Below are 57,671 nucleotides of genomic sequence, written 5' to 3' on the forward strand. Positions count from 1 at the left end.
AAAATGCCATTCAGGCTGCCTGGCATGACGAGATCGGTGAAGAGAAGATCGACCGGGTCGGCCTCCATCAGGGTCTTCAGCGCCTTGAGACCCTCGTCGCCGGAGATGGCGGTCGAGACGCGATAGCCGGCGCTTTCGAGGATCTCGCGGGACAGGGCCATGACTTCAGGGCTGTCTTCCACCACCAGAATATGGGCCTTGCCGGAGGGGCCATCGGCGGGCGCGGCCGCCGTGATGGGGGCGGGGTTGCCGGCGCGGTCATCCTCGTCATTCTGCACGGAGACCGGGAAAAGCAGGCGGATCGTGCTGCCGACGCCCTGTTCGCTCTCAATCTCCAGCCGGCCCCGCGATTGCTGCAGGAAGCCGCTGGCCATGGCGAGGCCGAGGCCCGTGCCCTGGCCGGTGGGTTTGGTGGTGAAGAAGGGCTCCGTCGCGCGCTGGGCGACGTGGGCGGGCATGCCTTCGCCCTCATCCGTCACCTCAAGGCTGATATAGTCGCCGGGCGGAAGCTGGCGGGCGGCAGCATCGCCATTGAGATGTAGCTTGCCGGTCGTGATGGTCACCAGCCCGCCGGCGCCGCGCATCGCGTCCTTGGCATTCATCACGATGTTGAGCACCGCCATCTCGAACTGGTCGGGATCGACATGGATGCGCGGCAGGCCCCGCCGCAGGCTGAGGTGCAACTCGATATCGCTGCCGAGCGCGCTCTCCAGCACATGCACGAAGCTCTGCACGCAATCGCTCACGTCCACTGATCGGGGCGTGAGCCGCGTCTTGCGGGCGAAAGCGAGCAACTGGCCGGTCAGCTTTGCCCCGCGCGCGGCAGCGTGCTGCGCATTCTCGATATGCCGCCCGGCCCGCTCATCCTCGATGCGGTTCGAGGCCAGCTCCAGGCTGCCGCCGATCACTTGCAGCAGATTGTTGAAGTCATGGGCAAGGCCAGCGGTCAGCTGCCCGATCGCTTCCATCTTCTGCGCCTGGCGCAGCACCTGCTCGGTTTCGCGCCGCTTGGTCACGTCCAGCTGGCTGGCGAAAAAGTAGAGCAGCTTGCCGGAGACGTCATAGACCGGGCCGATGAACACCGCGTTCCAGAACGGCGTGCCATCGCGCCGGTAGTTGAGGATTTCGAGCGCGATGGACTCATGCCGCGCCACGGCATCGCGCAGTTCGGCGATCCGCTCGCGGTCCGTCTCGGCGCCTTGCAGGAACCGGCAGTTGCGCCCGATGATTTCACTCTCTTCGTAAAGCGTCAGGTCCAAAAACGCCTTGTTGGCAAAGACGATGGGATTGTCCGGCAGATTGGGATCGGTGAGGATCATCGGCATCCGCGTCATTTCGATCGCGGCGAAAAATACGTTGCCCCGTTCGCTCAGGCCCGGCGCGGTGATGGTGCGCTCACGCCAGTGATCCTTGCCGCGCACGGTCACCCGGCCTTCGGCTGCGTCAGTGCCCTGATTGTCGTCCGAAGCGGCGGTATCCCCGTTTTCAGCCGCGAAGTCGTTGTGATCGCCCGATTCTATCGCCAAGGTCGCATTCCCTGTGGTTGCCCGCTCCAGCCGTCCGCGACTTTGAAGCCAGCATAACAAACGCTTCAGGACCGAGTGGTTCCCGAAAACCGCCCAGACTGCCCTTGCGAACAGGGGGTGGCTAGTCGTCCGATTGCCGGGGTGCAAGACAATGTGGGGACAGCCGGACTGCACGAACATGGACGCTGGGCGCGATCGCGCTATATCGCCTGCATGGCTCATACACAGGCAAAGCTCATCGTCCGTCCCGCGCTCGCCAAGGATGCGCGCGCGATCGCCCGGCTCTCCTCCAAGGTCTATGGCAAGGCCGAGGCCATGACCGCTGCGCAAATTCGCGGCCAGATCAATAACTTCCCCGAAGGACAATTCGTCGCCGATTATGAGGGCACGATCGTCGGCCACTGCGCCACGCTCATCGTTTCGCAGGAGATTGCCTTCGCGCCGCACAGCTGGGGCGAAATCACCGGCGATGGCTTCGGCACGCGCCATGACCCGGAAGGGGACGTTTTGTACGGCATGGAAGTCTGCGTCGATCCCGATTTCCGGCGTCTGCGCATCGGCCAGCGCTTCTATCGCAAGCGGCAGGAACTGTGCCAATATTTCGAGCTGAAGGGCATCGCCTTTGGCGGTCGCCTGCCGGGCTATGCGCGCCGCCGGCGGGATTATCCCGATCCGCAGGCCTATCTCGATGCCGCGATCGAGCGCAAGCTGCGCGATCCGGTGATCAACTTCCAGCTGGGGCAGGGCTTCCAGGCCAAGGGCATCCTGCCGGACTATCTGCCGGGCGACCGGGACAGCGCCGGCAATGCTGTGCTGATGTTTTGGCCCAACCCGCTGGCGCCCGAGGAGGGGACAGGGCGCGCCCACCATGGCACCCTCAAGCTGCCGTCATCGGTGCGGGTTGCCACGGTGCAGTTCCAGATGCGCGGCATTACACGGATCGAGCAGTTCGAGGAGCAGGTGGAGTATTTCGTCGACGTCGCGGCGGATTACCGCGCCGACTTCGTGGTGTTTCCCGAGCTCTACACGCTGGAACTGCTCTCCATCTCCCGCGCGAAGCTCGCACCCAGCGAGGCCATCGGCAAGATCGCGGAATATACCGAGCGCTATTGCGCGTTCATGGAGAAGCTGGCGGTCAGCTACAATATCAACATCATCGGCGGCTCCCACCCCACGCGGGTCGAGAATGGGGATATCCGCAACATCAGCTATGTCTTCCTGCGCGATGGGGCGATGTACACGCAGGAGAAGCTGCACCCCACGCCATCCGAGCGGCGCTGGTGGAACATCAAGGGCGGCTTCGGCGCCGATGCCATTCCCACCGACTGCGGGCCGATCGGCGTGATGATCTGCTATGATTCGGAATTCCCGGAGCTGGCGCGGCATCTCGTCAATCAGGGCGCGCTGCTGCTGTTCGTGCCTTTCTGCACCGATGAGCGGCGCGGCTATCTGCGCGTGCGCTATTGCTGCCAGGCGCGGGCGGTGGAAAATCAGTGCTATGTCATCACGTCTGGCGTCGTCGGCAATCTGCCCAATGTCGAGAATATGGACATTCATTACGCTGAAAGCGCAATCCTGACGCCTTCGGACTTCCCCTTCGCGCGTGATGGCGTTGCCGCCGACACCGCGCCCAATACCGAGACGATCGCCATTGCCGACCTCTCGCTCGACGATCTGCTGACCAGCCGGCAGAGCGGCGCGGTGCAGAACCTGCGTGACCGCCGCTTTGACCTGTATGGCGTGCAGTGGAAGGAGCCGCGCACCAAACGGGCGCGCTGAGGGAAGCCGGGGACGGGGACCAGGCCCTAGCCCGCCTTCACCAGATCGGCGCCCTTCTCGCCGATCATGATCACCGTCGCATTGGTGTTGGCGCCGGGCACGGTCGGCATCACCGAGGCATCGATGACGCGCAAGCCGGTGACGCCCTTCACGCGCAGCGCTGGGTCGACCACGGCATCGGGTCCGGTGCCCATGGTGCAGGAGCCGACGGCGTGCTGGCCGATCTCGACTACCTGGCGGACCCAGTCTTCCATCTCGTCATCGCTCTGCACCTGATCCCCCGGCATGAGTTCGGTGCCGGTGAGCGCGGCCTGCGGTGCGGTGCGGTAGATGCGCCGGGCCTCGCGGATGCCGCGGATCATGGTCTGCATGTCCCAGCAATCATCCATCAGGTTAAGCGTGATGGCGGGGCGGTCGTTGGGATCGGTCGAGCGGAGCGTCATCCAGCCCCGACTGCGCTGGTTGAGCACGACGACGCCGCAGGCGAGCTTATGGGGTGGCGCGGGACGGAAGGGCGGCATCCACAGCCGCGCGCCGAAGGTCACCGGATTGCACATCAGCTGAATGTCCGGCTGCGCGAGCGCGGGGTCGGTGCGCAGGATGACATTGCAGCTATTGAGCTGGGTCGCGAACTTGCCGGTGCCAAGCATCAGCCACTGGACAAAATGGCGCGCCGCCCGGTCAAGTCGCAGTTCCTTGACGAAGGTGACCGGCCTGGTCGCCGCGAACTCCATCATGCAGCAGGGATGCTCGGATATGTTGCGGCCGACGCCGGGCACATCGGCCTTCACCGCAATGCCCATCTCGGCAAGCTGTGCCGCTGGCCCCACGCCGGAGAGCAGGAGCAGTTGCGGGCTGTTATAGACGCCGCCGCTCAGGATGACCTCGCGGCGCGCGCGCACCTGCCGGGTCTGGCCGTCCACCGAATATTCGATGCCAACCGCCCGATTGCCGTCGAACAGGATGCGGTGGGCGAGCGCCTTCAGCCGCACATCCAGGTTCTGGCGGCCAAGGGCAGGGCGGATATAGGCTGCCGCAGCGCTGGCCCGTCGCCCGCGCTTGTCGATGGTGACCTCGCCCAGTGCGGGGCCTTCCGCATCCGCGCCATTGATGTCGTCGGTCGCCGGATAGCCGGCCGCCAGCGTCGCCTGCCGCAGCGGCTCGTGGAGCAGATGCCCGGTCTGGATCGGCGCGACGTGCAGCGGGCCGCCCACGCCATGATAGGCGCTTTCGCCCCGCCAGCTATCCTCCATGCGCCGGAAATAGGGCAGCACATCGTCATAGCTCCAGCCGCGCGCGCCCATTTGCGCCCAGGTGTCGAAATCATTGGGGTGGCCGCGCATGTAGAACATGCCGTTGATCGAGGAGGAGCCGCCGAGCACCTTGCCGCGCGGAATCCAGATCCGCCGGCCATTCAAATGCGGCTCCGGCTCGCCCATGTCGCCCCAGCTCAATTTGGGATCGGCGATGGTCTTAAGGAAGGCGAGCGGCATGGCGATGTCCAGCCGCTTATCGCTGCCGCCCGCCTCCAGCAGCAGAACCGACGTGCCCGGGTCTTCGCTCAGCCGCGATGCGACCACGCATCCCGCCGATCCCGCGCCCACCACGATATAGTCGAATTCATCCATCTCGTTCGGTCCGCCTGCCTGAAACGCTGTTTCAATCCTGCCTGTCGTACAGCAGCCCCTTGAGCGGGGGCGGCAGCGGTCGACCTTCCCGCGCGCCCGTCTGCCCCGCAAAGCCCGCGAGGATCGGGCCGGACCAGTCGCGGATCGTGCGCTGCGCCATGCGCCACACGCCATCCTCCTGCCGGAAGATGTCCTCATAATAGCCCATCACATGCAGGGCGTGCGGGCCGTCGCCCTGGCGCAGGGCGACGGCGCCATAAGAGATCGCCCGCGCGCCGCCCTCGCAGGGCGTGACGATGATGTTGGTGACGTGATGCTGCCGCCCCGCCGAAGCGGGCTGATCGCGAATGAAGGTCGCGAAATGGCGGATGGCGTCCGCGCCTTGCCAGCGTAGCGGCGTCTCGAACGCATCCCAGATCAGCAGCCCGTCGCGGGTGAAGCAGCCGACGAAAGCTTCGACATTGCCGGTATCCAGCGCCCAGGCATAATGCGCGATGGCATCGCGGATGCCGAACTGATCGTCGGCGGAAAGGCGGGTGGTCATGCTTCAGGTCACCGCATAATAATCGAAGAAGGTCGAATTGCCTCGCCGCTCGGCAATGCCGACGAAGATAGTGCGGTTGAGCCAGGCGTGCCGCCCTTCCGGCGCCTCGAAGCGCGGTGTGATGCGGCAGTAATTGTCCTGCGGGTCGACCTGTTCGCCCGCCTCGATCCGCGCCGTCATCTCCGGATTGGCATAGGCGATGCCGCGATTGTGGATGTAGATCATGGCACCGTCATCGGCTTCCAGCATGTAATGCGCCTCGAATTCGACAAGGCCGCTGGACCAGAGGCGAGGCCAGTCCCCGCCCGAATAGGGCACGACATGGCCGGAAAGGCGGGGGCCGCTCACCACCCCGCCGGCGAGCGCGACAAAGCCGCGCGTGAAGCTTTGCAGGGCCGGCTGGAACCGCGTGCGCGGCCCTTCGCCGAAATCGAGACGAACGTGGAAAGCCAGGTCGAGCGCCGGAACGTGCACATCATCCTCCCCCGCGAGCGTTCGTGCCGCTCGTCAGATTGATTTTGTCTGCACGCTTGTGCCGGAAGCCGCCTGCGAATGCCAAGGCAAAAAAGCGGGAGCCGCGCGTTCGCTTATCGCCGCAGTTTCAGGAACCAGCCGATGTTGAAGCGCCAGCCGTCCCCGGCGTTGGGAAAGGGCGCCTCGATAACGCGCGCGGCTTCCAGCGAGAGCGAGGCGCGGGTAGTATAGTTGAGGCGCAGGCCACCGCCGGCCGAGGCCATGGAATAGCTGGCTGCCGGCAGGCCGGTGCGGGCGTTGAGACGCACGCGGGCACCATCGACAAAGCCGTAGACTTCCGACCCCTGCAGGCGCGCGGGCAGTTTGGGACGCAGGGCCAGTTCGAAAAGGCCGGCCATGCCCTTGTCGCCGCTCAGAAGGGCCGTCTCGAATGCCCGCCCAATCTCCGGCCCGCCCACCGAGAAGCGCTCGTTGCCGCCGAGCCGGTCGCCGCTATACTGGCCGCTCAGCCGCAGCCGTCCAACAAGGCGCTTGCCGATCATCCGATCATAATTGGCGCGCCCGGCAATCTTGGTGAAGTCGATATCGGTAAAGCCCGGCACCCCGCGCGCGCCGAGCATATCGAGGCCTCGGCTGCCGGTGATGGCAAGGCTCAAGGCGCTCTTGTCCGCCACGATCGAGTAGCCGGCGGCCGCGCGCACGGCCCGGATGCGGTCGGAGGAAATTACCGATCCGAGATAGGCCGCATCGCTGTTCAGCCCGTCAATGCCGGCGCTGAGGGTGAGGTTGCGTTTATATCCGCGAATGACCGGATAGGAGAGGCTGAGCCCAAGCGTCTGCGCCTCGCCGACGATCGCGGGCGCCTGCAGCCGCGTATCCAGCCAGGAGGTCGAGAGGCCGAGGGTGAGGCCGTCCGTGCCGAGCGGCGTCTGGTGGCTGAACCCGGCGTAGCGATAGCGCTTCAAATCGGCGGCGCCGAGCAGGGTCAGGTCACTGCGGTCGCCATCGCGTAGCAGGCTGTAGAATTTGGCCGATGCGCGCCACTGCCCGCTGCCAAGCCCGCTTTGCGTGCGGTTATCGAAGCCGAAGGAGAAGTCGCTATATTCCCGCTCCGGCGTAATCGCGAGGCGAACGCCGCCGGCCTGCGCGCCGCGCAACATATTGGCGTCGATCTTCGCCCCGGGAATGTCGCGCATCAGCGAGAGGCTGCGTTCCAGCGTGCGGCGGCTGAGCGGGTGCTCGCGCGCCAGCGGGGCAGCATAGGCCTGGATGAGCGGGGAGGCGCCCTTGGGATAAGCGATATCCTCGATAAACCCTTCGGCCAGCAGCACGCGGACATGGCCTTCAGCCAGATCCTGCTGCGGAATGGCGACCGTGTAGAGCGCGATGCCGGTCTTGGCATAGGCATCGGAAATCCTCTTGGCGAGGGCGCCCAGGGTCTCGCGCGTGGCCGGCTGGCCGATGAAGGTCCGGGCGGCCTCTGCAACGGGCGCCGGGGCATCGACGCCAGAAAAAGTCACGCTGCGGATCGGCGTGGCGGTGGCCTGCGCCTCGACGTCCACCTGGCCTGTCGGATCATCTGCGGTCGGCCGCTCCTGTGCGGGCAGCACCGGGGCGGGGCCGGGCTGGCTTTGATCGATGAGGGGCGGTGTCAGGCCGCTGCCCGTGGGTTGGGCGATGGCGATCAGCGCAATGGCTGCAGGCAGGAGCGCGACCATATGGACCTTTCGGACTTGGAGCGGTGAGTGCGCGGCGGGTCTTGAGACCGCCCGCCGCGCACCGGAGGGAAGGTTGCGCCGAGGTTGGCGACTTGAGGCGGGGTGGCTGTTTAGCGGCCCAGTCCCAAGGAAGTGCCGACCGTGTTGAGCGTGCCGGTTACCGGCGCCAGCAAGCCGCCATTGGTCGTGGTGCCGGCGCCTGCGCCTGCACCGGCTTCGACGCTGCCGCCAACGCCTAGCGCACCGCCGACCGAGCCGACCGTGGCACCGACCGTGCCAAGCACGCCGCCATTTACGTCGCCGCCCGTGGCCGTTCCGCCGCCAAGCACGCCGCCGCCTGAGACGTCACCGCCCACGCCCACGGCGCCGCCGACAGACCCGACGGTTGAACTCACCGCGCCGAGCACGCCGCCCACGGCCCCCGTGCCCCCGCCGGGCAGGGACGCGCCGTTCGGCAGCACATTGGCGTTGACCAGCGCCGGATCGCCGCTCCCCAGCAGTTGATTGCCGCCGAGCGCGACATTCAGTAGATTGTCGGAAATGCCGCCGGTGGGCGCCGTAATGTTGGTCACCCGTACATCGGCGATGCCGTTCACGGTCGCCAGCGCGGTATTGCCTGCGTTCAGCACGCCGGCGGATGCGAGCGTGCCCGTCGGCTGGGTGTCGCCAAGCACGCCGACGCCGATCGCGCCCGCTGTGCCATCAAGACCGTTGGTCACGGTGCGACCGCCAACATCGATGGACACCACATCGCCGACTACGCCTTGCGCGCCCTGCAGCAGCAGCGTGCGACCTTCGCCGGCATCGACCAGCACCGTCCCGGTATCCTGCAGCACCCGCGTGATCGTGCCGGTCACGGGCTGCGTGACTGGCAAGGCAGCGGCGATGGGGGTGGTCACGCCTTGCTGGCCATCCGCGACGCCGAGCACGGCATTGCCGGCCGTCGCCAGAACCGGGGAGACCTGCGTAACGACGCCCCCAGCCAGACCGCCGCCGGTGCTGCCGCCGCCATCGGCCGATCCGCCGCCCCCGGTAGTCCCGCCGCCAGTGTTTCCGCCGCCGGTATTTCCGCCGCCGCCCGTGTCAGTGCCGCCGCCGCCATTGTTGCTGCCGCCATCGCTGCTGCCGCCCGACCCGGGCGCTGGCGAGCCGACATTGGCGTAGCGGGAATAACCGCTGGTCTCGCAGGCGCTCAGCAGCATGGCGAGCGCGGAGCAGGCGGCTATGGCGGGCATGGCCCGGCATAGTCGTGACGTTCTGTTGGATCGGAATGTCGTCGTGGAAAGAACCTGAGCCATTGCGTCATCTCCTGTCAGGCTTGCAGCCGGGCTGGAGACGGAGCTATCCGATGGCAGGCCCACGTAGCGCGGAGCGGTGTGGCGCGATCATAGCCAGAGCGAGGCGTAGACACGCACACACAGCTCCGACCTCGGCTCCTTCGGCAACCCCGCTACCTTGAACCCAAGGCCGGAAGCTTTGCGTCACGGCGTCACCACCGCTTTGCCATTATCGGGATCGGAGTGATCCTGCGCTTGAAATGTCAAGCGCTGGAAAAGGTTCATGGAAAAGAGTCTGAACTTAACTTTTATCATGCCTGGGAGAACGTGCCGCTCGAGCGGGACCGTCCTGGCTCCCTTCGTCGCACCGGACTCGACAAGCCCAGCGAGGAATTCTATACCGCCCGATATGGAACAGACCGCCATCAGGGGTCGGCCCCGGGAATTTTGCTGCGAGCAGGCGCTTGCGGCCGCGTTGCGTGTGTTTTGGACCAAGGGTTATGAGGGCGCGTCGCTCAGCGAGCTGACGGACGCGATGGGGATCACCCGCCCGAGTCTCTATGCCGCGTTCGGCAACAAGGAGGCCCTGTTCCGCCAGGCGCTCGATCTCTACGAGCGGGAAAAGCTGGCCTATATCGGTCCGGCTTTGGATATGCCCACCGCGCGCGGCGTGGCGCAGCATCTGCTCGATGGCGCACTCTCCACGATTGCCGGCAATGGCCAGCCCACCGGCTGCCTCAGCGTGATCAGCGTCACCGCCTGTGGCGCGGAAGCGCAATCGATCCGTGAGGAAGTGCTCAAGCGCGGCGAGACCGTGAAGCGGGCATTGGTGGCCCGGATGCAGCGCGCCATCGACGAGGGCGAGTTTGTCGGGCCCGCCGATGCGGAAGCGATCACGAAATATCTCATCGCCGTTTTGCAGGGCATGGCGGTTTTGGCCGGCTCCGGCACCACGCGAGAGGAACTGGAGCGCGTTGCCGAGACCACCATGGGGATTTGGCCTAGCCGCTAAAGCGCCCGGAGACCCAAGACCGATTTTGCGCGCTGCAAAATAAAATATCGGTCGGTACAAAAAACCGGGTTGACGCCTGAACATCCGATTAATATACCAGTCAGTACAGAAGGCATGGGGGTGCGTGCGGCTTGGCCGGGCGCGGTCTGCTTGCCCGACTTGATTTGACAGCAATTTCATAGGTTCTGGTTTCGGGACGGACGCGCCGGTCGCGCACCGTCTTTCCCGGATCGATCCCTGGCATCCGCGATGCGCGCGCCCGGCAGCACTGGCTGTCCGGGGCTGCCCCGTCGTGCCTGCCGGGGAAGCAGGAGGAGACACGGTGATGGCATATCTGGATCTGAGGGATGGCGGGGCACGGGCGATGGTCCCGGGTGTCACTGCATCGGAGGCTGCAAGCCTTCAGGTGCAGGATGGCCACCTCCTTCCGGTCGAGTGGACGATTGTCCGCCTTGCGCGGGAAGACGGGTTGTCTTCGCTGCGCGAGGAGAGCCGCCTGGGCCGCCTGCTGCGCCTCGTTTTCGGCTTCCGCCGGGCCATGCCGCTGGCGAGCGCGCGCCTCGAAGCGCTGCGGCGCATTGCGGTGCTGAGCTGGCACCATGGCTACAACATCGCCCCATCCGAGCTCGGTCGCTTTTACGAGGCCGGCTACACGACCCATCAATATGAGACGCTGCTCCGCCACATCGGCGCCCTGCGTCTGTCGATCAAGCGGAGGAACCGCGCATGAACATGCTCAAGAAACTCAGCCCGGCGGAAGCCACGCCCATCGACGCCGGCACGACGCGGCGCCGCTCGCTGACCCGTGCCGCCTGGGTGGCGCTGCCGGTGCTCGCCATTGCCGGGGCCTATGCGCTGATGCGCCCGTCGCCCCCGGCGCAGGCCGCGATGGCGGCGCCCACCGTCACCGTCTCGGCGCCGCTCGCGCGCGAGATTATGCTGTGGGACGATTATGTCGGCCGGTTCGAGCCGAGCCGCGCGGTCGAGGTGCGTCCGCGCATTTCCGGCCAGATCACGGCCGTGCATTTCACGGACGGTCAGATGGTCCGCGCCGGCCAGCCGCTCTTCACCATTGATCCGCGCCCCTTCCAGGCCGCGCTGGCCGAGGCGCGTGCCGGTGTCGCCACGGCCCAGAGCGATCTCGCGCTGGCCCGCAGCGATCTTGAACGTGCCGAACGACTGGTGGCGGTGGAAGCGGTCTCCAAGAGCGAAGTCGACCGTCTTCGCGCCCGCGTCTCGGCAGCATCGGCTGCGCTGGCCGGTGCGCAGGCCCGTGCCCGCAGTCGCGCGCTGGATCTTGAGTTCACCACCGTGCGCGCGCCCATTGGCGGCCGCATCTCGGATCGGCGGATCGACCCCGGCAACCTCGCATCCTCGGGAGAGGGTGCATCCGGCACATTGCTCACCACCATCAACGCGCTCGATCCGATCTACTTCACCTTCGAGGGGTCCGAAGCGCTGTTCCTCAAGACCAAGCGTGACGCCGATGCCGACGCTACGCCGGTCGAGATCAAGCTGCAGGATGAGAATGCCTATCGCTGGAAGGGCAAGCTCGATTTCACCGACAACGGCCTCGATCCGCGCTCGGGCACCATCCGCGCCCGCGCCGTGCTGCCCAATCCCGATCTGTTCCTGACGCCCGGCATGTTCGGCAATATGCGCCTCTCCACCGGCGCGCCGACCCGCGCGCTGCTGGTGCCGGACACCGCCGTGCAGACCGATCAGGCGCGCAAGACGCTGCTCGTCGTCGGCAAGGATGGCACCGTCGCTGCCAAGCCGATCGAGCTTGGGCCGGTGGTCGATGGCCTGCGCGTCGTGCGGGCTGGGCTCGATCCCGCCGATCAGGTGGTGATCGTTGGCACCCAGCTCGCCATGCCCGGCGGCAAGGTGCAGGTCCGCAAAGGCCGCATTGCGCCCGAGACCCAGCCCGCGACGCCTGCCGCCGCCACCGCGCTGATGTCCGGCCAGGCCACGTTTACGCGCTAGGTCATGATCGGCTTCGCCTGAAGCCGATCCTGATCCGGTCCCTTTTGCTTTCCGCATGTCCGAGCTGTCAGGTGAATCCGCCTGACCCGGACATGCTCTGAGCGCTGCCCCCGAGGAGAGCTCCTCATGCGTCTGTCCCGTTTCTTCATCGACCGGCCGATCTTCGCGGCGGTCATCGCCGTCGTCATCACGATCATCGGCGCGATCAGCTATTTCTTCCTGCCCGTCTCGCAATATCCCGAGGTGGTGCCGCCGACGGTGACCGTCTCGGCCATGTATCCCGGCGCCTCTGCCGAGACCGTGGCGGAAACCGTCGCCAGCCCGATCGAGCAGGAGATCAACGGCGTCGAGAACATGCTCTATCTCTCGTCGCAATCGACGGGGGACGGGCGCGTGGTCGTCACCGTCACCTTCAAGCAAGGTACGGACCTCGATGAGGCGCAGGTTCTGGTGCAGAACCGCGTCGCCATTGCCGAGCCGCGCCTGCCGCAGGAGGTGCAGCGCCTCGGCATCGTTACCAAGAAGACCTCGCCGGACTTCCTGCTGGTGGTGAACCTCATTTCGCCTGATGGCTCGCTCAATCGCGAGTATATTTCCAATTACGCGCAGACCCGCATCAAGGACCGGCTGGCCCGCATCGAGGGCGTGGGCGACGTGCAGCTGTTCGGCTCCCGCGATCTCTCCATGCGCGTGTGGATCGATCCGCGCCGTGCGGCGGCGCTGGGTCTGACGGCCGGCGACATCGTCTCCGCGCTGCGCCAGCAGAATGTGCAGGTTGCGGCCGGCACGCTCGGCCAGCCCCCCTCGGGCGGATCGGCCTTCCAGCTCAATGTCGAGACGCAGGGTCGCTTCACCGATCCGCAGCAGTTCGCCAATGTCGTCATCCGCACCGACGATCAGGGCCGGCAGGTCCGCGTCTCCGATGTCGCGCGCGTTGAGCTGGGCGCCGAGGATTACGGCACGTCGGCCTATCTCGGCGACAAGGACAGCGTCATCATCCCCGTCTTCCAGATGCCGGGATCGAACGCGCTGGCCGCTGCCGAGGCGATCAAGGCGGAGATGAACGTCCTGGCGAAGGACTTTCCGCAGGGCCTTGAATATCGCATCGTCTACAACCCCACCGAGTTCATCCAGAAGTCCATCGACGAGGTCGTGAAGACGCTGGTCGAGGCAGTGATCCTCGTCGTGCTCGTCATCATCGTCTTCCTGCAGAAATGGCGGGCGGCGCTGATCCCGGTGCTGGCGATCCCGGTCTCGCTCATCGGCACCTTCGCGGTGCTGGCGGGTATGGGCTATTCGATCAACAACCTCTCGCTGTTCGGCCTCGTGCTCGCCATCGGCATCGTCGTCGATGACGCCATCGTGGTGGTCGAGAATGTCGAGCGCAATCTGGAGAACGGGATGACCCCGCTCCAGGCGGCGCGCACCTCCATGGATGAGGTGGGCGGGGCGCTGGTTGCCATCGTGCTGGTGCTGTGCGCCGTGTTCGTGCCGACCTTGTTCATCGGCGGCATGTCCGGCGCCTTCTACCAGCAGTTCGCGATCACCATCTCGGCCGCGACGATCATCTCGCTGGTCCTCTCGCTCACTTTGTCGCCCGCCTTCGCGGCGCTGCTGCTGCGGCACCGCCATGCCCTGCCGGAGGGCGCGCCGCGCTGGCGCCAGCTCACCGAGCGGGCGGGCGATGCGTTCAATCGCGGGTTCGACCGGTTCAGTGCCCGCTATGCGACCCTGACCGCGCGGCTGGTCCGCCAGCCCAAGAAGATCATGGCGGCCTATGTCGGGCTGATCGCGGTGACCGTCGCTGCGCTGGTTTACACGCCGTCGGGCTTCATCCCGGCGCAGGACCAGGGCTATTTCTTCACGATCATCCAGCTGCCGCCCGGCTCCTCCACCGCGCGCACCGATGCGGCGATGAAGAAGGTCGCGGAGCGAATGCTGCCCATTCCGGGCATCACCAACGCGGTCATGCTCTCGGGTTTCGACGGCGCCTCGGAGACGCGCAACGCCAGCTCGTCGGCGGCGTATTGGGTGCTCGATGATTTCGACGAGCGGGCCGCCAAGGGCCAGACCATCGACAAGCTAATGGAGGAAGCCCGCAAGGCGACCGCCGACATCAGCGAGGCGCGCCTGATGATCGTCAAGCCACCGCTCATCCGCGGCATCGGCTCGGCGGGCGGCTTCCGCCTGATGGTGCAGGATCGAGAGGGCGCCGGCTACAAGGCGCTCGAGCAGGCAGCCTACAGCGTGATCGGCCCGGCCAATCAGACGCCCGGACTCTCGTTCGTCTACACCTTCTTCGACACCGCGACGCCGCGCATCTTCGCGGATATCGACCGCGAGAAGGCGCAGATGCTGGGCGTGCCTCCCGAGCGGGTGTTCGAGACGCTGCAGATCTATCTGGGCTCGGCCTTCGTCAATGACTTCAACCTGCTTGGCCGCACCTATCGGGTGACCGCGCAGGCGGACGAAGCCTTCCGGCGGACCACGGCGGATATCGCCAGCCTGCAGACGCGCTCGGACTATAACCAGATGGTGCCGATCGGCTCGATCGCCACCTTCCGGGACACCACCGGGCCGTATCGCGTGCAGCGCTATAATCTGGCGCCGGCTGTCGCCATCGATGGCGATACTGCGCCCGGCGCGTCGTCTGGCCAGGCGCTGGATGCCATGGAGCAACTCGCCAATGCCAATCTGCCGCGTGGCTTCAGCCATGAGTGGACCGGCATCGCCTATCAGCAGAAGACGGCTGGCAATACTGCAGGCCTCGTCTTCGGCCTAGCCGTGCTGCTCGTCTTCCTGGTGCTGGCGGCGCAATATGAGAGCCTTGTCATGCCGCTCGCGATCATCCTGATCGTGCCGATGTCGGTGCTGGCGGCTCTGGTGGGCGTCAACCTGCGCGGCATGGACAATAACGTCCTGACGCAGATCGGCATGATCGTGCTCGTGGCGCTGGCTGCCAAGAATGCGATCCTCATCGTCGAGTTTGCCCGGCAGGGCGAGCAGAACGGCATGACCACACTGGATGCCGCCGTCCACGCTGCCGGGCAGCGCCTGCGGCCGATCCTGATGACCAGCTTTGCGTTCATTCTGGGTGCGGTGCCGCTGGTGCTGGCCACCGGAGCAGGCGCGGAGCTGCGGCAGGCTCTGGGCACGGCAGTGTTCTTCGGCATGGCCGGCGTCACCATCTTCGGCCTCATCTTCACGCCCACTTTCTACGTCGTGAGCCGCGCGCTCGGCGACCGGATCGCACGCCTGCGCGGGCGGTCCGGCGGCGATGCCGTGCCGGCCCCCGCCGAGTGATTGAGGGAGGATCCTATCATGACTGTTCATCGCATCTTCGCACCTTTTGTTTCCGCGCTGGCGCTTTCAGCGTGCGCGGTGGGGCCGGACTACGTCGCCCCCACGCCCCCCTCGGCGTCCTCCGGCCCCTTTCTTTCCGCCGCATCCCCGGCCTTTGCGCCGGCGCCGGTCCAGCCGGACTGGTGGCGGCTCTACAATGATCCGGTGCTGGACGGGCTGGTCACCGACGCGCTCGCCGCCAATACGGATGTGCGCATCGCGCTCGCCCGGCTGGAAAAGGCCCGCGCCGGGCTGCGCGGTGCCCGGGCGGATCGGCTGCCGCGCACCGATCTTTCGGCCAGCGGCGATTATGGCCGCCTGCCCGCGAGCCAGCGCGCGCCGGGAGCGCCGCGTGAGGATTGGGCGCTCGATGCCGGACTGTCGGTCTCCTATGAGGTCGATCTGTTCGGGCGTGTGAGCCGGGGCGTGGAAGCCGCGCGCGGCGATGCCGATGCAGCCGCGGCCGATGCCGACGCCGTGCGCGTCGCCGTCGTCGCCGATACCACGCGGGCTTATGCCGATGCCGCCTCGGGCGCGGCGCAACTGGCCGTCAATCGCGAGATCGTGGGCCTGCTCGACCGGTTGCTGGACTTGACCGGCAAGCGGCGCGAAGCAGGTCTGGCGACCACGCTCGATGTCTCGCGGATCGCCGCCTTGCGCGACCAGCGCGCCGCCGACATTCCGCTCATCGAGGCGCAGCGTCAGGCCGCGCTCTTCCGTCTCGCTACGCTCACCGGCCGGACCCCGGACGCCTTGCCGGAGATTGCCGGCCAGCGCAGCATCGGGCTGGAAATCCGGCAGGCCATTCCGGTCGGCGATGGGGCCACCTTGCTTGCCCGCCGCCCGGATGTGCGGGCTGCCGAACGTCGTCTCGCCGCCGATACCGCGCGCATCGGCGTCGCCACGGCGGACCTTTATCCGCGCATCAGCCTGGGCGGTTCGGGCGGATCGACCGGCAATGATATCGGCGCGATGTTCGGCGGTGGCCCGCTGCGCTGGCTGCTGGGTGGCCTCATCAGCTGGTCTTTCCCCAATCAGGAGGCCGCCCGCGCGCGCATCGCCGGCGCACGGGCGGACAGCGATGCCGCGCTCGCCGCCTTCGACGGCGCGGTGCTCAACGCCCTGGAGGAAACCGAGACGGCGCTCTCGACCTACGGCCACGCGCTGGAGCGCCGCCAACGCCTGCAGGCCGCCCGCGATTCCGCCGGCGCCGCCGCGCGCATCACCCGTGCCCAGCAGCGCGAGGGGGCCATCGACTCCCTCCAGCTGCTCGACACCGAGCGCACCTTCGCGGAGGCAGAAGCCGCGCTCGCCGCACAGGATGCCGAGGTCGCGCGCGCGCAGATCGATGTGTTCCGGGCGCTGGGCGGGAGCTGGGCGAGCTGAGCGCGGCTCAATGGTCCCCGGACTTGCGATGAGTCGCGCGACCGACGCTGAAATGCTAATGGCATCTTAACATCCGCACCATAGCCCGTGCGGCTGAGAAGCTGTTGTGAGTCAGCAATGGACGAAGGTCAGGTTTCCAGTGAGCGGATCGACGCGATCGAACGCGCATTGTTGCGGCCTGTTGGCCAGATCGCTCTGGAGCCGTCCCTCGAAACCGCCTATCTCGACCGCACTGACCTGAAAAGGCGCACAACCATTGCCAGCTGGCACATCGGGGCGCTGATTGCCAATCTGGCGTGCCTGCCTCTGGATTATATCGTCGGTCAGCTGCAGCTGGGGCTGGCATTGCGGTTGGGCATCACGACTCCGGTCTATCTGCTGGCCATGGTGATCGTGATCCGGGGCCCGAAGCGGTTGCAGAACGCCGCCATCATCCTGCCCATGGTGATCTTTGTCGCGACCGTGACCTATCTCGGGCTTCAGGTGGGGCAACCGCATAGCGATCGCTATTTGATGGCCGCGGCTCTGCTGCTGATCTTTAAAAATCTCGCAATCCCTACCTCGGTGCGGCAGGCGCTGGCGACCACGACGCTGTCGATCCTCTCCATGTTCGGTCTGGCCTTTCTACTGCGCGGCCCGAACATCGAATCCCTTACCCTCTGCGGATTCATTACTCTCGCGTCGTTCCTGCCGCTCGTTATGCGCTGTCAGGCAGAGCGCTCTGCGCGAAATGCGTTTCTCGTCGAACTGAGGGACGAACTCAAATCCGCCCAGCTTGTTGCCTTGACCCAGGCGTTGGCGGAGCTTGCCGAGACGGACCCGCTGACCGGCATGCGCAACCGGCGGAGCCTTTCGGAGACGCTGAACGGCAAATGGGCGGCGGCAAGCGCGGACAACGCCTGGTTCGGTATCCTCATGATCGATATCGACCGCTTCAAGCTGTTTAATGATACCGCAGGCCATGATGCCGGCGACCGCTGCCTCGAGCGGGTGGCCTTGGCGTTGCAGAGCGAGGTTCACCGGCAGGGACATTATATCGCGCGCTTCGGCGGCGAAGAGTTCACCGCGATCACTTATGGCCTTGCGCCCGAACCGGCCCTCGCCTTTGCCGAGACGCTCCGGCGCGCGGTGCTCGATCTCGCCATTCCACATCCCGGCTGCGAGGATGTCGCGCCGGTGACGGTCAGCATTGGTGTGGCGGTGTTGCAGCCTTCGGCTCAGGACTCCGTGGAGGATGTCATCGGCGCGGCGGACGGCGCGCTTTACAAGGCCAAGGCAAACGGACGGAATTGCGTTGTCGGCTCAGCGGGCATGTCCGGCTACATTGCGCGCACGCTCATGAAAGACGCTGGCTAGGGTCTGGCAGGAGAGGAGCGGGGCCGGCCACAGCGAGTGAACCAGCCCCATCTCTCAGTCAGAAGTCGTAACGGACCCGCACGCCATATTCGCGCGGAGCGCCGTAGAACTCGTTATTGCCGAACTGGCCGGAGACATAGGTCTCGTCGGTCAGGTTGGTGCCATAGGCTTCGACCAGCAGATTACCCTTCTGCACGCCGAGCCGGGCGCCGAGCAGACCCCGTGATGGCAGCCGGTCGCTAACGGGGGAGTAAAGGATATAGGTCCATTGCGGGCCGACATAGGCGTAGCTGACGCTGGGGGTGATCTTCACGTCGCCCACCCACAGGTCGTAGCGCGCACCCAGATTATAGGTCCATTTGGGCGAGTAGAGATTGGTGCCGCCGCCGGTGTTTCGCAGAAACGGCGTATAGTTGATACAGGTCGGAAGGTTGGTAGCCTGGTTCGCCGGGCATTGCTGGACCGGTGTGACCCCCGGGAAGGCGAGGGCAAGGGCGCGCGTATCGACGAACGTGGCATCGCCCAAAGAAGAGTCGACGAAAGCCACGCCGGCATCGAATGTAAAGCCAGAGACGCGCGCCTGAATTTGCGCCTCTACGCCTTTCACCGTTGCGCCGGTAAGATTGGTCACCCCCGTCTGACCCGTTGACGTATCCAGCGCGTCGAACTGGAAGTCGTTATAGTCATAATAGAAGGCGCCGAGCTGGGTGCGAACCGCGCCGCCCAGCATCGTCGCTTTCCAGCCGATTTCATAATCGATCACCGTTTCCGGATCGAACTCGGAGACCAGCGAGTTAGAACCGCCCGGTTTGTAACCACGCGCGACGAAGGCATAGAACAGGTTGTTCTCGTCCGGTGTCCAGTTAAGCGAGACCTTGCCAGTCATGCGTCCGTCCTTATGATCGCCGCTCAGATCCGCCACCTGCAAGCCGTTTGGCGGGAAGGTGGGGATGCCCCGACCGATCGAGACGCTGCCGCCGCCGGTCACCGAGAAGTGCGAGTAGCGCGCGCCCACGTCCAGCGCGAGTTGCGGCGTGATCTTGTACGTCACTTGGCCGAAGACGCCGGTGGTGGTCTTGTCATTGTCGATCAGAATGTCCGTCGGGAAGCCATTCGAGCGGTTCTCGATGATCACGTCGATCCGGTTGCGCTGATAATAGCCACCGACGATCCACGAAAGATCCTGATCGGTCGGCGAGATGATGTTGAACTCCTGCGTCCACACCCGCTCGCGCACGAACTGTTGCTGCGTCGAAACCGCGAGGCGCGTCGAATCCGCCAGGCTATAGCGCGCGGCATTGGTCGCATCGCTGTCGTAGAGGTTGAAGATGCGCTTGTTCTGGTAGCCGCTGAGCGAGCGCAGGGTAATGCCCGATCCCAGCTCGTAGCGCAGTTCCAGTGAGGCCTGGATCGCCTTCTCGTCATTCTGCGTCGGCGTATCATAGTCGATCAGGCGCGGGTCGCTGGTGCGATAGGCTGCATAGGCGGTGCCGGTAATGGGGCGGTAGGCATAACCGCCGGTTTCCTTGTCCGCGGCTTCCAGCTTGAACAGCGCCTGGAAGCTCTCGGTCGGCTTCCACAGCGCACCGAAGCGGCCGGATAGCTCATCGAGCCGACCGGCCGAGCTGCCGGCGGAGCCGATGTCGGTGTAGAAGGAATCGCGCGTGCGCCATTTGCCGGCGCCGCGAATGGCCAGCGTGCGCGAGAGCGGCAGGTTGAGCACCGCTTCCACACTGCGCGCGTCATAATTGCCGATCGAGCCCTCGATGGAACCTTCCACGCCCGCAAGACTGGGGTTGCGGGTGTTGATGAAGATCGCGCCGCCGGTCGAGTTGGAGCCGACGAACGTGCCCTGCGGGCCGCGCAGCACTTCCACCGTGGCAATGTCGTAGAAGCTGGAGGTGGTAACGATGGGCGGCTGGAAGATGCCGTCCACATAGGTCGCCACGCCGTTGGCCACTGCGGGCGATCCGCTGGCGAGGCCGATGCCGCGAATGTTGACGTTCTGCGTCAGCCCGGCGTCTGTAACGGAGAGCGAGGGCACCACGGTCTGTAGCTCGTCCACTCGGGTGACGCCCTTCTCCACCAAGCCCTGGCCTGAGAGCGCGGTGGCGGCAACGGCGACCTTCTGGAGATTTTCCTCGCGCCGTTGCGCGGTGACGATGATCTCTTCCAGACCCTCGCCTTGCTGCGGGTTTTGCTGCGCCAGTGCGGGTGCCATCGCAACCACGCATGTCGTTGACGAAAGCAACGTCAGCAGTGCGCGGACGGCATAAACCTGTCGATTGGCTTTCATAACCTCCCTCTCCCTTGTCTATTTCCCCGGCCTCCTTTGGCTATTGTGCCTTCAGGTGCGTGCGAGGCTTCTCATTTTCATTTTCAGTCCGCCGACTGCGCCTTTGCCTCATCCATTTTTGGCGGCTTCCATGAGCCTGGCAGAGGATCGCGACGTGCTGTGCTATTGGTCTATGAGGTTTCGTTTGTTTCGGCGACTCCTTTCATTTATATGAAAAAGAAAATAGTCTGCCTGTGGCGCGCGGCCCACAGTTGCCGCTGAGCGAGAATGGGGAGGGGCGTGCAATGGAAATCAACATCGCGGCCACACCCCGACAGTTCCCGGACAGAGTCATTCTGCACGAAATTTGTAATCGATTGCTGATTCGCTGTCACGCGTTTACTGTGAGGGCGCCTTGTGGAGAGGAACGGAAGACCGTCATGACCATGCATCGCCTCATGTTTGCGCCGCTCGCGGCGACTCTTACGCTTCTTCCTCATCAGCTCCGGGCGGCCGAATCCCCGCCGTCCGGCACGACCTCAACGCTACTCGCCGCGACCATCGCGGACGCCACCGCCCGATGCGCCGCGCTCGGGGCAAGGATGGCGGGTCATTGGCCGGATGCCTCCACCCGGCTGCTCAGCGCGAGCTTCAATCCCGCCGGCCCCGCGCCGGTGCCGCCCGGCCCTCCCGGCATGACACCGCCGCCGGTCGAACTGCCGGCCCATTGCGCCATCGTCGGCGCGACGCGCGCGCATACCGGCGTCGATGGCCAGGCCTATGCGATCAGGTTCCATCTGCGCCTGCCGGTGGCATGGAACGGGCGGTTCTTCTTTTCGGGCGGGGGCGGCACCAATGGCGAGCTGGGCGACGCTATTGGCCGGCTGACCGCCGCAGCGCCGGCCCTGGTGCAGGGCTATGCCGTGCTCTCGCAGGATAGCGGGCACGATAATGCGACCAATAGCGATCCCGCCCGCGGCGGCGCGAGCGCCTTCGGCTTCGATCCGCAGGCGCGCGCCGATTATGGCGGCACCTCGCTGCCGGTCGTCACCCATGCGGCAAAGGCGGCGATCCGCCAGTTCTACGGCAGCGATCCCCGCCAGAGCTATTTCGTCGGCTGCTCCAAGGGCGGGCAGGAGGGCATGATGCTCGCCCAGCGCTACCCGGATCTGTTCGACGGGATTGTCGCGGCCGCGCCCGGCTTCTCGCTGCCCAAGGCCGCGATCGCCGAGGCGTGGAACACGCAGGCCTTCGCCTCCGTCGTGCAGGCATCGGGCAAGCCGGTCACGCTCGCCAATCTGCGCGCGAGTTTCAGCATGGGCGATCTCGCGCTGGTCGGGCAGGCCGTGCGCACCGCCTGCGACGCGCTTGACGGCACGACCGATGGCCTGATCGGCGCGGTCGGCCAGTGCACCTCTGCCAGGGTGCTGCCGCAGTTGCGCGCCAGCCTGTGCAAGGGCGACAAGGCCGAGGGCTGCCTCTCCCAGCCACAGCTCGATGCGCTGGTGCGCATTCACGAGGGCGCGCGGGACAGCAAGGGTGCGCAAATCTATCCCGGCTTCCCGTGGGATGCCGGCTGGGCAGACATGGGCTGGCGTATCTGGATGCTGGGCACGCCCGATGGCAGCGTGCCGCCGATCAATGTCGCCATGGGTCTGCCTTCTCTCGCCGCCGTCTTCATGACGCCGCCCGCTCTGGCCGGCGCCACGCCCGACGAATTGCTGGCCTGGGCCATGCGCCTCGACGTGGATCGTGCTCGCGCCGGCGTCGAGGCGGTGGCGCCGCCGTTCACGCGCTCGGCCTGGCAGGATATCGGCGCGCGGTCGAGCGACCTCGATGCGTTTCGCGCGCGGGGCGGCAAGCTCATCGTGCCGCATGGCATGTCGGACCCGGTCTTCTCGGTGAACGACACGCTGGCTTGGTGGGGCGAGGTCGATGCCCGGTACAAGGGCGCCGCGCGCGAGTTCGTGCGCGTCTTCCCAGTGCCCGGCATGGGCCATTGCGCCGGCGGCCCGGCGACGGATCAATATGATGCGTTCGGTGCCCTCGTCGCGTGGGTGGAGCAGGGCAAGCGGCCCGATCAGTTGAGCGCAACCGCCGGGCCGATGTCCGGCCTCAACGGCATCCAGCGCCCTATCTGCGCGGCGCCCGCCATCGCCCGGCGGGCGGGCGACACATCGGATCAGTCTGCGGCGCAGATCAGCTGCACGCAGCCATGAGCACCGACGGCCGCGCCATCTCCCCCGTCCGGGCGCGGCCGTCGTTGCAAGGATAGGCGCGAAGTCCGTCTGCCAGGCCGTCGCGGCGCGCACCTGCCATGTCGGATGAGGGGCAGCGCCTCCCATCCCGCGTCCGTCGGCATTTTGAGGAAATGGCCCGCAGCGCTGTGCACAATTCCTGTGTGACGGAACGTCCGCTGAGGGGCGGTACAGATCGCTCGGTCTACGCCGAGATGCGGTCTTTGCCGATTTTCCCCGTTCGTGCTGAGTAGGGTCTGAGGTGCGCCGCAGGCGCGTATCGAAGACCCGTATCGAAGCATCGCAAGCCCTTCGATACGCCGCTTCGACAAGCTCAGCAGCTACTCAGGACGAACGGAGGGAGCGCCGACAATGGCGTCGCGCCTGATCAGACCGCGTTCAACACCACGGTCGGACCACAGCCATAGCCCCTTTGAAGCGTTGATAAAGGATCGGCGAACGGCAAGTTCGGCGTGGAAGGCTGCCAGCGGGTCAAATCTCTGAACCGGCCTTTCGCGAACCGTCGTTATAAGCAGCTAGCGCAGCTTGGAATCGTGCTCTGTCTCGGTCGATCTGCCGTTTGCGCCAGTGGGCGAACGAAACGAGGAAGAGGCTGGTCAGAATGAGTGCTATCGCCCACTCTGGGTCGCCGTCTTTCACCGCTAGCATGGCGCAAAAAAGCATAGTTAGTGCCATGATCCAAGCCAGGACCATGTAGAAACCCGTTATCTTCCATGCCAGAGGAGGTGTCGGTCGTCCACTCGATGAGTCCGATCTCACTTTATCGAAGAAGCTGAACATGTGGCCTTCATTTCATGAATACGGAAAGTCAGCAATGTTGTCGTATCCGGAACTTCCGCTGTCGGAGCCAAAGGCGGGATAACAGCCATGACCGCGATGGAGCGCTGGCGACGGTTGGGCGAATGGTAAGCTGGCTCGAGAGGCCGACTAACTCGCCACTCTAGCCACAGCCATTAACAACGACCAAGCCATCAACAGAAAACCGCCTTCTCTAACATTTCGAGAATATCCCCGCCTCAAGAGAAACCACGCAAACACAAGAGGTAGTATTTGAACTCCAAGTATCAGCGCTAAGCTAAGACGGCGCGGTTCGAATAAGCGATCACTCTGGTCGTTGGTTGCATTGATACAGTCTGCTTGGAAAACCGACCGTCCGCAATGGCGCCTTGACCGGGAATGGCAGCTCACCAACCGAGATATCGGACAACGGCTACCCAGCGCAGCAACTGACCTTTCCCGCGCCGCCTAGGTCGCTCGTTCAGCCCCGGCTACACTTGGGCTCGCAATCGCAAGGCCGCTGCCGAGCACGAGGGCGTCCTCGACAAAGCCGGTCGCGGTCTGCCCATAACGCCGCATCGCCGCGCAGCGCAGGCGCCAGCCGAGATAAGATGAGGCCAGCGCCGTCCCGACTGCGACCGCCGCGCCTAGCCCGCGGCGGCCACGCGGCGCCAGGGCGGCGCCGGCATAGGCCGCCGTCACGCTGCGCACGGCGAGGCCGATCGGCACGATCCGGTCGGGCGCGCTCTTCATCTTGTCGCCGGCCATCTCCGCCGCCGCCAGCGACGCCGTGCCCGCCGCGATCAGCGGATTGCGCAACAGGCCCTGCAAAGGCAGCACCACCGGAATATCCCCCTTGCGCGTGCCCGTCGCCACTGCCGCCAAGGGCGTCATGCCACGCTGCCCGGCCACCAGGCCGATGAGGAAGGATCGGATCATGTCGCGTTCTCCGTAGATGGGTTCGTCTGGAGAACCGACGCGATGCGGGGATCGTTCCGGGGCGTGAGTATTCTTGGGCGGCATTGCGCGAGGGGCGCCGTCGCCGTCCTATTTCTGCAGCGGCACGCGCATTTCCAGCATGGCGCGGGTCTTGCGGCTGATGCCCCAGAGGATGCCCGGCCGGTTCTCGTCCCAATCGATCGCCTGGCCTTCCGCCTCCATCGGCACGGTGGCGATATGGTCCAGCGTGGCGCCACCCTTGGGCAATTGCGTCACATAGAGCTCGGGATTGTCATGGCCGGAGAGCCACAGCCGCCCATCCGGGCCGAACCCGCCGCCAGAGATGCTCATCGGCGCGATCCGCTCGAGGATCGTGGCGGGCAGCGCCCAGCTTTGCGTGCGGCGCCAGTCCGTATCGAACTGGACGAGGCTGGTGTGGCGGTGGTCGCGCGGTGCCTCGCCGCCCTTGCCGTCATAATTGGCGAACAGCCCCCACCAGTGTCCGTCATGCCAGTCGACCCAGGTCAGCGAGCCTGTACCAAGGCCGAGCGAGACGGTACGCTTGTGGGCGAGGGTGACGGGATCGAAGATCTCGACCGAACTGGCCTGTGGCACGGCGGGGAAGTTGGAGGCCGCGCACACCAGCTCGGCCTTGATGAGCGCGCAACTGTTGATGTGCGGGTAGCGCGCCGGCTCGCCCGTCCAGATCGCGCGCCGTTCACCTGTCTCGCGATCATAGCGCGCAATGGTCCAGTTGGCGACGGCATAGACATCGTTCGGGCCGACTGCCACGCCCTGCCGCGCTTCCTCGGCGGGGATGCGGCGCAGCGTCTCGGCCGGCTGGCCCCGGGGCGGGGCGGCAGCGGGTGTCCCCGCCGCCGCCGCCGTGGCGGCACTGGCCGCCAGAGCGAGAAGCAGGCCCATCAGAAATTCGCCGCCACGCCGAACCAGAAGGTCCGGCCATATTCGGCGGATTCCTGCAGGTAGGTGCGCCCGGGCCCGACCAGCTCGCGCCGGCCCTGATTGTTGAGGTTCTGCCCCTCGGCATACAGCGTGATATTGGAGGTGACGCGATAGCTGATATTGGCATCCAGCGTGCCACGGCTCTTCCAATATTGGTCGGCATTGGGGATGGTGTCGTTGATCGTCTCCAGGAAGCCGCCGATATAGTTGTAAGACAGGCGCCCCTCGAACTTGCCCTTCTGATAATAGACCGAGGCGTTCCACACCGTGTCCGGCTGGAGGAACAGGCCGGTCACGCGCGGGCCGGCCGTGGTGAGGAAGGTGAAACGCGTATCGAGGAAGGTCGCGTTGGCGCTCACGCCCAGCCCGTCGAACGGATCGGGCAGGAAGGTCAGCGCCTGCTGAAGGTTCAGCTCCAGGCCCTTGATGGTGGCCGTTTCGGCATTGCGCGGTTCGGAGACGAGTACGCTCTCCGGCCCCCGGCCGACATCGATCGTCTCCACATTGGAGAGGGTGAAGATCTCGTTCTTGATCTTCTTGTGGAACAGCGCTGCAGAGATGACGCCATCCTTCGGGTAGAACTCGAAGGAGAGATCGAAGCCCCGGCTCTCTCGCGGCTTGAGGCTCGGATTGCCGCGGGATAGCGTCGGCTGGCTGCCATCGAAGCTGAGCGTCTCGCTGGCCGCGATGGAGGAATAATCCGGCCGGCCGATGGTGTTGGTATAGGCGCCGCGCACCACAACGCGGTCGGTTACATCCCAGCGGATGTGCGCGCTGGGCAGCCAGTTGCCATAGCTGCCGTCCGTCGAAATCTGGGTGAGCGTGCTGCCGAGCGTGCGATAGGCATCCGAGGAGACTTCCGTGCGCTCATAGCGCAGGCCGCCGAGCAGCGTCACATTGCCGATCCGGGTGCTGCCCTGCACATAGCCGGCATAGACGTCCTCGTTGACCTTATAATCGCCCGCCTTCGAGGCGACGGTGGTGGTGAAGCGGCTCTGATTGGCCTGATAGAAGGCCGGAAAGGCCTGCGCATCGATGCGGATCGGAATGTAGAATCTGTCGCGGATCGCTTCGCTCGGCCCGGCGGTCACCACCTTGTCGAGCGTGTAGGTGAAGCCGCTGGCGGCCTTGTAGTCGGTCCGCTCGACTTCGTTCTTGCGGCTCGTGAGGCGCAGCACGGCACCGGTCTTGAGCTTGATGCCACCATCGATGCTGTCATCGCCATAAGTGAAGTTCAGGCGGAACTGGCCGCTCTTCTCCAGCGACTTCTCCAGATTGCTACGCTGCTGCTGCAGGTAGAAGTTCTGCGGGTTCACCGCGGCGGCGGCGTTGGCCGGCGTGAACACGGGGTAGAAGTCCGACGTGTCATAGCTGAAGGCATAGCGGGTCGCGTCGGCATCGCGGGTGCGGAACTCGATGCTCTCATTGGGCACGCGCATCCGCCCGAGCGAGAACACCGCGTCACCATCCAGCTTCCACTGCTCGCCGCCATCCCAGGCGAAGGCGGTGCGGCCGAGCGCAACGAGGCGCCGCGTAATCGGCTGGTTGAGCTGCACGATGATCCGCCCGCGCGCGAACTGGCCGCTGGTCTGCGTCTGGTTCGCGACGTTGCCGATCGGCTCCATGCGATATTCGATGCGTTCCTCATCGTCCTCGGTGCGGGCGACGACGCCGGAAAGCTCCCAGCGGAACGTGTCGGACGGGCGCCATTCCAGCTTCACATTGCCGCCGGTGCGCTGCTTGGTGTTGTTGTACCAGAAGAGGCGGTGCTGGGTCGGCACCTGGATGCCGTTGCCGGTCGCCGCGCCGCTGTCCACCGGGGCGCCGGCGGCGGTATATTCGCGCACGGAGGGGCTGGCGACCTCGATCTGCGGAATGTCGTAATCGAGCTGCTCCTGGCTCGCGCCGATCACCAGCCCCCATTCGTCGTCCGCGCCGAAGGTGGTGCCGGCGGCAAAGGCCAGCCGGTAGGAGGGCTTGCTGTTGCGCACCTCGCCATGCTGCTCATAAATGCCATAGGACGCGATGCCGTTGAAGAACGGCCGGCCGGCATCGAAGGCGCTGCGGGTGGTGATGTTGATGATGCCGCCGACGGCATTGGCGTCATTCTCCGGCGTCACTGTCTTGATGACCTCGATCCGCCCCGCCATCACGGAGGGTACGATGTCCAGCGGCACGGTGCGCCCGCCGGAATCCACGCCGGCCACCAGCGCGCCGTCCACCGTCGTGCGGTTGTAGGTGGATTGCAGGCCACGCAGCACCGGGAAGCGCGGCTCGCCCTGATCCTCCTGCACGGAAAGGCCCGGAATGCGCCGCAGCGCCGCCGCCGTATTATGGTCCGGCAGCTTGCCGATATCGTCGGCGGAGATCGCATCCATCACCGCAAACGCCTCGCGCTTCTCCGCCGTCGCCTCATATTGCGCGCGTCGCTGGCCGGTGACGACAATCGTATCGCCGTCCGCACCAGCCTCGCTCTCGGCCTCCGGCACGGGTGCGGATTGCGCGAAGGCAGGCGTGGCAAGCAGAATGGCCGAGCACAGCAAAGCGGCCCGGAAAGTCGGGTAAAGCGGTTTCATTGTGGTGAGTCCCCAAAAGCAGGTTTTGTTCTGGGGGCGGCAGATAGGGAGGCGTTGCGTCAGGTCGGTGACGGAACGGCGTCACGCACATGAAGGGAGGATGACGAATTGGTGACGGGTGGGGTCTCGTCAGGTCAGCGCGCAGGGACAGCTCATCACTTATAAAATCCGTCGCGCAGATTCACCCCATGCTCCAGCCACATGCGCATGGCGCAGAGCATGCCGGTCCAGCCTTCGCAATTGCCGTAGGATGCCTTGAGGCCCGCTGCATTGTCGCGCCAGCCTTCTTCGCTGATCTGCACATGGGTTCGTCCGTCGTCCAGCGCGGCAAAGGTCATGGTCACGGTGGTGAGCGCGCGGCCCTGCGCGTCCGGCGTCACGGCGTCGTCCGCACCGGCCCAGCGCAGCACGATGCGGGCATTCTGCTCCACCTCGACCACCTCGACGGGGAATGCGCCGGGAAAATCATGAAAGTCCCAGGTCACCGTTGCGCCGGGTTCCAGTCGCCCCTGCGCCCCGCCCGTGGTGAAGAATTGGGAGAGGTGGGCCGGGTTCACCACGGCCTCAAATACCTCATGCACGGGCTCGTCGACCCGCCCGCCGACCGTGAACTTCAGCTTCATGCTCTATCCTCTCGCAAAGGAAGCACCACCGACTCTTGATCGGGCGACTCATATGTTATAAAAACATAACATGTCAACGCAGACTGAAATCGCAAGGCCCGATACGGACAATGAGGATGCCGCCGACGCGCTGTTCAAGGCGCTCGGCCACCGCGCTCGCCGCCGGATGCTCGATGCGCTCAAGGGCGGCCCTCAGACTACCGGTATGCTGTGCGCGCTCCTGCCGGAGCTGGATCGCTGCACGGTCATGCAGCATCTGGGCGTGCTGGAAAGCGCCGGGCTGGTGATCGCCGAGAAGCGTGGGCGCGAGCGGTGGAATCACCTCGACGCACTGCCCATCCACGCGATCCACGAGCGCTGGATCGGCCCTTATGCGGCATATGCGGCGTCGATGCTTGCTCGGCTGCGCTGAATCGACGACGCTGTAAGGAATGCCCGCCAGCAGGTGACAAACCTCCGCGCTCCCCTTATGAAAGCCGCGATGCCTCGTCTGCGCTTCACAGTCGCGACTACGCCCCTCACCCGGACTAGCACCGGGGTCGTCGGCACGCGCCTCATCGATTGAAGCGCGCAGGACCGAAGGCCCCATCCCAGCAGCGGATCGGGGCGGTCATGCGCATCCGGTCCGTTCCGCCTCTTCCCAAGTCTATCGCACTTGCCTAAGCGGCAAGCCGCACAGCAGGAACCAGACCGATGACGCAACAGGTGACAATCACGCTCCCCGATGGCTCGCAGCGCGAGGTTGCGCGCGGCACCACGCCGGCGGACATCGCCGCCGCGATCGGCCCCGGCCTCGCCAAGGCGGCGCTGGCCGCGCGGGTGGATGGCGAGCTGGTCGACATCACCCGCCCGCTGGAGGCAGATGCGCAGCTGGCGCTGGTGACGGCCAGGGACGAGGCGGACGCGTTGGAGCTGGTCCGCCACGATTATGCGCATATCCTCGCCGAGGCGGTACAGGCGCTGTTCCCGGGCACGCAGATCACCTTCGGCCCGTCCACGGACGATGGCTTCTATTATGACGTCGCGGCGCCGGCGGATCGCGGGCCGTTCACCGAGGAAGACCTGCCCGCCATCGAGGCGAAGATGCGCGAGATCATCGCTGCCGACAAGCCACTGCGCCGAGAGGTCTGGACCCGCGAGCAGCTGGTCGAGCGCTGGACGGGGCAGGGCGAGCGCTTCAAAGCCGAGTGGGCGGCCGAACTGCCCGGCGACGAGGATCTGACCGTCTACTGGTCCGGCAGTGACTGGCTGGACATGTGTCGCGGGCCGCATCTCGCTTCCACCGGCAAGGTCGATCCGCAGGCCTTCAAGCTCACGCGCGTCTCCGGCGCTTATTGGCGCGGCGACCAGAAGAACGCGATGCTCTCGCGCATCTACGGCACCGGCTGGCTCAACAAGAAGCAGCTCGACGCGCATCTGCTCCGGCTGGAGGAAGCCGCCAAGCGCGACCATCGCAAGATCGGGCAGGAGATGGACCTGTTCCACCTCCAGCAGGAAGCGCATGGCAGCGTGTTCTGGCATCCGCAGGGCTTCGTCATCTGGCGCCAGCTCGAGGCCTATATGCGCCGCGCCATCGATGATGCGGGCTACAATGAAGTGAAGACCCCGCAGGTGATGGACGCGCGCCAGTGGGAGCAGTCCGGCCACTGGGGCAAATATCGCGAGAATATGTTCGTCATCCCCGACGAGGTGCCGAACGTCGAGGATGAAGGCCCGCTGGTGTCGGACGATGCGCAGTGGATGGCGCTCAAGCCGATGAACTGCCCGGCGCATGTCCTCATCTTCCGCCAGGGCATCAAGAGCTATCGCGATCTGCCGTTGCGCATCTACGAGAATGGCTGCTGCCACCGCAACGAGCCGCATGGCGCGCTGCACGGCCTGATGCGCGTGCGCCAGTTCACGCAGGACGATGCGCACATCTTCTGCCGCGAGGACCAGATCGTCGATGAAGTCCGCGCCTTCTGCGCGCTGGCCGACCGCATCTACAAGGACTTCGGCTTTACCTATTCGATCAAACTCGCGCTGCGCCCGGAGAAGCGCTTCGGCTCGGACGAGATGTGGGATCTGGCGGAGACGGAACTGCGCAACGCCGTCATCGCCGCTGGCCTTGCGACGGACGAGTATGGCTGGGAGGAGCTGCCCGGCGAAGGCGCTTTCTATGCGCCCAAGCTGGAATGGCACCTGACCGACGCCATCGGCCGCACCTGGCAGGTCGGCACCATCCAGTCCGACCGGGTCCTGCCCGAGCGGCTGGACGCGAGCTATGTTGGCGAGGATGGCGCCCGCCACCGCCCGGTGATGCTCCACCGCGCGATCTTCGGCAGCTATGAGCGCTTCATCGGCATCCTCATCGAGCATTATGCCGGCAAATTCCCGCTGTGGCTGGCGCCGGTGCAGGCAGTGGTCGCGACCATCGTCTCGGATGCGGACGGCTATGCGACCGAGGTGGTCGAGAAGCTGCGCGCCGCAGGCATCCGCGCCGAGACCGATCTGCGCAACGAGAAGATCAACTACAAGGTGCGCGAGCACAGCCTCGGGCGCGTGCCCAACCTGCTGGTCGTCGGCCGTCGCGAGGCGGAAGAGGGCACCGTCGCCCTGCGCCGCCTCGGTAGTGACGAGCATCAGAAGGTGCTGAGCGTGGATGAGGTCATCGCGCAACTGGTGGCGGAAGCCACGCCGCCGGATTTGGCCTAACCCTAGCCCCTCCCCTGAAGAGGAGGAGCTAGATGATGAGAAGCCGATGAGCATCCACATCCGCAAGGCGACTCCGGCCGATCTGCCGCGCGCGCTGGCGATCTGGCGGGCGGCGGTCGATGCGACGCATGGCTTTCTCACGCGAGAGGACCGGGTTGAGATCGACCGCATGGTCGAGCACGAGCATCTTCCTTCGGTCGACCTTTGGGTCGCGACGGACGCCGCCGGCACCGTCCAGGCCTTTCTCGGCATGGGTGAGGACGAGATCGATTCGCTGTTCGTCGATCCGGCCGTCCATGGTCAGGGCTATGGCAGCGCTCTTGTCGCGCATGCTCTGGCGCTGGTGCCCGGTGCGAAGGTGGATGCCAGCGAACAGGCGCCTCAGGCCATCGCCTTTTACGAAGCGCGCGGTTTCGTGCGCACGGGGCGCTCGGAGACCGATCCGGCAGGGCGGCCCTACCCGCTCATCCATTTCCGCCATCCGGGCTGAGGGATGCCGCAACGCCCGGCTCGCTCATCATACGGCCTCGCTGATGATGGCCCTTGCCGTGAGCGGCTTGCGATCCTAAATGCACGGTGCACGCAACTGTGGCCTTCGCGCCGCAGTCCGCCTCGTGTCGCGCTACGGCCTCTTTCCGTTCTCATGGAAAACCGGTAAGGTGCGCATCTCGCATATGTGAATTGGCAACAGGAGAAACTGCTATACGTCCCCCTATGATGCGCCGCCCGATGGCGCCACAGCCCGCGAACGGCCCCCGCTACAATGAGTTCATCAGTGTGCCCAAGGTGCGCGTCATTGATGAAGAGGGCGAGAATCTGGGCGTCATGTTCACGCGCGAGGCGATCGAGCAGGCAGCGGACGTTGGTCTGGACCTGGTAGAGGTCTCTCCCAATGCAGACCCGCCGGTCTGCAAGTTCCTGGACATCGGCAAGTATAAGTACGAGGCCCAGAAAAAGGCGAATATCGCCCGCAAGACCCAGAAGACGCAGGAGATCAAGGAGATCAAGATGCGTCCTAACATCGACGATCATGATTATGATACGAAGATGAAGAAGGTCGTCGATTTCATCGGCGAGGGCGACAAGGTGAAGGTCACGCTGCGCTTCCGCGGCCGTGAAATGGCGCACCAGCAGCTCGGCATGCAACTGCTCCAGCGCGTCGCCGAGAATACGGCCGAGATCGCCAAGGTCGAATCCTATCCGCGCCTGGAAGGCCGGCAGATGCTCATGGTGCTCGCACCCAAGGGCTGAGATTTTCGGTCAGGGGCGGTGATTGTGCCGCCCTCGACCATTTCTGTTGTCGCTCCGGTCTGCGCGCGGCCGTTCGTGCCCTGTTGACCCGCGCGCTGGCTGCGCTCACATGGGCGCGCCATGATCCAAGCCCCGTCTCTCAAGCTCTTCAACAGTCTCACGCGCCAACTCGAGCCGTTCGATCCCGTCCACCCCGGTGAGGCGCGGGTCTATAGCTGTGGGCCGACGGTCTATAATTACCCGCACATCGGCAACATGCGCGCTTATGTGTTCGCCGATACGCTCGGGCGGACGCTGAGCTTCAAGGGCTTCAAACTCACGCATGTCATCAACATTACCGATGTCGGCCACCTGACCGACGATGGCGATGCGGGCGAGGACAAGATGGAGAAGATGGCCGCGCAGCAGGCGCAGTCCATCTGGGACATCGCCAAGCATTACACGCAAGCCTATTGGGCGGACGTGGAGGCGCTCAACATCCGCCAGCCGGCGCACTGGTCGATCGCCACCGATTTCGTGCCGCAGATGATCGAGTTCGCCAAAAGCATTGCCGTGCAGCATTGCTATGAGCTGCCGACCGGCCTCTATTTCGATACCAGCACGGTCGCCGATTATGGCCGCCTTGCCCGCGCCGCGACGGACGAGGGCGAGAGCCGCATCGATCCGGTCGAGGGCAAGCGCCACGCCGCCGATTTCGCGATCTGGCGCAGGACGCCGCCCGGTGAGACGCGCCAGATGGAATGGGACTCGCCCTGGGGCAAGGGCGCGCCGGGCTGGCATCTGGAATGCTCAGTCATGAGCCGCGCGCTGCTGGGGCTTCCGTTCGATATCCATACCGGTGGCATCGATCATCGCGAGATCCATCACCCCAATGAAATCGCCCAGAATCAGGCGATCCAGGGCTATGATGCCGATCATGGCCATCTCGATTGCGCGGCCCATTCCGGCGCACGGCTGTGGATGCACAATAATTTCCTGATCGATCGCACCGGCAAGATGAGCAAATCGTCAGGCGAGTTCCTGCGGCTGCAATTGCTCATCGACCGGGGCTATCATCCGCTCGCTTACCGCATGATGTGCCTGCAGGCGCATTACCGCTCGGAGTTGGAGTTCAGCTGGGACAATCTCGGCGCGGCGCTGACCCGGCTCAAGCGCATGCTGATGAGCGCGGCACCTCTGCGTGATGTGGCTGCGGCTGGTGCGGTGACGCATCCCAAGCTCACGCCCTTGCTGGAGCGCTTCGATGCAGCGATCAGCGATGATCTCAACACGCCGGTCGCGCTGACCGTGCTGGACGAGGCGCTGGCGATGAAGAAAGTGCCGGCCGAGGAGAAGCGCGCGCTGATCGAGGCGATGGAAGCCGTGCTCGGCCTCGGGCTGTTCACGCTGGAGCGGGAAGCGCTGCGCCTGCGCCCGAAGACTGCCGCCATTGACGAGGAGGCGATCGGGGCGCTGATGGACCAGCGCAAGGCTGCGCGGGCCGAAAAGGACTTCGCGGCCTCGGACGCGCTGCGCGACCAGTTGCTCGCCGCCGGTGTCGAGGTGATGGATGGCGATCCGCTCGGTTGGGAATGGAGGCTCGAACATGAGTGATAAGCCGCTGATTGTCGTGCCGGAAATATACCGCGAGGCGCTGGAGGACAGCCTTGGCGCAGAGCTGGCCGGGCGCGTGACGCTGCGCGGCTTCTCGACGCCTGAGGAGGCCATGGCCCTGGCGCCAGAAGCCGAGATTGGCTGGTTCGACGAGTTCGCCGGCGGCGTCTACGGCAGGGCTCCACGTGTCGCGGTAAAGGCCAAATGGCTCAACACGGTTATCGTGGGCTTCGATGCATTTCCGATCGATGAGATGCGCGCGCGCGGCCAGATCTTCACCAATGGCGCCGGCCTGATGCCGGATGTGATTGCGGATTATGCCGTGATGGGCGCGCTCGTGCTCGCCAAGCGGCTGGACGAGGTGGTGCGCGCGCATGATCGGCAGACCTGGCTGACGCGCTCCCCGGGCACATTCGAACTGCGCGGCGCGCGGGCGCTGGTGATCGGCTATGGCGCAATCGGCCGGGAGATCGGCACCCGGCTGCGCAGTTTTGGCGTGGCAGTTACCGGGGTGCGGCGATCAGCGGATCACGCCGACTCCGTCATCGGCCCGGGCGACTGGCGACTGCGGCTCGCCGAGTTTGATTTCGTCATCGTCGCCGCCCCCAATACCAGCGAAACCCGGGAGATGATCGGCGCCGAGGAACTGGCCGCCATGAAGCCCGGTGCGCGGTTGATCAATATTGCGCGGGGCGATCTCATCGATCAGCCAGCGCTCATTGCCGCGCTGGAGTCCGGGCATCTGGGCGGCGCGTTTCTGGACGTCGCGACGCCCGAACCATTGCCGCCCGAGGACCCGCTCTGGCGCGCGCCGAACATTCTCATCACCATGCACCTCTCGGGGCGCAGCCAGAATAGCGCCTTCCAGCGCGGCGCGGAGCGTTTTGTGCGCAACATCCGCCATTATCTGGCCGGCGAACCGCTGGAGTATGTTGCCGACCTTCATCGCGATTATTAGGCGAGGGCGATGCTGAGGTCCGATGCCCGCCTGCTGAGCCTCGCCATTGCGCTCTCTGCTCTGGCCGGTTTCGTGGATGCCCTTGGCTTCCTGACCGCTGGGGGTTTTTTCGTGTCGTTCATGAGCGGCAACTCCACGCGACTGGCGGTGGGGATCAGCGAGGGCTCCCATGCCGCTTTGACAGCTGCGAGCTTGATTGCCGGCTTTGTGACGGGTGTCGTGATCGGCGGCCTCGTCGGTCACCATGCAAAGGCGCGGCGCCGTTCCGCCGTCCTTGCGCTCGTCACGGCCCTGCTACTGGTGGCGGCACTTTCTGCCCCCGTCTCGCCGACCCTTGCGCTCGCGGCGATGGTCATGGCGATGGGCGCGGAAAATGCCGCGCTGGCCGACAATGGCGAGGTGAAGGTCGGCCTCACTTACATGACCGGTGCGCTTGTCCGGCTCGGCCAGGCGCTCGCCAATCGCCTCACCGGCAAGGATGCGAGCCACTGGCGCGTCGACCTTGGCCTGTGGAGCGGGCTGATGACGGGCGCGATTACCGGCGCGCTGGCTTATGCGAGCCTCGGCTTTTCGGCGCTGTGGATTGCGGCGGGCCTGGCTTTGACGCTCACCCTGCTCGCCGCGCGTTTCACGTCAGCGCCGCGCTGAGCATCCTGTTCCCATCCCGCCTTGCCTCGCTGACCTCAAACGGGTAGGGGCTTGCCCCTTGTCCGCCACACCCCATGTTGTGGCGCGAATACGCTTGGAGTCTGGAATATCATGACGGCGAAATGGTCGCCCGCGAGCTGGCGGGATCATGAAGGGTTGCAAATGCCGATCTATCGCGATGCTGCGGCACTCGCGGCAGCCGAGGCGCAGCTTGGGACCTTTCCGCCGCTCGTATTTGCAGGCGAGGCCCGCAACCTGACGGCCGATCTGGCCAAGGTCGCCAATGGCGAGGCGTTCCTGCTGCAGGGCGGGGACTGCGCCGAATCCTTCGCCGAGTTCCACCCGAATAACATTCGCGACACGTTCCGCGTGCTGCTGCAGATGGCGGTGGTGCTCACCTTCGCCAGCAAGCTGCCGGTGGTGAAGGTCGGTCGCATGGCCGGCCAGTTCGCCAAGCCGCGTTCGGCCGGGACCGAGACGATCGATGGGGTCGAGCTGCCGAGCTATCGCGGGGATAATGTGAACGACATCGCGTTCACGGCGGACGGCCGCGAGCCCGATCCGGCGCGCATGATCCGCTCCTACAATCAGTCGGCCGCCACGCTCAACCTGCTGCGCGCTTTCTCGACCGGTGGCTATGCCAGCCTCGACAAGGTGCATGGCTGGATGCTGGATTTCATGGGCCGCAGCCCCTGGGCCCAGAAGTTCAGCGAGATGGCCGATCGCATCGGTGAGGCGCTGGACTTCATGAAGGCCTGCGGTCTCTCGCCGGACACGGTGCCCCAGCTTGGCGGCACCAGCTTCTACACCAGCCACGAGGCGCTGCTGCTGCCTTATGAGCAGGCCCTGACCCGTCAGGATTCGCTCACCGGCCAGTGGTACGACACCAGCGCGCACATGCTGTGGATCGGCGACCGGACCCGCTTCGAGGGCTCTGCCCATGTCGAGTATCTGCGCGGCATCGGCAATCCCATCGGCATGAAGGTCGGGCCGAGCCTGCAGCCCGATGTGCTGCTGCGCCTGCTTGATGCGCTGAACCCGCGCCGCGAGGCCGGGCGGATCACGCTCATCACGCGCTATGGCCATGACAAGATCGAGGGCGCGCTGCCCCCGCTCGTGCGGGCGGTGATGCGCGAAGGGCATCCGGTGGTGTGGTCGTGCGACCCGATGCACGGCAATGTCATCAAGGCGGCCAATGGCTACAAGACGCGCCCGTTCGAGCGCATCCTCGCCGAGGTGCGCGGCTTCTTCGCCGTGCATCGTGCCGAGGGCAGCTTCGGCGGCGGCATCCATGCCGAGATGACGGGCCAGAACGTCACCGAATGCACTGGCGGCGCGATCGACATCACCGAGCAGAGCCTGGCGGATCGCTACCACACGCATTGCGACCCGCGCCTCAACGCGGCGCAGAGCCTGGAGCTGGCTTTCCTGCTGGCCGAAATGCTCAACGACGAGCTGGCCGAGCGGCGCAAGCAGGCCGCTTAACAATCGGAAGGGCCGTGGCGCGCGTCACGGCCCGTTCCCGAGATTGAAAAAGAACCGCTATCGAGCGATTGCACGGGCTTGCCCCTTGCGCGGACGGCATTCTCTGCCAAATAGGTTGGTATGCTTTCGCAACGCACGCGATATTCCATCCGCGCTCTCCAGCACCTCGCGCGGCATTATGGTGAGGGGCCAATCCAGCTCACCGATATTGCGGTCGCGCAGAATATCCCGGCCAAATTTCTGACCGTGATCCTGTCCGAACTCAGCCGTGCGGGCCTCGTGGCGACGCGGCGGGGGCGGGAAGGCGGCTATTGGCTGGCATTGCCGCCGATCGACATCCGCTATGGCGACATCTTCCGGCTCACCGATGGCGCGCTGGCGCTCGTGCCCTGTGCCAGCCGCTATGCACATCAGCCCTGCAAGAACTGTTTGCCGGAAGATGAGTGCGAGTTGCGGCGCATCATGCTCAAGGTCCGGGACGAGACCGCCGCCATCCTCGACCGCCTGACGCTGGCCGACAAATTCGAGGATGCCGAAGTCGGCGCGCCGGCCTGATCGCTTTCGACCTTCCAGTCTGTATTCCAAGGAGAGAGCATTGTCCCTGACCCTGCACGGCATCCCCAATTGCGACACGGTGAAGAAGGCCCGCAAGTGGCTCGACGATCAGGGCATCGCGCATGATTTTCGCGATTATAAGAAGGCCCCGCCGACGCCGGCAGAGCTGGCCGACTGGTCAGAACAGGCAGGGTGGGACGTGCTGCTCAACCGCGCCGGTACGACGTTCCGCAAACTGCCGGATGATGCCAGGGCCGGGATCGATGAGGCCAAGGCCATCGCGCTGATGGTCGAGCATCCCTCGATGATCAAGCGCCCGGTGGTAACGGGAGCAAGCGCCCTGCTGGTCGGTTTCAAGCCGGATCAGTGGCAGGCGGTTCTCAAGGCCTAGGCCCGGGCGCCGCAGCGGTCGGGAACGACGCGGAGGCTTTGCGCATTTGTTCAGCAGGAATTTGCTGGAAGGAATGCATCATGAAACTCGTTCTGATCGGCCTCATCACGGCCAGTGCGTTGGCTGTTTCGGGTTGTTCGACCCTGAAGGGCGCCGGCATCGGCGCGGCGGCGGGCGCCGGTACGGCTGCCGTGACCGGCAATGACGTCGGCAAGGGTGCCGCTGTTGGCGGTGCGGCCGGCGCCGTGGTCGGGACGGTCGTCGACTAAAAACGCGGCCCTGGCCCGTCAGTCGTGATGATGGGACAGGGCGCCGATGACGTCTTCGAGGCGGGCGGGATCGCCCATGGCGATGACGTCGCCGGCGCTCGCTTCATGGAGCGGCTCGCCTGACCAGTCGCACATGTGCCCGCCGGCACCCTCAACCACCGGGACGAGCGCTGCGAAGTCGTGGAGTTTGAGGCCGGTTTCGCAGACGATGTCGACATGGCCGCTCGCCAGCAGGCCGTAATTATAGCAGTCGCCGCCATAGATCGGGCCCTGACCCAGTCGGTCGCCAGCAACGGCTGCGGCGAGCGCCAGATAATGTTCGCCATCATGTGCGCTGAACAAATGCGGGCTGGTCGTCGCCAATTGCGCCCCTTCCAGAGCCCGGCATCGCCGGGTGCGCGCAGGCTTGCCGTTGAACAATGTCGGCTGGCCCATGGCGCCGACCCAACGTTCTCCACTGATTGGCTGATCGATGATGCCGAGGATCGGCCAGCCGTCCTGCATCAAGGCGATCAGCGTCCCGAAGATCGGGCGGCCCGCGATGAAGCTGCGCGTGCCATCGATGGGGTCGAGCACCCATTGGCGTGATGCCCCTTCGCGGACCGTGCCGAATTCCTCGCCGATGATGCCATCCGCCGGACGCTGCGCATCCAGAAGGCCGCGCATCGCCAATTCCGCCGCGCGATCGGCTTCGGTTACCGGCGAGGCGTCGGCCTTGGCCTCGATATCGTAAGGCGCGCGGAAAAACGGGCGGATCGCGGCGCCCGCTGCGTCGGCAAGGGCACTGGCGAGGGTGATGTCATCGGGAAGAGCCATGGCATTTCGCTACGGAGAAAGCCGCCGAAGAGCCAGCGGTTTTCGCGCACGTTCCTCGCTAAAGAGACGGCGCGTCGATCCGTTTTTTGAGGGCATGAGCAAAGAGCCCCGACCATGCGCCTGCTGATGTGGGTCCTGACCCTCGGCTTTGCCTTTGGCGCGATGGGGCTGTGGCTGGACGGCGCTTTTCTGGGGGCTCGGCTAGTGGCTCTGGGGCTGGGCGCGCTGGCTGTCCTCGCCTGCCCGTTCCTGTGGGCGCGGCCCGATGGGCTGGTGCCCGATGAACTGGCGGTGCCCGGCAAGGCGCGGCTGATGCTGGCGCTGGCGCTGCTCTTCTGCGCGCCGCTGCTGCTGCCCTGGCAACTTTGGCTCTGATGCCTGTTGGCGCAGGCCGCGCGTCGGCCTATGCCTGCAGGAATGCCTGAGCTTCCCGAAGTCGAAACCACCGTTGCCGGCCTGCGTCAGGTGCTCGACGGGGCGCAACTCACGCTGGTCGAGCCGCGCCGGGCGGACCTGCGCTTTCCCTTCCCGGTCGATCTGCGCCAGCGGCTCACCGGGGCGCGAATCACCGGGCTGGGCCGGCGCGCCAAATATGGCCTGATCGATACCGATCGCGGCGACACCATGATCTTCCACCTCGGCATGTCCGGGCGCTGGCGGATCGACCCGAGCGAGGTGGGCAAGCACGATCATCTGCTGCTGGAGACGGCCAGCCACCGCCTTGCCCTCAATGACCCGCGTCGGTTCGGGTTCGTGCACCTCACACCAACCGATGCGCTGGACGCTTATCCGCCTTTCGCGGCCCTTGGCCCCGAGCCGCTGGGCGATGCGCTGACGGCCGACTATCTGGCGCAGGCGCTGGAGGGGCGGGCGGCACCGATCAAGGCGATGCTGCTGGACCAGCGGATCATCGCCGGGCTGGGCAATATCTACGTGTGCGAGGCGCTGAACATCGCCCGCATATCGCCGACGCGCGCGGCCGGGCGGATCTCGCGGGCGCGGCTCGCGCGGCTGGTCGAGGCCATTCGCGCGGTGCTGGTGGCCGCCATTGCCGCCGGCGGCTCCACGCTGCGCGATTATGCGCGGCCGGATGGCGAACTCGGCTATTTCGCCAAGGACTGGCGCGTCTATGGGCGGGAAGGACTGGCCTGCCCCTGCGGCGGCACGGTGAAGCGCCGGGTCGATTCAGGCCGCTCCACCTTTTACTGCCCCACTTGCCAGAGCTAGGCCGAGAGATGCGCTCACCCACCAAGACGCTGTCCATGTCCGCGCGCATCGCGGCGCTGCTTGTCGGCCTCATCGCCTTCGCCGGACTCTCGATCCGCTTTGCCGTCTCTCTGGAGACGACGGGCTCACCCCAGGCCGCCGCGTGGACGATGCTGCGCTTCTTCACGGTGATCGGCAATCTGCTCAGCTGCGTGGTGCTGTTCGGCGTGGCGCTGGGGGCGAAGGCACCGAGTCATCCCCGCCGGCTGGCAGGCGTGATGCTGGCCATGGGACTGATCGGCATCGTCTATGCAGTGCTGCTGCGCGCGACGGAAAGCCTCAGCGGCCCCGCCGAGACCTCGAACCTCCTGCTCCATTACATCGCCCCGCCTGCGGTGGCGCTCTACTGGCTCGTGTTCGTGCCCAAGGGACGGCTAGTCTATGCCGATACGCTGCGCTGGGCGCTGCTGCCATTGGCTTATCTGGCCTATGCCATCGGGCGGGCGCAGTTCGATGGGCGCTATCCCTATCCCTTCCTCGATGTCTCCCGCCACGGCTGGGCGCAGGTTGGCGTGACCGTGGGCCTCATCGCTTTGGGCTTCATGCTTGTCGGAGCCGTGGTGGTGTGGATCGACCGCCGGTTGGGATGAATCCGCCGCAGAGATCGCGAAACGACTGATTGAGAGACACTTCCTGCGACGAAATCTCGCAGATACGCAAAAGTCCGCATGGACTTCCGCCTTTGCGCTCCTACATGGGTGTCTCCCCATGACGATCTTGCTCCTCACATATTGGCCCTTTTCAAGCGCGCAGCCTTGTGTCTGCCGAGGCCGGATTGTGAGCGCCCATGGCGAGCGCTGAGAGCAACCTCGGCGCTGTTTCGCCCGAAGAGCGCATCACGCTTGAGGCCTATGAGATCGACGGGCTGTTCGGTGACGAGGAACTGACCCGGATCGTCGAGTTTGCCGGCCAGCTTTGCGATTGCCCCATCGCGCTGGTCAGCTTGGTTGAAGAGCATCGCCAGAGGTTCGTGGCGAAGACCGGGATCGACGCCACCGAGACGCCCAGGAGCATGTCTTTCTGCGCGCACGCAATGCTGGGCCATGATGTCATGGACGTAGGCGACGCGACGCAGGACGCTCGTTTTCAGGATAATCCGCTCGTCACCGGCGAACCGCATATTCGCTTTTATGCCGGGGCGCCGCTTGTATCCAAGAGTGGCGAGGCGCTGGGGTCGTTGTGTGTCATTTCGCCCGAACCGCGCGCTAGGCTGACCGACATTCAACGTCAGGGCCTCACCGTCTTGGCGGAAGCCACGATGCGGCGGCTGGAGGCCCGACGGGTCATGCTGGCGCATCGGGCTTGGGAGAATGCCGCCGAAGCTGATCTGGCGGCGAGCGAGGAGCGCTTCCGGGTGCTGGCCGACGCCATGCCCCAGATGGTCTGGTCCACGCGGGCCGATGGATATCATGATTATTACAATGCGCGTTGGTACGAATTTACCGGTGCGCAGCTCGGCCGGACCGACGGGACCGGCTGGAACGGCCAGTTCCATCCGGACGATCAGGCCAAGGCTTGGGAGGTGTGGAGCCATTCGCTAGCCACCGGCGATCCCTATGAAATCGAATATCGCCTGCGCCGGTTCGATGGCGAATATCGCTGGACGCTCGGGCGCGCATTGCCGATCAGGGATGATGCCGGCAACATCGTGCGCTGGTTCGGCACCTGCACGGATATTCACGATCAGCGGATCATGCGCGAGCAGAAGGAGCTTCTCTCGCGCGAGCTGGTCCATCGCATCAAGAACATCTTCACGGTCATCGGCTCGCTGCTCTACCTCTCCAGTCGCGGCGTTCCCGAACTCAAGGGCTTCAGCTCGAAGATGAGCGACCAGATTGCCGCGCTGGGGCGGGCCTATGATTATGTGCAGCCGCGCGAGGGCGCGCAGACGCTGACGTTACAGGGGCTGCTCGGCGAATTGTTCGCGGCCTATAATCTGGAGGGCATTGAGCGCATCCGCATTCGCGGCGACGATGTGCTGCTCGCCGAAACCTACATGACCCCGATCGCGCTGGTGTTCCACGAACTGGCGACCAACGCCGTCAAATATGGTTCGCTCTCCTCGCCGGAATGGGTTTGTGGACCTGATGATCTCAGGATCTTCGGAACAGCTCCGGCTGGAGTGGCAGGAGAGCAAGGGCGACAGCGCGCCGCCCGGCGATCATCAGGGCTTCGGGTCCGATCTCATCCGGCTGAGCATCGAGCGCCAGTTGCGCGGCACCTTCGTGCGGGAATGGTTGCCGCGCGGCCTCAAGGTCACGACGACCATCCCCTATCGCCTGCAGGCGGCCTGACTCCCCTGTCAGTCAGCAGTCAGTGGCGCGCAGGCAGCCTGCAGCCATGCCAGCTCCTCGCCATCCAGCTGCGGCCCGATGATCTCCCGTGTGCGTGCGTGATAGGCGTCCACCCAGGCCCGTTCAGCCGGGGTCAGCCCGTCGACGGCGATGAGGGCGCGGTCGATCGGCGTATGGCTCAGCGTCTCGAAGGCATAGAAGGGCCGGTCGTTTTCGCCGGTGCCGCTCTCCACCACCAGCACCAGGTTCTCGATGCGGATGCCATATTCGCCGGTCTTGTAATAGCCCGGCTCGTTGGAGAGGATCATGCCGGGTTGCAGCGGTTCGTCCCCGCCGCCGAACGTCGCAATGCGCTGCGGGCCTTCATGCACCGAGAGGAAGCTGCCGACGCCGTGGCCGGTGCCATGGGCATAATCCAGCCCCTCGGCCCACAGGAATTGCCGGGCGAGCACGTCGAGCTGGCTGCCGCGCGTGCCAGCCGGAAACCGCGCGCAGGCGAGCGCAATATGGCCCTTGAGCACCAGCGTGAAGCGGTGCCGCATCTCCTGCGTGGGCGTGCCGATGGCCATGGTGCGGGTGATATCGGTCGTCCCGTCGCGATATTGCCCGCCCGAATCGACCAGCAGTAGGGTGCCCCCTTCAACCGGCCGGTTCGTCGCCTCGCTCGCCTTGTAATGGACGATGGCGCCATTGGGGCCAGAGCCGGAAATCGTGTCGAAGCTCAGGTCCACGAGTGCGCCGGTTTCTTCACGGAACGCCTGCAACCGGTCCGACACGCTGATTTCGGTCTGGCCGCCCCTGGGGCCTTCGATGGACAGCCAGTGGAGGAACTTGGCCATGGCCGCGGCGTCCCGCGCCTGCGCGGACTTGTGGCCGGCAATCTCGGTCTGGTTCTTCACGGCCTTGGGCAGAACAGCGGGATCGCGCAGCGGCTTGATCAGCGCGCCGGCCTTGTCCAGCGCCTCGAAGATTGCGGAGACGGCGCGGTCGGGGTCGACAGCGACGGCCTTGCCGGCAAGCCCTGCCAGCGCATCGGTGAAAGCGGCGCGGTCCAGAATGTCGACCGAATTGCCGAGATGCGCGCGCACATCGGCATCGATCTTGGCGGGGTCGACGAAGAGCTGCGCCTTGCCGTCTGCATGGAGCAGGGCATAAGCCAGCGCGACCGGCGTGTGGGTCACGTCCGCGCCGCGAATGTTGAAGGTCCAGGCGATCGAATCGAGCGCGGTGAGGACGGTGGCGTCCACGTCCTGCGCTTTCATCCAGTCCGCCATATCGGCGCGCTTGGCGGCGCTGCTCTGCCCGGCATAGCGGTCTTCATGCGGCACGAGGCGGGCCTTGCTGGGATCGGGCCGATCATCCCACACGGCATCGACGGGATTATGGTCGACCGGCACGAGCGTGGCGCCCTTGCTGGCAAGCGCACGCGTCGCCTCCTCGACCCAGCGGCGGGTGTGAAGCCAAGGATCATAGCCAATCCGTCCGCCAGCCGGGGCATGGACCCCGAGCCAGGTGGCGACGCTCGTTTGCGGCACGCTCTCGAACTGCCAGTGCGCGCCATCCACCTGATCGCGCACCTGCAAGGTATAGCGCCCATCCGTGAAGATCGCGGCTTCCTCCGGCAGGACCACCGCGCTGCCCGCCGAGCCCAGAAAACCGGTGAGCCAGGCGAGCCGCTGCGCATAGCCGCCGACATATTCGGACAGATGCTCATCGGTGAGCGGCACGACGAATCCGTCGAGCGACTGGCGGGACAACTGAGCGCGCAGCGCGCGCAGGCGATCTTCATGCGTAGACATGGACAAGCGTTCCTGTTTGCGCCCGCATTCGTTCATTTTTAAGGGGCGCTCGTTAATCTCTGCCGGACAGCATAAGCGTTTCCAGACGGCTTGCCAGCATTTGCCGCCACTGCTGGCAAACAAGACCGGGAACGCTCATGCGATCAGGACCAGAGCAAAGATCACCCTATGACCACCGGGCAAACGCCTTTTCTCACGCATAGCTGGCCGGTTTACGAGGCAAGCTGGCGCCTGCCGATCATGCCCATGGTGAATCGGGAGGAGAGCGCGCTGGACAATCAGGGCATTGGCCTGTGGAGCTGCCGGCTGACCGACGAAAGCCTGACATGGTCCAGAGCCGTCTACGATCTGTTCGGCATCCCCGTGGAAGAGAAGCTGACACGGTCGCTGGCGACATCGATCTATCTGGCGGACTCGCGGGCGGCGATGGAGTCGCTGCGGGCCTATGCGATTCGCCATCGTCGCGGTTTCACCATGGATGCGCGGCTGCGCCGGCCGGATGGCGCCTTGCGCTGGATGCGGCTGACGGCCGTGCCGGTGCTGTGCGAACGGCGTGTCGTGCGGCTCACCGGCACCAAGCAGGATGTCACGGCGGAGTATGAGACGCAGATGTGACGGCGGGGCTCCGCTCGTCTCGATAGGTCTGACATTGCCATAGCCGACGGGGCTGCTCGACGCGGTCCGACAGGGGCGTTAGGGGAGGGTGATGTTTGAGTGGCTCTCCGCGATCATCGATGCCAACCGGGCCCTTGTCGGCCTTGTCATCCTTGTGGGACTTTTTGTGGCGTTCGTGCGGGAGCGCTATCCGGCGACGGTGATTGCCGTGCTGGGCGTCTGCGCCTTTCTGGTCACGGGCTTGCTGGACAGCGCATCGCTGCTGCGCGCCTTTGCCAACCCCGCGCCGATCACCATTGCCTCCATGTTCGTGCTCTCGGCCGCGTTGACCCGCACCGGCATTCTGGATGTGATCGGCAACTGGATCGTCGCCCGCGCCAAGGCGCATCCGATCCGCGCGATGATCGAGCTGGTCGTTGGTTTGCTGGCGGCGGCTGCGTTCATGAACAACACGCCGGTCGTGGTCATCATGATCCCCATCGTGTTGCGGCTGGCCTCGGCGATCAACGTTTCCGCCAAGAAGCTGCTCATTCCTTTGTCCTACATCTCCATGCTGGCCGGAACTCTGACGCTGGTGGGCACGTCGACCAATCTTCTGGTCGATGGCGTCGCGCGCGATCTGGGCGTCGCGCCATTCAGCGTTTTCGAGATCACCCCGGTGGGCATCATCGTTGCCGCCGCCGGCACGATCGCCCTTGCGGTGCTGGGGCGCTTTTTGCTCCCGGATGGTGACGGCGCCCCTTATCACAGCGACGCGGACCGGGTGTTCCTGAGCGAGATCAGGATCGTGCGGGATAGCGGCTTGATCGGCAAAAACCTCTCCGAGAGCGGTCTCCTCAAGCGGGTTCGACTGGTGAGCATCCAGCGAGGCAGCCAGCTGATCGAGGCCATGGACGAGCCCTTCATGGCGGGCGACCGCCTCGTGGTGCGCGCCAAGCTGGCCGATCTGATGACCCTGCGCACCAACAAGGACATCGAGCTTGGCATCGCGACGGTCGGCAACACCAAAGCCGACGCGCCGCTGGTGGTGGAGGCGATCATTTCACCCGGTCACCCGAGCATCGGTAACCGGATGGTCGAAATCCCGTTTCTCAACGTGCTGCCGGTGCGGCTGCTGGGGATTACCCGGCATCGCCATGACGCCGGGCCGACCCTGGCCGATAGCCGCGTGCGCGCTGCCGATACGGTGCTGGTCACCGGGTCAGAGGCGGCCATCAATGCGCTGCGCGAGAACCAGAACCTCATCGGGGTGGAAGAGACCGAGGGCGTGGCCTTCCGCCCGACCAAGGCGCCCATCGCGGTCGCCGCGCTGGCGGGCACCATCGTCTTTTCCGCCTTGGGTCTCGTCCCGATCATGGTCGCCGGGCTGATCGCCGTCGGCATCGTCCTCGCCGCGCGCTGCATCGATGGCGATGAAGCCTGGGGCTCGATCAATGGCGATGTGCTGGTGCTGATCTACGGCATGCTGTGCGTCGGCACGGCGCTCGATCAGGCGGGGAGCATTACCCTGCTGGTTAACGCCATGCGACCGTTGCTGGAGGGCGCCAGTCCCCTGGTGCTGCTGTTCATCGTCTATTTTGCGTCGAGTGCGCTGACCGAAGCCGTCAGCAACAATGCGGTGGCGGTGATCATGACGCCGATTGCCATCGGTCTGGCGACGACCCTCGGCACTGATCCGCGCCCCTTGCTGATCGCGGTGATGTTCGCGGCTTCGGCGAGTTTCGCGACGCCGATCAGCTATCAGACCAACACTATGGTCTATGCGGCCGGCAATTATCGCTTTGCGGATTTTCTGCGCATCGGCCTGCCGATGAACGTCGTGGTCGGGCTGACGACATGCCTCGCACTGGCGGCGCTCTATTGACGGCATTGAGCGCGGCGGTGCGAGCGCCTATCTGGCGGGGATGACCGATACGCTCCAGCCGCCCCGCGCGGCGCAACGCCCCCACCGCTCCGTCCACCACAATCGCACGCTGGACGACCCTTGGGCCTGGCTGCGCGATCCCGGCTATCCCGAGGTGACGGATCGCGACGTGCTCGACTATCTGACGGCCGAGAACACTTACTTCCAGGGGCATATGGCGGCGCGCAAGAGCCAGGTCGATGCGCTGTTCGCGGAGATGAAGGGCCGCATCAAGGAGGAGGACGGCTCCGTTCCGCAGAAGGATGGGGCTTATGTCTATTGGAGCACCTTCGAGGCGGGCGAGCAATATCGCCGCCACTGGCGCCGCAAGGTCGGCGCGGCGGAGGATGGATCCGCAGACGAGTTGATCGTCGATGAGCCCGCGCTGGCGGAGGGGAAGGATTATTTCCGGCTCGGCGGCGTGGCGATTTCCAATGACGACCGGCTGCTCGCCTATGCGATCGATGACAACGGGTCGGAGCGCTACACGGTGCGCATCCGCAATCTGGAAACCGGCGAGATGCTGCCGGACGTCATTCCGGACGTGCTCTCGGCGCTGGTCTGGACCCGCGATGATCGCGCGCTCGTCTATGCCCCGGCCAATGCTCAGTGGCGCACGGATCGCGCGATGCTGCACCGCCTGGGCACCGATGTGGCGCAGGACGTCATGCTGTATCACGAGGCGGACGAGGGATTCCGCGTCTCGGTTGGCCTCACCTGCGCGGAAAACTGGATCGTTATCGCCACCGGCGATCATGTGACGAGCGAGGTGCGGCTGGTGCCGGCCGGCGACCCGACTGCCGCGCCGATCCTCGTTTCCGCCCGCGTGCCCGAGCGCGAATATGATGTGGATGAGCATGAGGGCTGGCTCTACATCCGCGCCAACGACACCCACCCCAATTTCCGCCTGGCCCGCGCGCGCATCGAGACGCCGGACCAGTGGGAAGAGGTGCTGCCGGCCTCCGACGCATTTTACCTGACCGATTTCAGCCTGTTCAAGCGCTTCTACGTGACCGAAGGGCGCGAGAACGGCCTCGATCAGGTCGAGATCCGCGATTACGCCACCAACACGCCCAAGCGCCTCGATTTTCCCGAGGCAAGCTATGTCGCCGGCCTGGATGACAATCCCGAATATGACGTCGATACGCTGCGGCTGAGCTATGAATCGATGGTCACGCCCGAGACGATCTTCGACTATCGCCTGGCCGACGGACATCGCGAAACCCTCAAGGTGCGGGAGATTCCGTCCGGCTTCGATCCGGCGCTGTATGCCACGCAGCGCCTTACGATCACCGCGCGGGACGGCACGCCGATCCCCGTCTCCGTGCTGCACCGGCGCGATCATCCGCTCGATGGCTCGCGGCCGCTCTACCTTTATGGCTATGGCGCCTATGGCATCGCCATCGAGCCGGGCTTCGGCACCACGCGGCTCAGCCTCGTCGACCGCGGCTTCGCCTTCGCCATCGCGCATATTCGTGGCGGCGATGACCTTGGCCAGCAATGGTACAAGGACGGCAAGCTGGAGAAGCGGACCAACACGTTCAACGATTTCGTCGATGTGGCGAAGGGGCTGATCGCCCTTGGCTACACCTCGGCGGGCAAGATCGCCACGTCGGGCGGCTCGGCTGGCGGCGAACTCATGGGCGCCATCGTCAATTCCGATCCCGATGTGTGGGGCGCTGTGGTCGCGCACGTGCCGTTCGTCGATGTGCTCAACACAATGCTGGATGAGACGCTGCCGCTGACGCCGGGCGAGTGGCCGGAATGGGGCAACCCCATCGAGGATGCCGCCGCCTACGACCTGATCGCCAGTTATTCGCCCTACGACAATGTGAAGGCGCAGGCTTATCCGCCGATGCTGGTGACGGCGGGCCTCAACGATCCGCGCGTGACCTATTGGGAGCCGGCAAAATGGGTCGCGAAACTGCGCGAGCTCAAGACCGACGACAATGTGCTGCTACTCAAGACCAATATGGAAGCCGGCCATGGCGGCAAGTCCGGCCGCTGGGAATCGCTCCGGGAAACAGCAGAGGAATTTGCCTTCATTCTCTGGCAGCTTGGCATGGAAGAAGCCGGGCAGGGCGCGGGCAGCCATGGGTAAGGCATTCGAGCAGCACTTCACGGCCGGCCCCGATGACATCGACATCATGGGCCATGTGAACAATGCGGTCTGGGTGCGGTGGATGGAACAGCTTGCCACCGCCCATTGGGAATCGCTGGCCCCGCCCGACGCGCAGGCCCACTATGTGTGGGTCGTGACGCGGCATGAGATCGATTATCGCGGCAATGTGACCGAAGGCGAGACGGTGCTCGCGCGGACCTGGATCGAGGAGCCGCCGCGCGGCGCCCGGTTCGATCGGCTGATCGCCTTCACCGGTGTCGATGGCACGTCCAAGGTGAATGCGCGGACGACCTGGGCGATGATCGACAAGGAGACGGGCCGGCTGGCGCGGGTGCCCGCCGATCTCGCGACGATCTTTCTGGCTTAACGAACTACCGCGCGGTCAGGGCTGCGGAATTGCTTCAGTCTCGGTGGGCAACGGGGCGGGCGCCACGATGGGTGCGGCGCGCGGCTCCAGAATGGCGGCGGCTTCGATGACATCGAGCGCGCGCCGGGCTTCTTTGTAGCGGCGGGCTTGCTCCAGCCACAGCTCGGCCTCCGGCTGGGCCGGGAGCGCCGCGATTTCATCGATGGCGGCTTCCATCTGTCCGGATTCGGTGAACATCCGCGCGCGCGTGATGCGCTCGTCCAGCTCGGGGGAGGGATCTCCGGCGTGGCGGATCACGGCCAGACCCCGTAACTCCCGCATCGCCGCCGACCACCAGCCCTGATTCGGGTCGCCGCGCTGGGCGGTGCTGCGGACCTGCTCCAGCCCCTGGCGCAGCGTGGTGAGCGTCACCGGCTGCGCTGCGGCGTTAACGATGGTGGCGACGGCCTTGGGCTGCGCATCGCCGAACAGCAGGCGGAGCTGGCCCTCGATATAGCCGAGCGGCTGGCCGGCATCGAGCGCGCGCCGGGCGGCAAAGGCGATCATCATCGCCTCGGCCCGGTTGGCATGGCCAGAGGCCGCAATGGCGGCAAGCGAGATGCGGTTGAGGCGCTGCTCCAGCGTCAGCACGCGATCTTCGGGGCGTTCGGTGACGTCGGAGAGACCGCGCGACCGCGCAGCGTCCGGCGCCTGCCCATTCGCCCCGCTCTCGGCGCCGTTCTGGGCCGCATTCATATCGTCTGTGAGTGCCGCCGGATCGCTGCCGGGACCGAAGGACAGCCGATCCCAATTGGTCATGATCCAGGCCATCGCACCGAGGCCGAGCAGGAAGGCGATCAGCGAGCAGGCGACGATCAGCCGCAATCGGCTCCGGCGCGGCGGTTGCGCTCGGTCCGTCATCTCACCGACACCGTTTTCCGGTGCGTTGCCGTCCATCTGTTCTGCCCGATCCCTCAAGAGGCGCCTATACATAGCGAGGTTGCGAGGCGCAGCAAGGCGCTATCGTTCGGCTCCTGCGCGACGCTCACCCGGCGCCAGCCCGATCCGGTGGCGTCTGCAGCGGCCTGGCTGATCGCGATGAGGAAATGGTTGCGGCAGGCAGGCGGCATCAGCGCGTTGAGGCGGCGCCCGGCAGCGGGCGAATGCACGGCGATGACGGAGGGCGGCATGGTGACCAGCATCTTGGTGTAGCGCCGCATGTCCCGCGCCTCGGTGCGGTAGCAGAGATAGCGCGTGATATTGAGATCGAGCGGATCGAACGGACGCGTTTCTTCGCCGCAGATATGGAGGATGCGCCGGTGGCCGGCCGCGACGATCATGGGGACGGTGGACGCCGCATCGCCGCCGCCGATGATGACATTGGGGTGGCCAGCCTCGCGCACGGCGTCCGCGCTGGCCTCGCCCACCACATAAACCGGCCGGTCCGCGAAGCGGGCCAGCGCGTCACCGCCGTAGCGCGCGCCATTGGCGCTGGTGACGAGCAGGGCGTCGAACGGGCCTTGCGGGAGCGGTTCTTGATGGGCCGCAACCACCTCGAAGAGCGGCAATTGCACCACCTCAAGACCCAGCGCGGCAGCTTTGGCGGCGGATGCATCATTGCCCGGCTGTGGGCGTAGGATGAGATAGGGGCGGTTCACGGTGTGAACAGGCTCCGCAGGGTAGGGGAGGCGCCATCGAGCAATTGCGCGGCCAGCGCCGCGGCGCCTGCGGTGTCGCCTGTGGGCAACATGATCTCGCCGGAGACTTGCTCGCTGCCGTCCTCCAGCAGGATCTGCCCGCGCAGATGCACGCCCGCGCCGGCCAGCCGCGCCAGCGCGCCGATGGGCGAGTGACAGCTGCCGCCCAGCGCGAGCAGCAGCGCGCGTTCGGCCAGCACGCAGGTTTGCGTCGGCGCATCGCTGATCGCGGCGAGCAGGCGGCGCATGCGCTCGTCATCGGTGCGGCATTCGATGCCGACCGCACCCTGCGCGACGGCGGGCAGCATGACCTCGGCAGGGACAGTGGCGCCGACATCTTCCATGCCGAGCCGGTTGAGGCCCGCCGCTGCGAGCAGCGTCGCGTCAATTTCACCGGCTTCCACGCTGGCGAGGCGGCGCGCGACATTGCCGCGCAGCAGCGTCGTGCGCAGGTCTGGCCGGAGCGCCCGCAGCTGGGCGGCGCGGCGGGGCGAGGCGGTGCCGATGAGCGCGCCCTGCGGCAAGGCATCGATGCTCGGCGCGCCGATCAGCCGGTCCTCCACCGCAGCGCGCGGCAGCATGGCGGCGATGTGGATGCTCTCCGGGCGGATCGTTTCCACATCCTTCATCGAATGCACGGCGCAGTCGATCTCGCCCGCCAGCAGCGCACGGTCCAGTTCCTTGGTCCACAGCGCCTTGCCGCCCAGTTCGGCCAGCGCGCGGTCCTGAATGCGGTCGCCGCTGGTGGTGACGACGACGATCTCCAGCGCCTCACGGGGCAGGCCGTGGGCGAGCGCAAGCGCGGCCAGCGTCATTTCTGCCTGGGCCAGGGCAAGGGGGGAGCCGCGTGTGCCGAGGCGCAGCGGGGCGGTAGGCAAGGGAAACTGCTCGGACATGATGGCGAATGCCGATAGACCCTGCGCGCGCACGTCTCTAGAGGAAAGTGCCATGCCCATCATCCTTGGTCTTGAATCAAGCTGCGACGAAACGGCGGCTGCGCTGGTCGCCAGCGATCGCACAATCCTTGCCCACCGTCTCGCGGGGCAGGAAGCGGCGCACGGTCCCTATGGCGGTGTGGTGCCGGAAATCGCGGCGCGCGCGCATGTCGAGGCGCTGATTCCGCTGGTGGAAGCGGCGTTGGCCGATGCCAAGCTCAGCCTCGCCGATGTCGATGCCATTGCCGCAACGGCAGGGCCGGGGCTGATCGGCGGGGTGATGGTCGGCCTCGTCACCGGCAAGGCGCTGGCCCATGCGGCAGGCAAGCCGCTGATTGCCGTCAATCATCTGGAGGGCCACGCGCTCTCGCCGCGTCTGGCCGATCCATCGCTGGAATTCCCCTATCTGTTGCTGCTGGTCTCGGGCGGGCATTGCCAGTTGCTCGAAGTGCGCGGCGTTGGCGATTATCGCCGGCTTGCCACGACCATCGATGATGCCGCGGGCGAGGCATTCGACAAGACCGCCAAGCTGCTCGGCCTCGGCATCCCCGGCGGGCCGAAGGTGGAGGCGCTGGCGGCGCAAGGCGATCCGCGCGCGGTGCCGCTGCCGCGTCCGCTGGTGGGCAGCGGCGAGCCGCATTTCTCCTTCGCCGGCCTCAAGAGCGCGGTGATGCGCGCAGTCGAGAGCGCGCAGTGGGCGGATGCCGACATCGCGGCGAGCTTCCAGCAGGCGGTCATCGATTGTCTGGTCGACCGCACCAAGCGCGCTCTGGAAGCCATGACGGGCCGGCCGACGGCGCTGGTCGTCGCTGGCGGTGTGGCCGCCAATGCGGGCGTGCGCGGCGCACTGGAGGGGCTAGCCGCTCAGCGCGAATTGCGATTCGTCGCCCCGCCGCTCTGGCTGTGCACGGACAATGCCGCGATGATCGGCTGGGCGGGGGCGGAGCGGTTCGCGCTCGGCCTGGTGGACGATCTCGCCGTGGCGGCGCGCCCGCGCTGGCCGCTGGACCCGGGCGCCGAGACAGTGCGCGGCGCGGGGGTGAAGGCATGAACGCGGCAAGGCCCATCGGCGTGCTGGGCGGTGGCGCCTGGGGCACGGCGCTGGCGCAGGTGCTGGCGGAAGGGGGCAGCGACGTGCTGCTCTGGGCGCGCAATGGCGCGGTGGTGGAGGCGATCAACACGCGCCGCCAGAATGAGACCTATCTGCCCGGCCAGCCCCTCTCGCCGCGCATTCGGGCGACGCAGGCGCCGGGCGATCTCGCCGGCGCCGGGGCGTTTCTGGTGGTGACGCCCTCCCAATCAATGCGCGCCGTCCTCTCCCAGTTCGCGCCGCAGGGCCAGTCGCTGATTCTCTGCTCGAAAGGAATCGAGGCCGGGTCGCACTTGCTGATGCATGAAGTCGCCCGCGAGGTGATGCCCGGCTCGCCGGTGGCGGTGCTCTCCGGCCCGACCTTCGCGCATGAAGTCGCCGCCGGCCTGCCGACGGCTGTCACGCTCGCTGCTGAGGAAGAAGCGCTGGCGCGGCTGCTGGCCGATGTGATCGCGCGACCGACCTTCCGGCCCTATGTCTCCGACGACGTGGTCGGTGCCGAGATCGGCGGCGCGGTCAAGAATGTCCTCGCCATTGCCTGCGGCGTGGTCGAGGGCGCGGGACTGGGGCAGAATGCCCGTGCGGCCCTGATTGCGCGCGGTTTTGCCGAAATGACTCGCTTCGGTCTGGCCCGGGGCGGGCGGCCGGAGACGATGGCCGGCCTGTCGGGCCTGGGCGATCTGGTGCTGACCTGTTCTTCGACCCGGTCCCGCAATTATGCGCTGGGCTATGGGCTGGGGCAGGGGCAATCCCCCGATGCGCTGCTGGCCCATCGCCATACGGTGGCCGAGGGGGCCTCGACGGCACCGGTGCTGCACGAAGCGGCGCGCGCACAGGGCATCGACATGCCCGTGACCGAAGCCGTCTGTGCGCTTCTTTCCGGCGCGTCGCGCGTTGACGATGTGATCGCCGCGCTGCTGGCTCGGCCGTTACGCGCCGAATGAGGGACCAAGAGACTTTGCGCACATCGATCGCAACGCCTATGGCTGGCTGGCGCGGCGCAACGGCCCGCGCCGGGGAGCGCCTTGCATGACCATAGCGCGTGGGGAGGCCGAGCAGGCCGAACGCGATGACATCTCGGCGCTGGCGCGGGGCGGCAGGGCCAATGTGCTGGGCTTTGTGCTGCGGCTGGCGGCGCGCATTCCCTTCCTGTTCATTGCCGGACGGCTCTATGGCGCGGCGACGCTCGGGCGCTTCGCCTATGCCGTGCTGGTCATCGAATTTGCGGCCCAACTCGCCACCATGGGGCTCAAGCGCGGTCTGGCCGAGCAATTGGCGAAGGACAGCCGCCCACAGGCCCATGTCGTTGCCGATGCCATGTGGCTCTGCATCCTCGTCAGCGCTGTGGCGGCGGGCCTGCTCATCGTCTTTCCTGAGGCGATGTTCCCCAATAGCGGCCTCAATGGGCTGGACCGGCTGCTGCCGCTGATCGTCATCGCCATTGCGACGACCGAGGTGGCGCTGGCAGCCTGTGCCTATCAATACAACATCGCCGCGACCGTGCGGGCGCGGGCCATTGTGGAGCCGTGGACAATCAGCATCGCGGCGCTGGCGCTCTATTTCTACTCGCCGCGCGACGGGCTGATCCTGGCCTATGTCGCCTCAATGGCGGCCGCGATGCTGGCGGCGTTCTGGCCGCTGATGCGCCATTATGGCCTGCCGCGTGGCTGGCGGCCGCATCCGGGGCGGATCTGGCATCTGGCCGTGCGCAATCTGCCGCTGGCCGGCGCGGACGCGATCGAATGGGGCACGCGGCGTCTCGATCTCGCCATTCTGGGCCTGTTCGCGTCTCCCGCGATTGTCGGCATCTATTATGTCGCGCAGCAGGTTGCCTCCCTGCCGCAGAAGCTCAAGACCAGCTTCGAGCCAATTCTCGGTCCGGTCATCACCCGCAACATCGCGCTCGGCAATCATGAGGCGATTGGGCGCCAGGTGAGCCAGGTCGGCTTCTGGATCGTCGCGGCGCAGCTTGGGGTCGCCGTGGCGCTGGCGATGCCGGGCGAGGCGGTGATGGGGCTGGTCGGGCCGACCTTCGTCATCGGCGCGGCTGCACTTGGCGGCCTGCTGGCGGCGGAAGTGCTCGCGAGCCCGGCGGTGGTGAGCGAGGCGGCGCTGGTCTATCTGGCTCGCCTGCGTAACCTCTATCTCTCGCTCGCCACCGTGGGTCTGCAGGCGATGCTGACCGTCGGCCTGCTCATCATGGCGCGCCGTTATGAGTTGGCGGATGGTTATGTCGCCGCGATGCCGGCGGTGGCGCTGGCGATTGCCCTAGGCTGCGGCGCCATCGCCAAATCCCGGTTGCTCGGCGGGCTTTTGGGGATGCGCCTGCCGATCTGGCGGTCGAGCCTTGTGCTCTGCGGTGTCGTAGCCGGGCTTGTCGGGTTCGGCTTCACGCTGCTCCCGCGCCGGCTCGAATGGATCGAGCTGGTGGTTGGCCTGCCGCTCACGCTGGCTGTCTATTGCGTGCTGATGTGGAAGGTGGCGTTCGGCGAGGCCGACCGCACACTGTTCCGCAAGCAGAAGCTCGGTGCCAGCGGGGACGACACGCCCGCCTGACGAGCCCCAAGAAAAAGGCCGGCGCCCATTGGGAGGGCACCGGCCTGTTCGATAATCTGCCGAAAGCCTATTTCTTCGGTTCGGGCGCCACGGTCACGCGGACCTCTTCGCCATTCTGCCCCGGGAAGCCCGTGAACAGCGCGTCGATGAGGTTCGGCACCAGATAGGTCAGCTTGTTGCTGAGCGACTGGGCGCGGGCGGTGCCCTCGAACAGTGGCTCGCCGCCGACCCGGTTGATCCGCATGTGCAGATCGCTCTGGTAGACCATGTAGCTCTCGATATCCGTATAGCCCGGTCCCCACATGAAGGGATCGTTCCAGCCCATCACATAGCGGCCGCGCCAGCCACGGTAGTAGCCGGGATAATAGAAGGGATCGTAGAAGGGCGAGCGGGCAAAGCCGGTCGAGCGGACGCGCTGCGTGCCGCGATCCACCCCATAATCCAGCTCGACGACGAGCTGCGCGCTCGCCGGATCGGCCGCACGGGTATAGCCCTGATCGACCAGACGCTGGGCGACCAGATCCGCATAATGCTGGAATTCGAGGCTGCCGGCGAGATCCTGTTCGCCGGGCATGATGGTGAAGCTCTGGCCCTGCGCGGGCGGAAGCTGCTGGAAGCGGGCCACATCCGCCTTGAAGGGCGAGGCGCAGCCTGCGAGGCCAAGCGCAAGGAGCGAGGCCGCTGCAGTGACGAGGAGACGCTTGCTGTTCATAAGACGGTTCCGTTTCTCGGGCGAGTACACCCTCTAGGACGTAGTGTACGCCTTGATACCTTAGGTCAAATGAACTGGCGTTGAATGCGGTTCCTGCAATCGGTGTGTCGTGTGTCGAAACGGCGCAGCGGCCTTCGGCTCAGCGCATCAATCCCATCGCCTCATAGGCGCCGCGCAGGGTGGGCTCGGCTGCCTTTGCGGCCGCCGCCGCACCCTTTTCCAATATGGCATCGAGCGCGGCATGATCTTCCTGCAACGCAATGAACCGCTCCCGGATCGGCGCGAGGTGCGCCACGAGAAGATCGGCCAGCGCCGGCTTGAAGGCGCCGAAGCCCTGCCCGGCGAACTGTGCGCACACCGCATCGGGCGTGGTGCCCGAAAGGGTGGCGTAGATGCCGACCAGATTGAGCGCCTCGGCCCGCCCGGTCAGACCAGCCGCCTCGGCGGGCAGCGGCTCGGCATCCGTCTTGGCCTTGCGCACCTTCTGCACGATGGTGTCGCTGTCGTCCGTCAGGTTGATCCGGCTCATGTCGCTGGGGTCGGATTTGGACATCTTGGCCGTGCCATCGCGCAGGCTCATGATCCGCGCTGTCTCCTTGGGGATGATCGGATCGGGCAGGGTGAACAGCTCCACGCCGAAATCGGTGTTGAACTTGACCGCAATGTCGCGGGTCAGCTCCAGATGCTGCTTCTGGTCCTCGCCTACGGGCACATGGGTGGCCTGATACAGCAGCACGTCGGCGGCCTGCAGAACCGGGTAGACGAACAGGCCGACACTGGCGCCCTCGCGATTCTTGCCGGCCTTGTCCTTGAACTGGGTCATGCGGTTCAGCCAGCCGATCCGCGCCGTGCCGTTCAGCAACCAGCACAGCTCGGCATGAGCCGGCACCCGCGCCTGATTGAACAGCACCGAGCGATCCGGGTCGATGCCGCACGCGACCAGCGCAGCCGCCATGTCCCGCACATTGGAAAGACGCTGCTCGCGCGTCTCGTGGACGGTGATCGAGTGCATGTCCGCGAGGAAGAAGAAGCAGTGGGATTCCGAATCCATCTCATCCTGCATCCGCACCCAGTTGCGGATCGCGCCCAGATAATTGCCCAGATGGAGATTACCGGTCGGCTGGATGCCGGAGAGCACGCGCATGAGGAAAGTCCTGCTTTATAAGAAGAGCCCCGCTCTGTCGTCCGTGAGGCGTGGCGTCAAGCCGGGCGAACAATCGGGAGGGGGCGCCTCAGC

48 protein-coding genes, 1 pseudogene and 1 riboswitch (2 of these 50 only partly in view) are annotated in these 57,671 nt (G+C 65.8%); of the genes and pseudogenes, 30 read left to right on the forward strand and 19 right to left on the reverse strand.

The window, feature by feature from the left end:
• On the reverse strand, window positions 1-1,526 hold the 5' portion of the coding sequence (locus M2331_RS01305; RefSeq protein WP_264592246.1) for a PAS domain-containing protein. It extends 229 nt beyond the left edge of the window; only the first 1,526 of its 1,755 coding nucleotides appear in the window; the start codon lies at window positions 1,524-1,526; the stop codon falls past the left edge of the window.
• A gap of 213 nt (window positions 1,527-1,739) precedes the next feature.
• Between M2331_RS01305 and M2331_RS01310 the strand changes: the two genes are divergently transcribed.
• Window positions 1,740-3,305: a carbon-nitrogen hydrolase family protein gene (locus M2331_RS01310; RefSeq protein WP_181558618.1), complete on the forward strand. Its 1,566-nt coding sequence runs from the start codon at window positions 1,740-1,742 to the stop codon at window positions 3,303-3,305.
• 26 nt (window positions 3,306-3,331) lie between these two features.
• On the opposite strand, the gene M2331_RS01315 is transcribed toward M2331_RS01310, so the two are convergent.
• The 5 genes from M2331_RS01315 to M2331_RS01335 form a co-directional block, all read right to left on the reverse strand.
• Window positions 3,332-4,933 carry a GMC family oxidoreductase gene (locus M2331_RS01315; RefSeq protein WP_181558619.1) on the reverse strand — a complete coding sequence of 534 codons (1,602 nt, stop codon included), beginning with the start codon at window positions 4,931-4,933 and terminating at the stop codon, window positions 3,332-3,334.
• A 31-nt stretch (window positions 4,934-4,964) separates the two neighbouring features.
• Window positions 4,965-5,477: a nuclear transport factor 2 family protein gene (locus M2331_RS01320; RefSeq protein ID WP_181558620.1), complete on the reverse strand. Its 513-nt coding sequence runs from the start codon at window positions 5,475-5,477 to the stop codon at window positions 4,965-4,967.
• Between the two features lie 3 nt (window positions 5,478-5,480).
• Entirely contained in the window at window positions 5,481-5,951 is a 471-nt protein-coding gene (locus tag M2331_RS01325) for a DUF3237 family protein (RefSeq protein ID WP_181558621.1), read from the reverse strand.
• Window positions 5,952-6,064: 113 nt separating this feature from the next.
• Complete coding sequence (locus M2331_RS01330; protein WP_181558622.1) at window positions 6,065-7,669, reverse strand: ShlB/FhaC/HecB family hemolysin secretion/activation protein; 1,605 nt, start codon at window positions 7,667-7,669, stop codon at window positions 6,065-6,067.
• A gap of 110 nt (window positions 7,670-7,779) precedes the next feature.
• Window positions 7,780-8,904, reverse strand: a complete 1,125-nt coding sequence (locus M2331_RS01335; RefSeq protein ID WP_181558623.1) for a hypothetical protein — start codon at window positions 8,902-8,904, stop codon at window positions 7,780-7,782.
• 202 nt (window positions 8,905-9,106) lie between these two features.
• A riboswitch (cyclic di-GMP riboswitch) is annotated at window positions 9,107-9,184 on the reverse strand.
• Window positions 9,185-9,355: 171 nt separating this feature from the next.
• Between M2331_RS01335 and M2331_RS01340 the strand changes: the two genes are divergently transcribed.
• From M2331_RS01340 to M2331_RS01365, 6 genes are all read left to right on the forward strand, one after another.
• Complete coding sequence (locus M2331_RS01340) at window positions 9,356-9,958, forward strand: TetR/AcrR family transcriptional regulator (RefSeq protein ID WP_181561294.1); 603 nt, start codon at window positions 9,356-9,358, stop codon at window positions 9,956-9,958.
• Window positions 9,959-10,283: 325 nt separating this feature from the next.
• Window positions 10,284-10,688, forward strand: coding sequence for a hypothetical protein (locus M2331_RS01345; protein ID WP_181558624.1), 405 nt, complete (start codon window positions 10,284-10,286; stop codon window positions 10,686-10,688).
• Window positions 10,685-11,944: an efflux RND transporter periplasmic adaptor subunit gene (locus tag M2331_RS01350; protein ID WP_413716063.1), complete on the forward strand. Its 1,260-nt coding sequence runs from the start codon at window positions 10,685-10,687 to the stop codon at window positions 11,942-11,944. Before M2331_RS01345 ends, M2331_RS01350 begins: the two co-directional genes overlap by 4 nt.
• 126 nt (window positions 11,945-12,070) lie before the next feature.
• Window positions 12,071-15,247, forward strand: a complete 3,177-nt coding sequence (locus M2331_RS01355) for an efflux RND transporter permease subunit (RefSeq protein WP_181558625.1) — start codon at window positions 12,071-12,073, stop codon at window positions 15,245-15,247.
• Window positions 15,248-15,265: 18 nt separating this feature from the next.
• On the forward strand, window positions 15,266-16,672 hold the full coding sequence (locus M2331_RS01360; protein WP_181558626.1) for an efflux transporter outer membrane subunit: 1,407 nt from the start codon (window positions 15,266-15,268) through the stop codon (window positions 16,670-16,672).
• 117 nt (window positions 16,673-16,789) lie between these two features.
• Window positions 16,790-18,028 (forward strand): GGDEF domain-containing protein, encoded by a 1,239-nt coding sequence (locus tag M2331_RS01365; protein WP_181558627.1) that lies wholly within the window; start codon window positions 16,790-16,792, stop codon window positions 18,026-18,028.
• Between the two features lie 58 nt (window positions 18,029-18,086).
• Here M2331_RS01365 and M2331_RS01370 read toward each other — a convergent pair whose 3' ends face one another.
• The gene (locus M2331_RS01370; protein WP_181558628.1) at window positions 18,087-20,324 is read right to left on the reverse strand and encodes a TonB-dependent receptor; all 2,238 of its coding nucleotides are present in this window, start codon (window positions 20,322-20,324) and stop codon (window positions 18,087-18,089) included.
• 419 nt (window positions 20,325-20,743) lie between these two features.
• On the opposite strand from M2331_RS01370, the gene M2331_RS01375 reads away from it, so the two are divergent.
• Entirely contained in the window at window positions 20,744-22,522 is a 1,779-nt protein-coding gene (locus M2331_RS01375) for a tannase/feruloyl esterase family alpha/beta hydrolase (RefSeq protein ID WP_181558629.1), read from the forward strand.
• A 1,284-nt stretch (window positions 22,523-23,806) separates the two neighbouring features.
• Here M2331_RS01375 and M2331_RS01380 read toward each other — a convergent pair.
• The 4 genes from M2331_RS01380 to M2331_RS01395 form a co-directional block, all read right to left on the reverse strand.
• Entirely contained in the window at window positions 23,807-24,277 is a 471-nt protein-coding gene (locus M2331_RS01380; protein WP_181558630.1) for a DUF4126 domain-containing protein, read from the reverse strand.
• A gap of 108 nt (window positions 24,278-24,385) precedes the next feature.
• Entirely contained in the window at window positions 24,386-25,201 is an 816-nt protein-coding gene (locus M2331_RS01385) for a hypothetical protein (protein WP_220128494.1), read from the reverse strand.
• Window positions 25,201-27,816, reverse strand: a complete 2,616-nt coding sequence (locus M2331_RS01390; protein WP_181558631.1) for a TonB-dependent receptor — start codon at window positions 27,814-27,816, stop codon at window positions 25,201-25,203. Before M2331_RS01390 ends, M2331_RS01385 begins: the two co-directional genes overlap by 1 nt.
• A gap of 155 nt (window positions 27,817-27,971) precedes the next feature.
• Window positions 27,972-28,439 carry an SRPBCC family protein gene (locus tag M2331_RS01395; RefSeq protein ID WP_181558632.1) on the reverse strand — a complete coding sequence of 156 codons (468 nt, stop codon included), beginning with the start codon at window positions 28,437-28,439 and terminating at the stop codon, window positions 27,972-27,974.
• A 70-nt stretch (window positions 28,440-28,509) separates the two neighbouring features.
• On the opposite strand from M2331_RS01395, the gene M2331_RS01400 reads away from it, so the two are divergent.
• The 11 genes from M2331_RS01400 to M2331_RS01450 all read left to right on the forward strand — a co-directional run bounded on the left by M2331_RS01400 (window position 28,510) and on the right by M2331_RS01450 (window position 38,283).
• Window positions 28,510-28,851 (forward strand): ArsR/SmtB family transcription factor, encoded by a 342-nt coding sequence (locus M2331_RS01400; protein WP_181558633.1) that lies wholly within the window; start codon window positions 28,510-28,512, stop codon window positions 28,849-28,851.
• Between the two features lie 281 nt (window positions 28,852-29,132).
• Complete coding sequence (gene thrS, locus M2331_RS01405; RefSeq protein ID WP_181558634.1) at window positions 29,133-31,133, forward strand: threonine--tRNA ligase; 2,001 nt, start codon at window positions 29,133-29,135, stop codon at window positions 31,131-31,133.
• A 46-nt stretch (window positions 31,134-31,179) separates the two neighbouring features.
• Window positions 31,180-31,623 carry an acetyltransferase gene (locus M2331_RS01410; protein ID WP_181558635.1) on the forward strand — a complete coding sequence of 148 codons (444 nt, stop codon included), beginning with the start codon at window positions 31,180-31,182 and terminating at the stop codon, window positions 31,621-31,623.
• Between the two features lie 224 nt (window positions 31,624-31,847).
• Window positions 31,848-32,384, forward strand: a complete 537-nt coding sequence (gene infC / locus M2331_RS01415; protein ID WP_181558636.1) for a translation initiation factor IF-3 — start codon at window positions 31,848-31,850, stop codon at window positions 32,382-32,384.
• Window positions 32,385-32,504: 120 nt separating this feature from the next.
• Entirely contained in the window at window positions 32,505-33,977 is a 1,473-nt protein-coding gene (cysS, locus tag M2331_RS01420; RefSeq protein ID WP_181558637.1) for a cysteine--tRNA ligase, read from the forward strand.
• Entirely contained in the window at window positions 33,970-34,935 is a 966-nt protein-coding gene (locus tag M2331_RS01425) for a D-2-hydroxyacid dehydrogenase (RefSeq protein ID WP_181558638.1), read from the forward strand. The genes cysS and M2331_RS01425 overlap by 8 nt, the downstream gene beginning before the upstream one ends.
• A gap of 9 nt (window positions 34,936-34,944) precedes the next feature.
• Complete coding sequence (locus M2331_RS01430; RefSeq protein ID WP_181558639.1) at window positions 34,945-35,583, forward strand: YoaK family protein; 639 nt, start codon at window positions 34,945-34,947, stop codon at window positions 35,581-35,583.
• A gap of 111 nt (window positions 35,584-35,694) precedes the next feature.
• Window positions 35,695-37,068 (forward strand): class II 3-deoxy-7-phosphoheptulonate synthase, encoded by a 1,374-nt coding sequence (locus tag M2331_RS01435; RefSeq protein WP_181558640.1) that lies wholly within the window; start codon window positions 35,695-35,697, stop codon window positions 37,066-37,068.
• Between the two features lie 120 nt (window positions 37,069-37,188).
• A complete protein-coding gene (locus tag M2331_RS01440; protein WP_181558641.1) occupies window positions 37,189-37,623 on the forward strand; it encodes an RrF2 family transcriptional regulator in 435 nt (144 codons plus the stop codon).
• 40 nt (window positions 37,624-37,663) lie between these two features.
• A complete protein-coding gene (locus M2331_RS01445) occupies window positions 37,664-38,014 on the forward strand; it encodes an arsenate reductase (RefSeq protein WP_181558642.1) in 351 nt (116 codons plus the stop codon).
• A gap of 80 nt (window positions 38,015-38,094) precedes the next feature.
• Window positions 38,095-38,283, forward strand: a complete 189-nt coding sequence (locus M2331_RS01450) for a YMGG-like glycine zipper-containing protein (protein WP_181558643.1) — start codon at window positions 38,095-38,097, stop codon at window positions 38,281-38,283.
• A gap of 18 nt (window positions 38,284-38,301) precedes the next feature.
• Here the strand turns inward: M2331_RS01450 and M2331_RS01455 are convergent, their stop codons facing one another.
• Window positions 38,302-39,099 (reverse strand): inositol monophosphatase family protein, encoded by a 798-nt coding sequence (locus tag M2331_RS01455; protein WP_181558644.1) that lies wholly within the window; start codon window positions 39,097-39,099, stop codon window positions 38,302-38,304.
• Between the two features lie 114 nt (window positions 39,100-39,213).
• Between M2331_RS01455 and M2331_RS01460 the strand changes: the two genes are divergently transcribed.
• The 4 genes and pseudogenes from M2331_RS01460 (at window position 39,214) to M2331_RS01475 (ending at window position 42,659) form a co-directional block, all read left to right on the forward strand.
• Window positions 39,214-39,474, forward strand: coding sequence for a hypothetical protein (locus tag M2331_RS01460; RefSeq protein ID WP_181558645.1), 261 nt, complete (start codon window positions 39,214-39,216; stop codon window positions 39,472-39,474).
• A 42-nt stretch (window positions 39,475-39,516) separates the two neighbouring features.
• Window positions 39,517-40,326: a bifunctional DNA-formamidopyrimidine glycosylase/DNA-(apurinic or apyrimidinic site) lyase gene (mutM, locus tag M2331_RS01465; protein ID WP_181558646.1), complete on the forward strand. Its 810-nt coding sequence runs from the start codon at window positions 39,517-39,519 to the stop codon at window positions 40,324-40,326.
• Between the two features lie 35 nt (window positions 40,327-40,361).
• On the forward strand, window positions 40,362-40,955 hold the full coding sequence (locus M2331_RS01470) for a Pr6Pr family membrane protein (RefSeq protein WP_181558647.1): 594 nt from the start codon (window positions 40,362-40,364) through the stop codon (window positions 40,953-40,955).
• A 197-nt stretch (window positions 40,956-41,152) separates the two neighbouring features.
• Window positions 41,153-42,659, forward strand: a pseudogene (locus tag M2331_RS01475) (PAS domain-containing protein).
• An 8-nt stretch (window positions 42,660-42,667) separates the two neighbouring features.
• On the opposite strand, the gene M2331_RS01485 reads toward M2331_RS01475, so the two are convergent.
• On the reverse strand, window positions 42,668-44,458 hold the full coding sequence (locus M2331_RS01485) for an aminopeptidase P family protein (protein ID WP_181558648.1): 1,791 nt from the start codon (window positions 44,456-44,458) through the stop codon (window positions 42,668-42,670).
• Window positions 44,459-44,626: 168 nt separating this feature from the next.
• Here M2331_RS01485 and M2331_RS01490 point away from each other — a divergent pair, with 168 nt between their 5' ends.
• From M2331_RS01490 to M2331_RS01505, 4 genes are all read left to right on the forward strand, one after another.
• Complete coding sequence (locus M2331_RS01490; protein ID WP_181558649.1) at window positions 44,627-45,073, forward strand: PAS domain-containing protein; 447 nt, start codon at window positions 44,627-44,629, stop codon at window positions 45,071-45,073.
• 91 nt (window positions 45,074-45,164) lie between these two features.
• Window positions 45,165-46,937 carry an SLC13 family permease gene (locus M2331_RS01495; RefSeq protein ID WP_181558650.1) on the forward strand — a complete coding sequence of 591 codons (1,773 nt, stop codon included), beginning with the start codon at window positions 45,165-45,167 and terminating at the stop codon, window positions 46,935-46,937.
• Between the two features lie 40 nt (window positions 46,938-46,977).
• Entirely contained in the window at window positions 46,978-49,077 is a 2,100-nt protein-coding gene (locus tag M2331_RS01500) for a S9 family peptidase (protein ID WP_181558651.1), read from the forward strand.
• Window positions 49,070-49,465 carry an acyl-CoA thioesterase gene (locus tag M2331_RS01505; protein ID WP_181558652.1) on the forward strand — a complete coding sequence of 132 codons (396 nt, stop codon included), beginning with the start codon at window positions 49,070-49,072 and terminating at the stop codon, window positions 49,463-49,465. The genes M2331_RS01500 and M2331_RS01505 overlap by 8 nt, the downstream gene beginning before the upstream one ends.
• A 15-nt stretch (window positions 49,466-49,480) precedes the next feature.
• Here the strand turns inward: M2331_RS01505 and M2331_RS01510 are convergent, their stop codons facing one another.
• Genes M2331_RS01510 through hemC form a run of 3 tightly spaced genes read right to left on the reverse strand, consistent with a single transcriptional unit; the run spans window position 49,481 to window position 52,037 of the window.
• Window positions 49,481-50,401: a hypothetical protein gene (locus M2331_RS01510; protein ID WP_181558653.1), complete on the reverse strand. Its 921-nt coding sequence runs from the start codon at window positions 50,399-50,401 to the stop codon at window positions 49,481-49,483.
• Window positions 50,402-50,418: 17 nt separating this feature from the next.
• A complete protein-coding gene (locus tag M2331_RS01515) occupies window positions 50,419-51,102 on the reverse strand; it encodes a uroporphyrinogen-III synthase (RefSeq protein ID WP_181558654.1) in 684 nt (227 codons plus the stop codon).
• A complete protein-coding gene (gene hemC, locus M2331_RS01520; protein WP_181561297.1) occupies window positions 51,099-52,037 on the reverse strand; it encodes a hydroxymethylbilane synthase in 939 nt (312 codons plus the stop codon). The genes M2331_RS01515 and hemC overlap by 4 nt, the downstream gene beginning before the upstream one ends.
• A gap of 52 nt (window positions 52,038-52,089) precedes the next feature.
• Between hemC and tsaD the strand changes: the two genes are divergently transcribed.
• From tsaD to M2331_RS01535, 3 genes are all read left to right on the forward strand, one after another.
• Window positions 52,090-53,127: a tRNA (adenosine(37)-N6)-threonylcarbamoyltransferase complex transferase subunit TsaD gene (tsaD, locus tag M2331_RS01525; protein WP_181558655.1), complete on the forward strand. Its 1,038-nt coding sequence runs from the start codon at window positions 52,090-52,092 to the stop codon at window positions 53,125-53,127.
• The gene (locus M2331_RS01530; protein ID WP_181558656.1) at window positions 53,124-54,110 is read left to right on the forward strand and encodes an NAD(P)H-dependent glycerol-3-phosphate dehydrogenase; all 987 of its coding nucleotides are present in this window, start codon (window positions 53,124-53,126) and stop codon (window positions 54,108-54,110) included. The genes tsaD and M2331_RS01530 overlap by 4 nt, the downstream gene beginning before the upstream one ends.
• A gap of 85 nt (window positions 54,111-54,195) precedes the next feature.
• The gene (locus M2331_RS01535; protein ID WP_181558657.1) at window positions 54,196-55,722 is read left to right on the forward strand and encodes a lipopolysaccharide biosynthesis protein; all 1,527 of its coding nucleotides are present in this window, start codon (window positions 54,196-54,198) and stop codon (window positions 55,720-55,722) included.
• 67 nt (window positions 55,723-55,789) lie between these two features.
• Here M2331_RS01535 and M2331_RS01540 read toward each other — a convergent pair whose 3' ends face one another.
• The 3 genes from M2331_RS01540 to murJ form a co-directional block, all read right to left on the reverse strand.
• Window positions 55,790-56,434, reverse strand: coding sequence for a DUF4136 domain-containing protein (locus M2331_RS01540; protein ID WP_181558658.1), 645 nt, complete (start codon window positions 56,432-56,434; stop codon window positions 55,790-55,792).
• Window positions 56,435-56,573: 139 nt separating this feature from the next.
• On the reverse strand, window positions 56,574-57,578 hold the full coding sequence (trpS, locus tag M2331_RS01545) for a tryptophan--tRNA ligase (protein WP_181558659.1): 1,005 nt from the start codon (window positions 57,576-57,578) through the stop codon (window positions 56,574-56,576).
• Between the two features lie 88 nt (window positions 57,579-57,666).
• Window positions 57,667-57,671 carry the end of a murein biosynthesis integral membrane protein MurJ gene (gene murJ / locus M2331_RS01550; protein ID WP_181558660.1) on the reverse strand. The gene runs 1,576 nt beyond the window's last position, so 5 of the gene's 1,581 nt are visible here — the last part of the coding sequence; its start codon lies off the right edge, out of view; the stop codon is at window positions 57,667-57,669.

The sequence above is a fragment of the Sphingobium sp. B10D7B genome (genome assembly GCF_025961955.1).
Lineage (GTDB): Bacteria > Pseudomonadota > Alphaproteobacteria > Sphingomonadales > Sphingomonadaceae > Sphingobium.

Coding starts and splice junctions, on each gene's coding strand:
- M2331_RS01310 (WP_181558618.1), top strand. CDS start 1,740: ATGGCTCATACACAGGCAAAGCTCATCGTCCGTCCCGCGCTCGCCAAG.
- M2331_RS01315 (WP_181558619.1), bottom strand. CDS start 4,933: ATGGATGAATTCGACTATATCGTGGTGGGCGCGGGATCGGCGGGATGC.
- M2331_RS01320 (WP_181558620.1), bottom strand. CDS start 5,477: ATGACCACCCGCCTTTCCGCCGACGATCAGTTCGGCATCCGCGATGCC.
- M2331_RS01330 (WP_181558622.1), bottom strand. CDS start 7,669: ATGGTCGCGCTCCTGCCTGCAGCCATTGCGCTGATCGCCATCGCCCAA.
- M2331_RS01335 (WP_181558623.1), bottom strand. CDS start 8,904: ATGCCCGCCATAGCCGCCTGCTCCGCGCTCGCCATGCTGCTGAGCGCC.
- M2331_RS01340 (WP_181561294.1), top strand. CDS start 9,356: ATGGAACAGACCGCCATCAGGGGTCGGCCCCGGGAATTTTGCTGCGAG.
- M2331_RS01345 (WP_181558624.1), top strand. CDS start 10,284: ATGGCATATCTGGATCTGAGGGATGGCGGGGCACGGGCGATGGTCCCG.
- M2331_RS01350 (WP_413716063.1), top strand. CDS start 10,685: ATGAACATGCTCAAGAAACTCAGCCCGGCGGAAGCCACGCCCATCGAC.
- M2331_RS01355 (WP_181558625.1), top strand. CDS start 12,071: ATGCGTCTGTCCCGTTTCTTCATCGACCGGCCGATCTTCGCGGCGGTC.
- M2331_RS01360 (WP_181558626.1), top strand. CDS start 15,266: ATGACTGTTCATCGCATCTTCGCACCTTTTGTTTCCGCGCTGGCGCTT.
- M2331_RS01365 (WP_181558627.1), top strand. CDS start 16,790: ATGGACGAAGGTCAGGTTTCCAGTGAGCGGATCGACGCGATCGAACGC.
- M2331_RS01370 (WP_181558628.1), bottom strand. CDS start 20,324: ATGAAAGCCAATCGACAGGTTTATGCCGTCCGCGCACTGCTGACGTTG.
- M2331_RS01375 (WP_181558629.1), top strand. CDS start 20,744: ATGACCATGCATCGCCTCATGTTTGCGCCGCTCGCGGCGACTCTTACG.
- M2331_RS01380 (WP_181558630.1), bottom strand. CDS start 24,277: ATGATCCGATCCTTCCTCATCGGCCTGGTGGCCGGGCAGCGTGGCATG.
- M2331_RS01385 (WP_220128494.1), bottom strand. CDS start 25,201: ATGGGCCTGCTTCTCGCTCTGGCGGCCAGTGCCGCCACGGCGGCGGCG.
- M2331_RS01390 (WP_181558631.1), bottom strand. CDS start 27,816: ATGAAACCGCTTTACCCGACTTTCCGGGCCGCTTTGCTGTGCTCGGCC.
- M2331_RS01395 (WP_181558632.1), bottom strand. CDS start 28,439: ATGAAGCTGAAGTTCACGGTCGGCGGGCGGGTCGACGAGCCCGTGCAT.
- M2331_RS01400 (WP_181558633.1), top strand. CDS start 28,510: ATGTCAACGCAGACTGAAATCGCAAGGCCCGATACGGACAATGAGGAT.
- thrS (WP_181558634.1), top strand. CDS start 29,133: ATGACGCAACAGGTGACAATCACGCTCCCCGATGGCTCGCAGCGCGAG.
- M2331_RS01410 (WP_181558635.1), top strand. CDS start 31,180: ATGAGCATCCACATCCGCAAGGCGACTCCGGCCGATCTGCCGCGCGCG.
- infC (WP_181558636.1), top strand. CDS start 31,848: ATGATGCGCCGCCCGATGGCGCCACAGCCCGCGAACGGCCCCCGCTAC.
- cysS (WP_181558637.1), top strand. CDS start 32,505: ATGATCCAAGCCCCGTCTCTCAAGCTCTTCAACAGTCTCACGCGCCAA.
- M2331_RS01425 (WP_181558638.1), top strand. CDS start 33,970: ATGAGTGATAAGCCGCTGATTGTCGTGCCGGAAATATACCGCGAGGCG.
- M2331_RS01430 (WP_181558639.1), top strand. CDS start 34,945: ATGCTGAGGTCCGATGCCCGCCTGCTGAGCCTCGCCATTGCGCTCTCT.
- M2331_RS01435 (WP_181558640.1), top strand. CDS start 35,695: ATGACGGCGAAATGGTCGCCCGCGAGCTGGCGGGATCATGAAGGGTTG.
- M2331_RS01440 (WP_181558641.1), top strand. CDS start 37,189: ATGCTTTCGCAACGCACGCGATATTCCATCCGCGCTCTCCAGCACCTC.
- M2331_RS01450 (WP_181558643.1), top strand. CDS start 38,095: ATGAAACTCGTTCTGATCGGCCTCATCACGGCCAGTGCGTTGGCTGTT.
- M2331_RS01455 (WP_181558644.1), bottom strand. CDS start 39,099: ATGGCTCTTCCCGATGACATCACCCTCGCCAGTGCCCTTGCCGACGCA.
- M2331_RS01460 (WP_181558645.1), top strand. CDS start 39,214: ATGCGCCTGCTGATGTGGGTCCTGACCCTCGGCTTTGCCTTTGGCGCG.
- mutM (WP_181558646.1), top strand. CDS start 39,517: ATGCCTGAGCTTCCCGAAGTCGAAACCACCGTTGCCGGCCTGCGTCAG.
- M2331_RS01470 (WP_181558647.1), top strand. CDS start 40,362: ATGTCCGCGCGCATCGCGGCGCTGCTTGTCGGCCTCATCGCCTTCGCC.
- M2331_RS01485 (WP_181558648.1), bottom strand. CDS start 44,458: ATGTCTACGCATGAAGATCGCCTGCGCGCGCTGCGCGCTCAGTTGTCC.
- M2331_RS01490 (WP_181558649.1), top strand. CDS start 44,627: ATGACCACCGGGCAAACGCCTTTTCTCACGCATAGCTGGCCGGTTTAC.
- M2331_RS01495 (WP_181558650.1), top strand. CDS start 45,165: ATGTTTGAGTGGCTCTCCGCGATCATCGATGCCAACCGGGCCCTTGTC.
- M2331_RS01500 (WP_181558651.1), top strand. CDS start 46,978: ATGACCGATACGCTCCAGCCGCCCCGCGCGGCGCAACGCCCCCACCGC.
- M2331_RS01505 (WP_181558652.1), top strand. CDS start 49,070: ATGGGTAAGGCATTCGAGCAGCACTTCACGGCCGGCCCCGATGACATC.
- M2331_RS01510 (WP_181558653.1), bottom strand. CDS start 50,401: ATGGACGGCAACGCACCGGAAAACGGTGTCGGTGAGATGACGGACCGA.
- hemC (WP_181561297.1), bottom strand. CDS start 52,037: ATGTCCGAGCAGTTTCCCTTGCCTACCGCCCCGCTGCGCCTCGGCACA.
- tsaD (WP_181558655.1), top strand. CDS start 52,090: ATGCCCATCATCCTTGGTCTTGAATCAAGCTGCGACGAAACGGCGGCT.
- M2331_RS01530 (WP_181558656.1), top strand. CDS start 53,124: ATGAACGCGGCAAGGCCCATCGGCGTGCTGGGCGGTGGCGCCTGGGGC.
- M2331_RS01535 (WP_181558657.1), top strand. CDS start 54,196: ATGACCATAGCGCGTGGGGAGGCCGAGCAGGCCGAACGCGATGACATC.
- M2331_RS01540 (WP_181558658.1), bottom strand. CDS start 56,434: ATGAACAGCAAGCGTCTCCTCGTCACTGCAGCGGCCTCGCTCCTTGCG.
- trpS (WP_181558659.1), bottom strand. CDS start 57,578: ATGCGCGTGCTCTCCGGCATCCAGCCGACCGGTAATCTCCATCTGGGC.